The sequence below is a fragment of the Pseudomonas sp. TWI929 genome, from assembly GCF_039673335.1.
GTDB lineage: Bacteria > Pseudomonadota > Gammaproteobacteria > Pseudomonadales > Pseudomonadaceae > Aquipseudomonas.
In genome coordinates this window covers 1-57671 of the sequence record NZ_JBDJLK010000019.1, presented here as the reverse complement: position 1 = coordinate 57671, position 57671 = coordinate 1, and the positions used below count along the sequence as shown (strand labels likewise).

Genomic DNA, 57671 nt, shown 5'->3' with positions numbered 1-57671 from the left:
AGTCACCATGTAACGCTTGGTGTTGAGCCCGTCGTCTTGGGCTAACCCGTCCAGATGACTTTCACCTCCAACCGTATGATAGTAGGTCAGGCCAACCTGGTTTCGGTCATTCACTGCATAGCGCAGATGAAGGGTGGTTTCGAATACATTGTCTTGGCGAAGCGTTTTTCCAAGGAAGTCATCATTTTTGTCGTACATGTCGTACTCAAAAGTAACCTCCCCGTAAAGCTTTCTGGGAATAATGGCTTGGACATAGCCTGTTTGCAGTACGCCTTTCCATCGGTTACTACCGATATTGATTCCACCTTGATCAGCATCATATTTACCGACAGGCACACCGACAAAACCCCCAACGTTAAGCCATCGCTCATTGATAGGATCATTTATGGGCCAAATCATGCTACCCACCAGTGGGTCGCCTAGGCCGCTCGCCTGCTCATCCTGCGAGGCGCTTTGCTTGAGCCGCCCGAATGGCACAATGATTTGAGGCGTGATGGTGTAACCGCCAACCTCCATCCATTCTACGTAACGCGCTACCATGATGTCGCTGTTCAATCCAAACTTCGTAGGGACTGAGTGGCCGTCCACATTGACCTTGTCCCTTTCCGCATGTTGATAGTAGAAGACTCCTAGTTCAGTTCCTGCAGGTAAAGCGACCATATCACCAGGGTCAGTCGATAATTCCGCAGCGGAAGCTTGGAAAGTAGCCGCAGCGATAGCAGTCGCGAGTACAGTACGCTTCGTGGCATAAAGGTGAATTTTATTGTGGATCTGAACAGCTTTCATTCGAAGCTCCGAATTATTATTAGCAGGAGTAACGAAAAGTCATGACTTCCTACGGGCTGGCCGTAGCCGAGGCGTATAAGCTTGTTTTCTTGTGCTCGGTAGTCTGATTATAAAGCTGCTAATGGCAGGGGCTTATCTGGCTTTATCGACGTTTTTGTTTGAGATTACTGAGTATTTGGCGGGCGGAAAGAGCATAGCGGCTTAGGGGGATAAGCCGGCAGAACAGCAATTTTCTCAGGGCGCACGACCTAGGGTTTTGCGGTAACCGAGTTCATTTGGTCGGTTTGAGCGGAACGTTATTTTTTCGGTGGGCGGTTGGCGTTATGCCATAGCGTTCCTTGAATGCCCTGCTAAAGTGTGCGCTGCTGTTGAAACCCCACCTGAAGGCAATTTCTGTTATAGAAAGGTCAAGGTAACACTTGTTTGTCAAGTCTTCGAGGCAGCGTTCTAGTCTGCTGTGCCATATATATTGGATTAACGGTATTGGTTCATGTGAAAAAATTCTGTAGATACTGCTGATCGATAGACCAAGCTGTAGAGACAGGAGCTCTGCGCCAAGTTTCGGATTCGCAAGCTCCGTAGCGATTGTTCGCTTGAGTTCGTATAGGTGGGTTTTCTTTATGCTTGAGTCATTGGCAGACTTGCTTTCCGGTAGCTCCTGTAGCATGCCTCCCATCATCTCAATAAGCGCATTGGAAAATGCGCTCGTGCAGTTTTGTGGCAGCGTTTTGTACTCGGATACCAGGCTTCCAATATACGTAAATAGTAAGTTGGCGCCTGGTGCACTGCTATTTATGTTTACGGCGCAGAGCCGGTCAGGTCTTGAAAATAGCGTCTTCAATGTTTCTGAAGGTATTCGTATTACGATTTTTTCAAAGTCTTCGTCAAACTGAAAGGAGTAGGGCCGTGAAGTGTCAAATAGAACGGCTTCACCGGGTCGCACAATAGCTTGTCTTCCGTCCTGCTCCACTTTTCCTATTCCCTTAAGCTGGAGGCTGAGCAGGGTATAGTCTTGCCTGTGTGCGTCAGTGATAATCTTACGGTGGTCACGTTGCACCGATTGCCTGCATGCATCAAGTTGAATCAAATCTAACTTTCCGAATTCACTGTGCACCAGCGTGGAGCGTAATCCTTTTGACAGCTCTTCATCATGTATTCCAATTTCTAGAGATGCGAAGTGCTTGCAGACACTCTCATGCCAGAACTCCAAACGCTGCTTAACTGGAAGCATCGCTGTGGATATGAGGGTTTGCTGGGCCATTTTCAACTCCGGATCGTAAATATCGATTTTATCAAGCAGTAATTGTGCCAATGCGTGTTCTGGCAGCTGCTGGGAATGGAGGTCAAAAGAACCGAGAAAATCAATCAAGTCAGCCGTGTAAAGTGGCTACAAAACTCTCGTTGTTACCGGCCTGCCCTGACGCGCACCTCGACCTGTTACACCTGGTAATGCCGTAGATCCAGGGCAACCAAGCGGTAGGGCTGGTCAATTCACACGATAATACTGGTAAAGGTTGGCTTGTTTTTGACTGATAAGATCCGGTCTGCCAACAAGAGCGTGCGGTATATTACAATTACTTCTGAGGGTGGCTACATGAACGCTTCCAAAACACATTATAAAGTTGCAGCTGTGCAAGCTGCCCCGGAATTCCTGGATTTGGACAAAGGGGTTGATAAGGCTATTCGCCTCATTAAAGAAGCTGCTGACAACGGAGCATCTCTGGTTGCCTTTCCGGAAGTTTATCTTCCAGGATATCCGTGGTGGATCTGGCTTGGCTCTCCCGCGTGGGGAATGCAGTTTGTTCAGCGCTACGTAGAAAACTCGCTTGACTTGAAAAGCGAGCAGTTTGAGCGACTGTGCAAAGCGGCCGCTACTTACCGTATTCACGTTGTAATGGGTTACAGCGAGCGCTCGTTTGGCACCCTCTACCTCGGTCAAGCAATTATCGATGACAACGGTAAAGTGATTGGTACGCGCCGTAAACTCAAGCCCACCCATGCTGAGCGTACTGTTTACGGTGAAGGTAACGGCAGTGACCTTAAGGTCTTCAATTCGCAACTGGGAAGGGTAGGTGCACTCTGCTGTGCAGAGCACGTACAGCCACTCTCCAAGTTTGCGATGTACAGCCAGCATGAGCAGTTGCACATTGCCTCGTGGCCGAGCTTCTCGGTATATCGCGGTGGCGCATATCAGCTGAGCGCTGAGGCTAACTGCGCGGCCACCCAAGTTTATGCTCTTGAGGGTCAATGTTTCGTAATTTCAGCGTGCGCAATCGTATCTAAAGACATGCTAAACCTTCTCATCGACACCCCTGATAAGGGCAACCTGTTGCAGGATGGAGGTGGTTTCGCGATGATCTATGGCCCCGATGGCGCACCGCTGTGTGAGCCCTTGGGCGAATATGAAGAAGGCATCCTTTATGCCGACGTCGATGTGGGCGCCATTTCTGTAGCTAAAGCGGCACTCGACCCGGTTGGGCATTACTCGCGGCCAGATGTTTTGCGTCTGCTTTTTAACGATCAACCGACACCTTGCGTGGAGGCATTCAATCCGGCTCCTGTCGGCACTGATGCTCTAGGTACTGACCTTCAGGGTGACGAGCCCGATGCGCGACTGATATCTGAGTAAGGCATAAGTCGATAAGGACGATGGTTGGGCTACCTGCCCAGACATCGTCCGTGCTTGGCGTTTATAAGCAGGAAATCGTTTCCTTCAGGAACTCACAGAACCATAGCTGGGCAGTGTTATCACCGCTGTGCTCATGCCAGTGCAAGCTGACTTCGAACTTTGGCACGGTGAATGGTAGCTCCATTGTCTTGAGGCCATTGCGCTCTGCATAGACGTTGGCGACCCGCTCTGGCAGCGTCACCAGCAGGTCGCTGGATGAAATGATCTCGGGCAGAACGCTGAAGTGTGGAACGCGAAGGCTCACAGTTCGCTCAACGCCTGCCTCCCTCAGTCGATCCTCAACAAAGTGGTGGCCGGTGCCGGCTGATACGACAACGTGGCGTTCTTCAAGGTATTGCTGCATGGAGAGTTTATCTCCGATGCGCGGGTGATCCTTGCGAGCCATACAGACGTACCGCTCTTCAAACATCAGCTCACATTTTGCTTGAACAGGTAGGAAGCTTCGGTTGCATATTGCAGCATCGATTTTTCCTGTTTTCAGCCATTCGTCCATCCGGTCTATCTCGACCTGGATCACTTCCAATTCGACGAATGGCGCTGTGGTCTGCAGTCCGCGCAGTACATGCGGGAGGAAGTAAACCTCTCCCAAGTCCGACAGAGCAAGACGGAAACGGCGAGTCGAGAGGTGGGGCTCAAATTTTTTAGTGAGTGCCACCGCGCGCTCGATATCACTAAGCGACGAACGGAAGGATCCGTAGAGCTGTGAAGCTAGAACGGTAGGCTGCATCCCATCACGCGAGCGCTTGAAAAGCGGGTCACCCCATTGGTCGCGGAGCCTGGCCAAGGCATAGCTCACGGACGGCTGCGTGACGTGGAGACGCTCAGCTGCGCCGCTGACGCTGCCGGTTTCGAAGATGGTCACGAAGACACGGACAAGATTGAGATCGATCATTGTAAATAGATCTGGCTTATTTTAAAGGCAAAAATATATCTATTTGATCTATCAGGCAACACCCCATAACGTGAGGTCGAACGGATCGGGGGTATGCAGCTCTCGTTCGATCACCTCAAAAAAACAACAAGAGTACCTGCCATGCAACGCATCAGCGCAGTCGGTATCCTCGATACCGCAAAGCTCAGTCGCTTCCATTTTCTCCTGGTTTTTTGGTGCTCTTTCATCATGCTGTTCGATGGCTACGACCTGGTCATCTACGGCTCCGTGCTGCCGCACCTGATGACAGAATGGAATCTGACACCTTCTCAAGCTGGGATGCTTGGCTCTAGCTCCATGTTGGGCATGATGGTCGGAGCCGTGCTCCTTGGCACTACCGCCGATCGCTTCGGTCGCCGCCCGATTATCCTTTTCTGCGTCGCTCTCTTCAGTGTTGCAGCTTTCGCGAACGCCTTCGCTGTTGACTCTATTACGTTCGCGATTTGCCGCTTCCTCACCGGTGTGGGATTGGGTGGGGTGGTACCGAACCTAGTGACCATCCTGAAAGAAATGGCACCCACCCAGTACCGGAACCGTCTCATCAACCTGATGCTTAGCTTCTTCGCTGTAGGTGGCTTGCTCTCGGCGCTGGCGGGTATCTACCTCATTCCAATGCTGGGCTGGCATTCCCCATTCTATATCGCAGGGCTGTCACTGCTTTGCCTGCCACTGCTGTATAAAACGCTCCCTGAATCGGTGGCGTACCTGGTGCACAAAAAGCGCCACGATGATGTCGGTGCACTGCTGCAGCGTATCAATCCTAACCACCGCCACATCAGCGGCGCCAAGTACGAAGTCGACGTCGTAGCCAATACTGCGGGAACGTCCATGGCTTCTCTGTTCAGCGACGCGCGTGCATTCGCCACCCTGATGGTCTGGGTTGCCTTTGGTATGTGCATGCTCATGGTGTACGGCCTGAATACCTGGTTGCCGAAGCTCATGAATAGCGGTGGCTATCCACTGGGCTCGAGCATTACCTTCCTGCTGATCATGAACATCGGTGCTCTATTCGGCCAGTTGGCCAGTGGTTTCGTCGCAGACCGTTGGGGCTGCAAGGCAACGCTGCTGGTTTTCTTCGCGCTTTCCGCCATCTCGATTTCGCTGTTGGGCGTTCGTCCCGGCCCCGTGACCTTGTATGCGCTGCTGCTGGTCGCCGGCGGAGCAACAGTTGGATGTCTGTCTGTAGTGCATACGCTCGCAGCCGACATCTATCCCGCCAATGCACGGTCTACCGGTGTCAGCATGGCAGCCGCAGTCGGGCGCTGTGGAGCAGTAGCAGGCCCGCTCCTTGGTGGCTACCTCTACAGCCTGAGTCTGCCCTTTGAGCAGAACTTCCTCCTGTTCGGTCTGCCTGGCGTGGTAGCTGTAATTGCTGTGATGATGATTTCTCAGAGGCATGCTGGTCGGCTGTCAGTTGAAACCCCAGTGAAGCAGAGCGCTTAACCTTCTTGTAATACCCCGTCCAGGTAAATAGCTCGCCTGCAACGGGTTTCGGCGCGGCGCGTGCGTCGCGCCTTTTTTTATTAAGCACATCACCCTTGGCCATATTCGCGGCTCGGGTGAGTGCGCACTAGAAAAACTCGCGCACAATAATAATTCGGAGTGGGTTGGATGAAACAATTCGATCGTATGGGCTGGGCTGTCACCGGTTTGGCTATGATGTATGCGGCTACAGGTCACGCGGATGTGTTTGACGATAGTCATCTAACTTTAGGCCTTCGTAATTTCTATTACGACAGGGATTTCAAGCAGAACAATGCTCCGAAGTCGCGTGTGGGCAGCTGGAGCCAAGGGTTCGATCTGCAGTTTAAGTCGGGGTACACTGACGGGCCTGTAAAGTTTGGCTTGGATGCGTTCGGGCAGTACGCATATCGCCTCGACGGTGGTGGTGGTCGTGGGCCAGATACCGTTCTTCCCTATGATGATAGCAAAGGTAGGCCTGTCACTGACTACGGTCGTGCCAGTGTCGCGGCAAAGATCAAATTCTCTAACACGGAAGTCAAGATCGGCGAGCATCGGCCGATGCTCCCTGTCGCTTTTTACGATGACTCCAGGCAGCTCATCACTACCTATGAGGGGGCGACAATTGAGTCAAAAGAGTGGTCTAAGCTGACGTTGAATGCTGGTCGGTTCTGGAAAACGGCCACACGTGAATCTTCCAACAGGGAAGATATTTACTTGTTTGGTGATTCACCTGCGCAGAGCAGCGAGGGTTTGAACTTTGCCGGTGCGCGATACGACTTTACTCCTCAGCTCAATACGACGTATTACTTTGGACAGCTGGAAGATATCTATAAGCAGCATTACGCTGCGGCAGCGTATACCCTGGACTTGGGTAATGGCTATTCGTTGAAGTCAGACCTTCGCTATTACAATACTCAAGATGAAGGCGCAAAGCTTTCCGGTAGTCTTGATAACAGCTCGCTGGGTGTGATGACTGCACTTAGCAAAGGTGGACATACCTTCACCGCAGCCTATCAGCGTATGTATGGCGATGATGCCTTCCCGTTGCTAAATGGCTACGCGCCGCAGCCATTCCTGGTCAACTGGTCAACGATCGCTTTCTACAAGGCCCAGGAGCGCTCATGGCAAGCCCGTTACGACTATAACTTCGCAGCAATGGGTGTACCAGGGCTGAAGTTTATGACCCGTTATCTGCGTGGTACCAACATTGATCGCGGCCCTGGCCTTTCTGAAAACGTCGAAAGCGAAACGAACTTTATTCTCTCTTATGTTATTCAAAGTGGTCCGCTCAGTGGGTTGGCTTTTGAAGGTAGGAATATAAAAGTTAAGACAAAGTATGGTGCGGACTTTGATGAAAACCGTCTGATTACAAGTTATACCTGGAAAATTTGGTAACCAGTTGACCGGCGCGCCTTGTATTCCAGGGTGTGCTACCTCAGTGCTTTTCGCTAGAGGCCGTGATTATGAGTATCGAACTGTTAAGTGAGCGTAGCAAAGTCTACGATCTTGCAGATCCTCGCCTGGTTTCAGCCTATGTAAACCAGCATGTTGGAAATCACTCCATCGCTATCGCTGATGTGCGTCGCGAGGCGATGCTCATTCACAGGCAGGTAGCAGAACTTGATTTTTGTCGAATCAGATATGGCAGCGAAACACGCGTTACATCGGCATCTCTTCGAGACAAATTTCACATTCAAATTATGTTGAGCGGAAGCTGCCTGCAACGTCACCTAAATGGTCGGCGTGTCCTGCTTGCTGGTGATTTGATAGTGATTAATCCACAGGATAAAGTGGATTTCACCTACTCGGATGACTGCGAAAAATTCATTTTGAAAATTCCAGTGAATTTGATCGGTAAGGTGTGTGGGCTCCAGCGCTGGTGCCTGCCAGCCGAAGGCCTACGTTTTGACGATAAAGTATACAAGCTAGTCGACCTGGAAGGGATTGCGCAGCTGTTGAGTCTTGTCTGTAGCGAGATTGAAAGTGAAAACATGATTCGTGCGGTTCAAGAGTATTACGTTCAAATTATCATTATCAAAGCACTTACGTCTTTTTTGACTAATATGGATGTGAAGGGCGAGGGGGTGCAGAGTCAAGTTTTGCGCAAGGTGCTGCAATATATTGAGGACAACTTGAAGCACGATCTGACACCTGGAACGTTGGCTCGTTATGCCAACGTCAGTGTGCGCAGCCTCTACGTCCTCTTCGATCAGCACATGGGTGAGCCACCCCGTCGGTACTTTGTCAGCAGGAAACTAGATCGGATACGTGCGGCGTTGCTGAATGCTGACGGTCGAAAAAAGAGCGTAACTGAACTCGCGATGGATTATGGTTTTACGCATTTGGGCCGTTTCTCGGCTGAATATAAAGCCAGGTTTTCAGAGCTACCTTCCGAAACGCTAAGGCATGGAAAGTCTGTATAAGAAAAGGCCCGCATAAGCGGGCCTTTTCTTTTGCATTACACCAGATATTTCTCGATTTCTTTCTCGCGCCAGATGATCCCAACGCCAGGGAGATCCGGAATCACCGCATTCCCGCCCTCAAATGCAAGCGTAGGCTCGATGACGCTGCTGGCGAGATCCAAACGCTCCAGCCAATGCGCAGTTGGGGTGGCGGCCAGCAGGTGAGCGCTGATTTCTTGGAACAGGTGACTGGACATTGGAATGCCGAATTGTTGTGCAAGCGCACTAGCACGGACCCAGCCCGTCACGCCACCGATCTTCATTGCATCTGGCATAGCCAACCGGCATGCACCGACGCTCAATGCTTTAAACATCTCCTCAGGGCCGAGCCAGTTCTCACCCATCTGGACGGGCACATCGAGCTTGTTTTGAATGCGCTGATGGCCTTCGTAATCGTGTTGAAGCGTCGGCTCTTCAATCCAGGTGACGCCCTCTTGCTGCAGCGCTTGGCTGCGTTTGATTGCAGCGGGTACATCCAAGCTCTGGTTGTAGTCGACCATGATCCCGAAGTCGTCACCTACCGCTTGGCGGATGCTGCGCACGACGGCGAGATCTTGATCCAATGTCGGATAGCCGATCTTGGTCTTAACCGCCCGGAATCCGAGTTCTGCTGCTGTCACGGCGCGCTCGGTCGCGAGCTTGACTCCATCCAGACTGTGGCTGTCATAGGTCTGAATTGGTCGCGCGTTGGCGCCGAGGAGTTTCACCAGTGGCGTTTCGTGAACCTTACCCAGCGCATCCCAAGCTGCCATGTCGATGCCAGCAGCGGCCATTCGGATCAACCCCGTATAACCTGCCAGGCAGAAGCGTTTTGCGAGCATGGCTTCCAAGCTAACCGGCGCCAATGGTTCGTTGACGATCAGGCCTGCCATATCGTCCAGGAGCTGCTTCAGGGACTTCAAGGCTACGGGGGTGTATGCGAACAGGTAGGAATGGCCTACCACGCCGGCACTGGTGGCCAGATCGATCAGAACAAGAGGCGCTGCGCCAACGGTTCCAACGGCGGTGTGAACGGGGTAGGCCAACGGGACATTGACGGCTCGCGTCTTCAGGCCGGTAATCAGTACTTCACTCATGCGTGTGTTCCTTTACCAATGAGGTGATCGGCTGGAGCGGTGTTAGTCACTCCCTCGCTTTGGAGGTATTCAGTAGAAAGGGAGGTGATGTCAGGGCATCCAATCTGGGCCAGGGTGCGGTCGATATCCGCTTTGAGGAGGGTTAGAACCTCGTCAACACCCGTTTCACCTCGTGCTGCAAGGCCATACAAGGTTGCACGTCCTAGGAGTACAGCCTCAGCACCCAACGCAAGCGCTTTAACGATGTCTGAACCCCGTCGGAAGCCGCTATCGATAAGCACTGGTTTGCCCGTTTTCGCCACTGATTGTGCCAAGACTTCCATAGGCGATACCGCGCAATCGAGTTGGCGGCCACCATGGTTTGAAAGGATCACACCGTCAGCTCCTTCTGCGATGCAGCGATCGGCGTCCTCAGCACTGAGCAACCCTTTAACAAGCAGTTTGTGCGGCCAGAGGTCACGCAGCCATCTCAATGCCTCCCAGTTGAAACTGGCATCCATTTGGCGGCTCATCAATGCTGCCTGCATTTCTAAGCTGGACGTTTGACTGCTGACGAAATTGGCCAGTTGCGGCATGCCGTGTCGCAGCAAATCGAGCGACCAACGCGGATGCAGACATCCGTCCAGCACCACCTTCGCGGTGTAGCTCATAGGCATCTTGAATCGGTTATGCAGGTCGCGCTCGCGATAGCCGTTAACTGCCACATCTGTAGTAAGCACCAGTGTCGTGTAACCGGAGTGCAGGGCTTTGAGCACCATCCCTTGCACGATCTCTCGGTGGATTACATAGAGCTGGAACCACAGATCGCCATCACACTGACGTGCTAGGTCTTCAATGGACATGTTGGAGGCGGTCGACAGCACGAACGGGATTCCGGCCTTGGTTGCTGCTCGAGCTAGGGCGAGATCCCCCTTAGGCCACAGCGCACCGTTCAGCCCAGTAGGCCCAATCAAGAGAGGCATCGACTGCCTCTTTCCAAGCACTTCCGCTTGAAGGCTGCGGCGGCTGACATCTACCAACCGCTTCGGTTTGAATCGCCATTGCTGGAAGACGTCGCGGTTGTGTTTCACCCCGTATTCATCTTCAGCCCCACCGTCCAGATAGTCGTACACCATCTTCGGCAAGCGCTTTTGCGCGAGCTTGCGATAGTCCTCAACGTTAAAGAGATTCTGGCTCATGGCTTAGCTCACTTCACCGGGCTTACGGTGCTTACTTCGATAAGCACCGGGCCTTTGGCAGAAAGCGCTTCTTGTAGCGAACCCTTGAGCTGCTCAAGGTTGTCGGCTTTCAGCGCTTGTACACCATAGCCCTTGGCGAGTGCGCAGAAGTCGATGCCTGGTACATCCAGCCCGGGAACGTTTTCTGCTTCGAGAACGCCGGCAAACCATCGCAACGCACCGTAGGTGCCATTGTTCATGATCACGAAGATGGAGGGGATGTTGTACTGCGCTGCAGTCCACAACGCACTGATGCTGTAATTCGCCGATCCGTCGCCAATGACGGCGATGACTTGTCGTTCGGGTTCTGCGAGTTGAACCCCAATTGCTGCAGGCAGGGCGAAGCCCAGTCCACCAGCTGCACAGAAGTAGTAGCTACCAGGATTGCGCATGTTCAGGCGCTGCCACATTTGGGCGGTCGTTGAAGTCGACTCGTTCAGGTAAATCGCGTTCTCCGGGGCCATGTTGTTCAGCGTGTCGAACACTGTCTCCGGGTGGAGCCGGCCAGCGTCTTGGTCAACCTTCGCGGGTTCCGGTGCTGCAGTTGGGAGCGGGCGGCTGCTCTCTTCAACCGAGTTGGCAAGAGCGCTAGCCATCTCACCAATGTCTGCCACGATCGCATCGCCCATTGGCGCGCGTGCAGCTTCGAGAGGGTCGCAGGTCACCGAAATCAATCGCGTGCCAGGTTTGAGATATTGACCTGGGTCGTATTGGTGGTAACGGAACACTGGAGCGCCGATTACCAAAACCACATCGTGACCTTCCAGCAGCTGAGAAATCGCTGCGATACCAGCTGGCATCAATCCACGGAAGCAAGGATGACGGGTAGGGAATGGGCAGCGTGGAGCGGATGGCGCAACCCAGACTGGAGCTTTGAGGCGTTCGGCCAACATGACGCAGTCTGCGTTCGCATTTGCGGCGTCGACGTCCGGGCCCAGGACGATCGCCGGGTTGGACGCGCTGTTGAGAGCTTTGACCAGGATATCGAGATCCTGGTCGTTCAGGCGTACTGACGAACTGACATGGCGATCAAAAAGGTGGTGGGACTGAGGATCTGCATCCTTATCCCAATCGTCATATGGCACCGAAAGATAAACAGGGCCTTGTGGCGCCATGCTTGCCATATGGATAGCCCTGCTCATCGCATGAGGGACTTCGGCTGCGCTTGCGGGCTCGTAGCTCCATTTGACAAGTGGTCGTGGCAGGTTCGCGGCATCGACGTTGGTCAGCAGGGCTTCAACGCCAATCATCGCCCTGGTCTGCTGGCCGGCAGTGACGATCAGCGGGGAATGTGAGTTCCAGGCGTTGCTGAGTGCACCCATAGCATTGCCGGTACCAGCAGCAGAATGCAGGTTAATGAAAGCTGGCTTCCGGCTGGCTTGTGCGTAGCCGTCTGCAATGCCCACCACACACGCTTCCTGCAAAGCCAGGATGTATCGAAAGTCCTCTGGAAAGTCCTTCAAAAACGGGAGCTCGTTCGAGCCAGGATTGCCGAAGACCGTGTCGATGCCCTGACGTCGCAGGAGTTCGTATGTGGTGCCGTGTACCGAAGCCATGATTTTTATCTCTTACCAAATGGTGAATCCCACGATAAAATCGAGACCTAAATAGATCAAATAGATAGATTCTAAAATAATATATAGATCAGTTCTATTTTGATGCTTTTACCTTTCTGTGACGCTTTGACAGCATTTTCGGAGGTAGGCAATGGCAACCGTGCTACGTGGAACCGATATGGATCAGCTCGCTGAGCTGGTCTGGCTTCTTGCTCAGTCCCAGGGAAAACCAAACGCTCGGGCTGCGATTTTGCAAGCGGTAGCGGCCTTTCTTGACGCGGAGTTCGTTGCTTCATTCGTGTGGGATAAAAGTGAGGGGCGATCCATCGACCCGCTGGCTTTCAACATGGAGAGCCGGCTCATAGAGGCCTATCAGAAGCACTTTTACCAGGTCGATTTGGTAACCCCGATCATGCGAGAGGTGAGGGCGCCGGCGCGAGTCGACTGTCATGTGCCACCTTCAGCAATGCTCAAGAGCGAGTTCTACAACGACTTTCTTCAGCCGGCAGATATGGAGCACGGCCTCAACGTCTTTTTCTTCGACGGTGATCGGGACATCGGCGATCTCAGGGTATGGAGGAGCAAGGGGAGCAAACCCTTCAGCGAGCGAGAAGAGCGTCTGCTATCGACGCTCCAGCCATATGTTCAGAAAGCTTTTAGCCCGGCGCCGACGACTTCCCAGCGATTGTCGATGAGAGAAGCTGAGGTGGCCGAACTTGTGGCTCAGGGAGCCAGCGATAAAGAGGTAGCCCGCCGCTTGGATATAGCGTTCAGCACGGTACGCACCCATCTGAAGAACGCCATGGCGAAGCTTGAGTGTCAGAACCGCACTCAGTTAGCCCGCTGCTTATGAAATGTCTCTGGCAATCCTCAAATTTGAGGAGACCTTTTGCCGCAGGCCCACATTACCGTTGTGTGAACCACAGCATCGCCAGCGCGGCTAGGAGAGGTAAAAAATGCGCCACCCTGTAGATAAGCCTGAAAAGCTCGCTACCGACGCAATGCGTCTGTCGGCTCAACCCGAGCATCTTTGGGAGCTCACTCTCACCGAAGCGTCTGCCTTGGTTCGGCAACGACAGATCACGAGCCGCAAGCTTGTGGAAGCGTGGCTTTCTCGGATCGCGGACTTCTCTCAGCTGAACGCATTTATCAGCGTTGATGCAGCCGCAGCCCTGAAGCAAGCAGACTCGTATGATCACTACCTTGAGGCGGGTGGTGATCCGCTTCCATTGGGCGGAGTACCGATCGCGGTTAAGGACAACATCCAGGTGATCGGCTTCGCGAACACGGCCGGGACTCCAGCACTGTCCAAATTCTTTCCAACGCGTAACGCCCGAGTTATCGAGCCATTGCTCAAAGCCGGGGCAATCGTTGTTGGGAAGACCAACATGCATGAGCTGGCGTTTGGCACCTCGGGCTACAACACCGCGTTCCACAGCCCAGGCGTAATAGGTGTTCGTAACGCGTTTGACCACTCATGCATTGCGGGCGGATCGTCCTCTGGGAGTGGTAGCGCTGTCGGCGCACTTTTAATTCCTGCAGCTTTGGGTACCGATACAGGTGGATCTGTTCGACAGCCTGGTGCCGTGAATGGATGCGTTGGTTTTCGACCAACAGTTGGGCGTTATCCAGTCGACGGCATCACACCGATTTCCCCAACGCGCGATACGCCGGGCCCAATCGCTCGCTCGGTCGAAGACATAGTGCTGCTGGACTCGATCATCACCGGGGCCCTGCCTGCGGAAGCTCCTGCTGCCGAGTCGATTCGACTGGGGGTAGTTGACCAACTGTGGGCTGATCTCAGCGATCCGGTCAGAAGGCTGTCTGAAGATGCGCTGAGAAAGCTCGAGCAGCAAGGTGTGCAGATTGTGCGGGTTCCGGTGCCCGAAATCTTCGAGTTGAATCATGCAGTCAGTATGCCGTTGGCATTACACGAATGCAGGTCAGCCTTAACGGAATATCTGTCGGCAAATGAGGCCGGTGTTTCCTTCGACGAGCTGGTCGCTGGGATCAGCAGCCCAGATGTCCGAACCATCTTCGAAGATTACATCCTGCCTGGAAGGCTGGGGGAGCTAGAAGGTCAACCTGTGGATCTTGAGCAGGCCTACGTCACTGCTATGAAGGATGCTCGTCCGAAGCTCATCCAGAGCTTCGAGCTTCTATTCAAAGAGCATCAACTCGACGCGATTATCCATCCCACCACGCCTGACCTCGCGATCAAGAGCAATCCCGCTGCGACCAGTTTCGAGGCCTTCGCACGCATGATTCGAAATGCCGACCCGGCCAGTAATGCTGGCATGCCTGGTATCAGCCTGCCTGCCGGGTTGTCTCAACAAGAAAGTTTGCCGGTAGGTATTGAGATCGAGGGTATTCCGGGCAGTGATGTGCGATTGCTCAGTATCGCAAAACTCATCGAGAGCATTTTGGGGCGTGGCCCGACGCCGAAACGTTCGGGTAGTTGAAACCAAAATTTCCCTGTAGCACTGCCGATCCCAAGTCGGTTACTACCGATAGAACCTGTAATCCCGAATAAAGAGGAAATCCACTCATGAATTATCTGTCTCCGGCTAAGATTGACTCGCTGTTCTCCGCTCAGAAGGCGTATTTTGCTACCCGAGCTACGGCTGATGTGGGCTTCCGCAAGCAATCGCTAGAAAGACTGAAAGACGCGATTATCAATAACAAGGAAGCTCTTTATTCTGCGCTTGCAGAGGACTTGGGCAAGCCCAAGGATGTAGTCGACCTGGCAGAGATCGGTGCAGTATTGCACGAAATTGATTTCGCGCTTGCTCACCTTGATGAATGGGTCGCGCCAGTTTCGGTTCCGTCGCCAGACATTATTGCGCCTTCCGAATGTTATGTCGTCCAAGAGCCGTACGGGGTCACCTATATCATCGGCCCCTTCAACTACCCGGTTAACCTGACGCTCACCCCGCTGATTGGTGCGATCATAGGCGGTAACACTTGCATCATCAAACCGTCTGAAACCACACCGGAAACCTCGGCGGTAATCGAGGAGATCATTGCTGAGGCGTTTGCTCCTGAATATGTCACGGTTATCCAGGGTGGTCGAGACGAAAATAGTCATTTGCTCAGCCTACCTTTCGACTTCATTTTTTTCACCGGTAGCCCCAATGTCGGCAAGGTGGTTATGCAGGCGGCTGCTAAACACCTGACTCCTGTCGTTCTAGAGCTCGGTGGCAAGTGCCCACTGATTGTCCTGCCTGACGCGGATCTCGATCAGACGGTCAATCAATTGATGTTCGGTAAATTCATCAACAGTGGTCAAACCTGCATTGCACCGGATTACCTCTATGTGCACTGCAGCGTCAAAGATGCACTTTTGGAGCGCCTTGTTGAGCGCGTGAAGACCGAGCTGCCCGAGATCAACTCTACTGGCAAGCTCGTCACCGAGCGTCAGGTGCAGCGATTGGTCTCCCTGCTGGAAGCAACGCAAGGGCAGGTACTTGTAGGATCTCAGGCGGACGTAAGCAAGCGCGCCTTGAGTGCTACGGTAGTAGATGGTGTGGAGTGGAATGACCCTCTGATGTCCGAGGAGCTTTTCGGCCCGATTCTGCCTGTTCTTGAATTTGATAGCGTTCGGACTGCCATAGATCAAGTCAACAAGTACCATCCAAAGCCTTTGGCCGTTTATGTGTTCGGTAAGGATATGAATGTCGCCAAAGGTATCATCAACCAGATTCAGTCTGGTGATGCGCAGGTGAACGGCGTAATGCTCCATGCGTTCTCGCCATACCTCCCATTCGGGGGAGTCGGTGCTTCTGGTATGGGCGAATACCATGGGCATTTCAGCTTCCTGACCTTTACCCATAAAAAGTCCGTGCGGATTGTGCCGTAAATATTGATACAAGGCGCGCTCCGGCGCGCTTCTTGTACTGTCGGATGTCAGCTCAACAGCACTGTCTGGCCTAGTTTATTTTCATCAACGAACGTCAGGAGGGAGGATATGACCGTGGGCAAAGGCTTTATCCCAAGGCGATGCCAGGATGAATCTATCGCTTGTAGTCGGGATCAGAATAGGTTGAAAGGCGAGACATCTACTAATGGAATGCATCGGAACACATTAGGTGTCGAGTTCTCTCGAATAATTAAAGCGGTCCAAGAAGATACGGAAAGTCAGCGATTGACTCGGCATAGTCTTGGTGAGCTTTTCGATAAGCTGTCTTCTGATCTTTCAAAGGCTTCGGATTTACTAGGTCTTAGTGTGAGTGGTAGTGATGCGCCTGCTGTTTTCAAGCTTTTGTATGTGTACGCCGTCAATGTGGTAGGGTCGATGCTGAGCTCAATACTGAGTAAGGCTGTTGTGAGTAGTCCAAGTTTGCGAGCTAGCTTTAAAAGCAGGTTCTTGGAGGATGGGTTTTCTTCAGGCTTGCATGGAAGTGAGCGAGAAGCTTTATCGGGGGGGAGAGGGTTTTCAGGTGATATGGCGTCCGGCCTGAGCTTGAAGAGCTTTTGCAATGTTGAATATTTGTTAATTGAGATTTTTGGTGAGCGACTTGAAACGTTGAATTTCACTGTTATAGATCAAATTTTCGCGAAGCGTGACGACCTCCTTGTCCGTCATGGGAGAAATGTTGAAGGCCAAGCAGTACAGTTTACCGCTGAGGATGTGAAGCTCGTGATAGCCACCCTTCGCGACTTCGCAGTGAATCTTAATATCAAAATTTATCACTCATTGTTTGATCATAATTCATCGGCTGCTTGAGTTCCGCTATCTGAAATCCTCGCCCTGTATTCATCATTCCGCGTCAGGGCAGTTTGGATTCGCTCCACGAAACCGGATACATCCCTGCACAAAACGGATAGTGGGCTGAAACGCGATCGCGATAATCTTAGCTGACCGTGAGTCTATGTGCGTGCAAGGCGACGGTGCTACTCGTCCATTGGTGCTCGAGCGAAGGCATGGGCACCTAGATAATAATAATGAGTCGAGCTCGACAGGCCTTAAGGCGTGCGGGCTGGGGAGCAACTATGTCGAAAATAACGCAGCGTCTTTGGGCCGGTGCAATCGTACAGGTCGGTGCAGCGAGCGCGGGCGTTACAGCATTTCTTTACCCTGAGTCTTTGATCCTCTGCCTATCACTCAATGTATTCTCGCTGCTTTTAGCCGGTTGGCTGTACCATTTTGCAAGGATCGAGAGGGTAGAGGTACGTGTTGAAATACCCTACGAGGTGCGTGTGCCGTGCACACAAACGGAAGACAACACACGCAAGGCTGAGCCTCTCGCTCTTGACCCTCAAGTGAAGGTTGATCTAGAGCGACTGAGCGTTGCGATTGCAGATACCGAGCGAGATATGGACTTCGCTAATCAGCTGGCTCGCGAGGCAGGTGGAAAAGTCAGCTCCAGCTCAGACAGCATTCAAAGCTCGGCTGGCATTTTCAGAGAGCTTGACCAGTCAATGGTTCATTGTGCCCAGGCCTTTAATGCGTTGGGTGGTCAGTCCGTGGAAATTACAGGTCTGGTAGCTAGCATCCAGGACATCGCACGCCAAACAAACCTCTTGGCGCTGAATGCGGCTATTGAAGCAGCAAGGGCAGGGGATCATGGTCGTGGCTTTGCTGTGGTGGCTGATGAAGTGCGTAATCTCTCTAGGCGAGTAGCTGACTCCAGTGCGCAAATCCACCAGATAGCACAGAGTCTTGAACAGACCGCTGGTGATGCTCGTGAGGGAATAGATAGGCTCGGCGTCTCAGCGCGCAGAGGCTTGGCTCAGTCGGACGACGCGCTGCAGGCCATGCAAGGGCTGCGCGATGCGGCGGCAGCCCGTATGAAAATCGTCGAGCAGATCATGTCTCGCCTCGCTGGGCTCCGCGAGCTGGCTGAAAGGATAGAGAGGATGCTCCCTGAAGAGCTCGTTGCCATATCCTGCCGATGAGAGGCGTTTGCTGACAAAGGCGGCGCAGGAGGGTGTTGAGCGAGTGTACTGAGAGGGCTTCCGCTATAGCAAGGCGGAGGTGTGTCGCGAAAGGGGCTGCGCAGCAGCCCCAGGGCCTCAGCGCAGACGCATATTTGATATCACGAGATGGCGGGCGCTGCTCCAGATCATCACCGTGCAATTGCTGCAGTAATTCAATTAGCTGAAAGTAGTTGTATTGGTGGGCTTCCTTTAAAGCGATGTCCACCTTGCCAATCGCGTGCTGCTCGTCTGGGATTTCCATGGCTGAGCCTCTTGCTGGAACAACGAAGTATATGCTGATCCTAGACGACTGGTTTTAATTTTAGTCCTTGATTTCATGTCAAAAAATTAATGGGTATAATTTAAGGAGTGGTCTGTAGGAAGTTTCCTTTATTATTTATTCGCTATTATTCGTCTTGTGCTCTCCCAAGGGCAGGATCTGCGGATTGATAAGGCTTTTAACGATGGAACAGAACACCAGTCACCAAAGGCGACCACTCGTTCATTACGAAAATTAAACGAGTGTTCGGCTGTGCTGGCCCGAACCTGCTATTCCTAAAGGAACACCCAACCCACCAGGGCCCCTCGATGCTGGCCATCGAAAACCTCCACAAATCATTCCCCACTCCCCAAGGCCCACTCCCGGTGTTGCAAGGCGTCGACCTGTGCCTGTCACGCGGCAGCAGCCTGGCGCTGATGGGCGAGTCTGGTAGCGGCAAGAGCACCTTGCTGCACCTGATAGCTGGCCTGGACCGTGCCGACAGCGGCCACATCCTGATCGACGACATACCGCTCGACAGCCGCTCGGAAGCATCGCTGGCTCTGTGGCGGCGGCAGGGGATTGGCCTGGTGTTCCAGCAGTACAACCTGATCAGCAGCCTGGATGTGCGGACCAACCTTGCATTCCAGGCCAGATTGGCGGGTCGGCACGACCCGGACTGGGTCGCGTACCTGGCCCAACGCCTGGGCCTGGCGGAGTTGTTTTCGCGTTACCCGGAACAGTTGTCAGGCGGCCAGCAGCAACGTGTCGCCATCGGCCGCGCGCTGGCCGGGCGCCCGGCCTGGCTGCTGGCCGACGAGCCCACCGGCAGCCTCGATGAAGCCAGTAGCGATGAAGTGTTGAGCCTGCTGCTGCAACTGGTTGCCGAAGCCGGCAGCGGTGTGCTGATGGTGACCCACAGCCCACGGGTGGCAGCGCGCCTGCAACAGCGTTGCTACTTGCAGGCCGGCCGCGTGCAGGCCGAGCAGGGCTGATGCGGCTGTTGTCGCTGGCCCTGTTAGCGCTGCTCAGCCACTGGCGCCGCCATCGCGTGCAGTTCTTCAGCATCTTCACAGGCCTGTGGCTGGCCACGGCGTTATGGACTGGCGTGCAGGCACTGAATAGCCAGGCGCGTAGCGACTATGCCCGGGCCAGCGCGGTATTGGCCGGGCCGCTGCAGGCGCAACTGCTGCCGCGTAATGGCGAGCGCTTCGACCAGGCGCTTTACGTGCAACTGCGCAGGCAGGGCTGGGCGGTGTCGCCGGTGCTGGAGGGGCGCTTGCGTTTGCCGGGCGAGCCTGGGCGAAGCGTGCGGCTGATCGGCATAGAACCGTTAAGCCTGCCGCCGGCCAGCAGCATTGCCGGCGTGCAGCCGCAGGCCTTCGACCTGCAGGCGTTCATTGGTTCACCCGGGCAAGCCTGGGTTGGGCCAGACACCTTGCGGCAGTTGAAGGTGAACGCTGGGCAGGTGGCGCGCGACAGCGCAGGGCAGTCGCTGCCACCGTTGATGCTGCAGCCTGAAATGGCGCCAGGGGTGATCGTGGTCGATATCGGCCACGCGCAGGCGTTGCTGCAGGCTCCCGGGCAGTTGTCGCGATTGCTGCTGGCCGGTAGTACGGGGCCATTGCCGGTAGATGTTGCGCCTTACCTTGAACTGCAACCCCAGCAAGACGACGGCGGCCTGCAGCGCTTGACCGACAGCTTCCACCTCAACCTGACTGCGCTCGGCCTGCTGGCGTTCGTTGTCGGCCTGTTCATCGCCCATGCTGCAATCGGCCTGGCGCTGGAGCAGCGGCGGGGGCTGATTCGCAACCTGCGCGCCTGTGGCATCAGCCTGAACACACTGCTGTGTGCCCTGGTCCTGGAGCTGGGCCTGTTCGCGGTGCTGGGTGGGCTCGCCGGGGTGGCCAGTGGTTATGGGTTGGCGACGTGGTTGTTGCCCGACGTGGCCGCCAGCTTGCGCGGCCTGTACGGCGCCCAGGTCGCCGGGACGCTGAGCTTGCCCGCAGGGTGGTGGCTGGCGGGCGTGCTGGTGAGTGTACTGGGGGCATTGCTGGCAGGGCTGGGCAGCGTACTGCGGGCAGCACGGTTGCCGCTGCTGGCGCTGGCGCAACCCCAGGCCTGGCGATTGGCGCAGGGGCCTTGGTTGAAGCGTCAGGCCTCAGTGGCAGGCCTGTTACTGCTGCTGGCGTTGGGCTGTGGCGTGCTTGGGGATAGTCTGCCCAGCGCCTTCGGCGTGCTCGCAGCACTATTACTGGCCGCGGCGCTGTTGTTGCCGGCCTTGCTCGACCAACTGCTGGCCTGGCTGGCGCGCCGTTGCCACCGGCCATTGGCGCAATGGTTCGTCGCCGACAGCCGCCAGCAACTGCCAGCCCTGAGCCTGGCGCTGATGGCCTTGTTGCTGGCACTGGCCGCCAGTGTTGGCGTGGGCAGCATGACCGAGGGCTTTCGCAAGACCTTTGTCGGCTGGCTTGACCAGCGCCTGTCCGCCGACCTGTACGTCACTCCACGCGATACAGCCCAGGGTTTGCAGATAGCCGAATGGCTCGGGCAGCAACCTGCAGCCAGCGTGGTCCTGCCTGGCTGGCGTGTGGAAACACAGCTGCAGGGTTGGCCGGTGCAGGTTCAAGGCATCGTCGACCATGCTGTCTATCGCACGCGCTGGCCACTGTTGGCGCAGCAAAAGCAGGCCTGGGAGCAATTGGCCGGCGGCCAGGCGGTGATGCTTAGTGAGCAACTGGCCAGGCGGCTGAAGCTGCAACTGGGCGATCGCTTGAGGTTGCCCGCAAACGCGTCGTCAGCCATGACCGTTGTGGGGATCTACGCCGATTACGGCAACCCCAAGGGGCATGTGCTGGTCAACGCCGGCTGGCTGCGCGGCCACTGGCCACAGGCAACGCTGACCGGCTTGAGCGTCGACCTGCTTGCCGAACAAGGGCCGGCCATCAAAGCCGCGTTGCAACAGCGCTTTGCCCTGGACGACAGCCGCGTGGTGGAGCAGGCGCGCCTGAAACGCTGGTCGACCGACGTGTTCAACCGCACCTTCGCCGCCACGGCGGCACTCAACAGCCTTACGCTTGGCGTGGCCGGGGTGGCGTTGTTCATCAACCTGCTGACGCTGGGCCAGGCCCGGCTGGGTCAGTTGGCGCCGCTGTGGGCGTTGGGCGTGCGGCGCACGCATCTGGTCTGGCTGAGCCTTGGCCAGACACTCATGCTAAGCAGCCTCACCGTGCTGCTGGCGATTCCGCTGGGGCTGTTGCTGGCCTGGTGCCTGGTCGCGGTGGTGAACGTGCAGGCATTCGGCTGGCGTTTGCCGCTCCATGTGTTCCCCGTGCAATTGCTACAACTGGCCTTGCTGGGCATGCTTACCAGCCTGCTGGCAAGTGCCTGGCCACTGTGGCAACTGGCGCTCCGCCAGCCGCGTGAACTGTTGAGGCCATTTGCCGATGAAGCGTAATGCCTGGCTGTTGCTATGCGGGTTGTTGTGCGGTTGTGATCAGCCTGCACCGCAAAGCTATGCCGGGCTTGGGCAGCAGGCGGGCGAGTTCAACCAGGTGATCCGCGACCATCGCTTGGCATTCCCACGTGACCACGGCCCCCACGATGGCTTTCGTATCGAGTGGTGGTATGTCACCGCCAACCTCAAGGATGCCCAGGGGCGTGACTGGGGCGCGCAGTGGACGCTGTTCCGCTCGGCCCTGCGCCCTGGCCCGGAAACTGGCGACTGGAATAGCCCGAACCTGTGGATGGGGCACGCGGCGTTGACCGGCCCTGGGGGGCATCAGTCTGCTGAAACCCTGGCGCGCGGTGGTATCGGCCAGGCCGGGGTGCAGGCCCAGCCGTTTCGGGCGTGGATCAATGACTGGTCGTTGCAGGGCGGGGGAGGTATTGAAAGCCTGCAGATGGTCGCGGGTGGCGAAGGCTTTCGCTACGACTTGCACTTGCGCAGCGACCGGCCGCTGGTGCTGCATGGGGACAGGGGCTACAGCGAGAAATCCGGCAAGGGGCAGGCTTCCTACTATTACAGCCAGCCCTTCTACCTGGTGCAAGGGCAGGTGCAGCGTGGCGGCGAGTGTATCGCGGTCAGCGGTCAGGCCTGGCTGGACCGGGAGTGGAGCAGCCAGCCGCTGGCGGCCGGGCAGACGGGCTGGGATTGGTTTTCCCTGCACCTGGACGATGGCGCCAAGCTGATGCTGTTTCAGGTACGCGAGGCGCAGGGGGAGGCGTACCGCGCCGGGACCTGGGTTAGCCCGCAGGGAGAGGTTGTGGCGCTGCAGGGAGTGCAGATCCAGCTGCAGGCGCTGGCCTGGGCGCGGCAGAACAACGGCAAGCAGGTGCCGACGCGCTGGCGGGTGCAGGTGCCGGGGCAGGGGGTGGATGTACAGGTGGAGGCAGTGGAGCCGAAGGCGTGGATGCAGACGCGGTTCCCGTATTGGGAAGGGCCAGTGCGTTTGAGCGGGAGTGCGGGTGGGCGTGGGTATCTGGAAATGACCGGGTATTAGCGCCTTACATTTTGGCCATTACGCGGTCCCTTGTAGGAGCGGCCTTGTGTCGCGATAGGGCCGCAAAGCGGCCCCAGCAATGTTGCGGCAATGCGAAGATCATGGGGGCGCTTCGCACCCCTTTCGCGACACAAGGCCGCTCCCACAATGGGGGGCGCGTCAGCCCGGTCAATCCTTGATCAGTGAGCGCAACACTGCGCGCGCTTCTTCGGTACGCAAGCACTCGATGAACAACCGGCTTTCCCGCGCCACCGTGGCTTCCAGCTCCTCACGCTGGCTGTCCTTGAGCAAGCGCTTGCTGATCCGCAGCGCCGCCTGCGGATACCCTTGCAGCTGCCGCGCCAGCTTGCGAGCCGCAGCCAGGCACTGTTCGCCATCCTCGTGCAGCTCATTGGCCAGCCCCCAGGCCACCGCCTGCTCGCCATCAAGCAACGCGTTGCCCAGCAGCAAGCTGGCAGCACGGGCCTGGCCAAGCAAGCGCGGCAGCAACAGGCTGGAACCGAACTCCGGGCACACCCCCAATGGCGCAAAGGGCATGCGCAGCTTGGTCGAGCGGCTGACCAGCACCTGGTCACAATGCAACAGCAGGGTGGCGCCGATGCCGATTGCCGCGCCACTGACCGCAGCAATCAGCGGCTTGTCCAGGCCCATGACCACCCGCATCAGGCGGAACACCGGGCTATCGAGGCCGCTGGGTGGGTTGTCGAGGAAGTCGCGCAGGTCGTTGCCAGCACTGAAACACTGCGGGTTACCGGTGATGATGATGACCTCGACGGCGGGGTCTGCAGCCGCCGCCAGCAGCAGGTCACCCAGTTGCTGGTACATAGCGCTGTTCAGGGCATTGAGCTTGTCGGGGCGGTTGAAGGCCAGGGTCAGCAGGCCTTGGTCCAGGTCGCGTGTGATCAGGTCGTTCATGGCAGCCGCTTTTGTTGTTGTGGTCGGGCCCGGGCGGGCATTGGCGCTTAGGGTTTATCACGCGGTCCGGCTTGTTGTACAGTCGTTCAGTCCAGCCCATTGCCGCCAGCCCCTAACAAGAGACCCGCTGATGAATCAGGAAGCCCGCTACCACCGCATGCTGCCGGAATTGCGCAAAGCCAACCTGGTCGAGGCGACCCTGGTGTGCCTCAAACGCCATGGTTTCCAGGGCGCTTCGATCCGCAAGATCTCGGCCGAGGCCGGGGTTTCGGTCGGGCTGATCAGCCATCACTACGCGGGCAAGGACGAGCTGGTGGCCGAAGCCTACATGGCCGTCACCGGCCGGGTGATGGGCTTGCTGCGCGAGGCCATGGCCCAGGCCGCGCCCAATGCCCGCGAGCGGCTGTCGGCGTTCTTCCGCGCCTCGTTCTGCGCCGAGCTGCTTGAGCCGCAACTGCTCGATGCCTGGCTGGCGTTCTGGGGTGCGGTGAAAACCGCCGAGGCGATCAACCAGGTGCACGACCACTCGTACGGCGAGTACCGCAACGAACTCAGCCGGCTGCTGGCCAGCCTGGCCGAGGAGGAGGGCTGGCAGGGCTTCGATGCCGACCTGGCGGCTATCAGCCTGAGTGCCTTGCTCGATGGCCTGTGGCTGGAGTCGGGGCTCAACCCTGGCACCTTCACCCCCGAGCAGGGCGTGATTATTTGCGAGGCCTGGGTCGACGGCCTGCAGGCCGGTGGTCGGCGGCGCTTCAGCCTGCCGGAGGGCTGTTGATCGCCTGTTCAGTAACGAGTACGCTGCTGTCGCGATTGTGTAGAACAACACCAATAAAAAAAGAGACGACACGCAATGACGCCTCGGGTATTGATCGTTGATGACGATCCGCTTATTCGTGACTTGCTGCAGGCCTATCTGTCCCAGGAAGGCTACGACGTGCACTGCGCCGACACCGCGGAAAAGGCCGAAGCCCTGCTCGGCAGCCAGGATGTCGACCTGGTGCTGCTGGACATTCGCCTGCCCGGCAAGGATGGCCTTACCCTGACCCGCGAGCTGCGCGTGCGCTCGGAGGTCGGCATTATCCTCATCACCGGGCGCAACGACGACATCGACCGCATCGTCGGCCTGGAATGCGGCGCCGACGACTATGTGATCAAACCGCTTAACCCCCGTGAGCTGGTGTCCCGCGCCAAGAACCTGATCCGCCGCGTGCGCCATGCCCGCGAAGTGCAACCGGCACCGGCCTGCGCGCAATCGCTGAAGCAGTTTGCCGACTGGGCGCTGGACACCGACCGCCGGCGCCTGATCGACGCCCGTGGCGGGCAAACCCTGCTCACCCACGGCGAGTTCCAGTTGCTCAGCGTGTTCCTGCGTAACAGCGGCCACACCCTCAGTCGCGACCAGTTGATGGACCAGATCCGCAACCGCGAATGGGTGCCCAACGACCGCTCGATCGACGTGCTGGTCGGCCGCCTGCGGCGCAAGCTGCATGATGACCCGGCCGAGCCGCAGCTGATCATTACCATCCACGGCACCGGCTACCTGTTCACCGCCAGCGTGGCGGCATGACCCGTAGTGCCTGGGTGCTGGCCTTGGCATTGTTCGCCGTGCAAGCCAGCGCAAAGCAGCCGGTGCGCTACTGCGACTACCCGGTGTACCCGCCAATTTCCTGGAGCGACGGCCACCAGGTGCGTGGCGTGGCCCCGACCGTGGTGCGCGAGCTGTTCGCGCGCATGGGCTACCCGGTGCAAACCGTGGTGCTGGGAAACTGGAAGCGCTGCCTGATGGACGCCGCGGCTGGGCGGGTGGACGTGGTGCTGGCTTATAACAGCGACCAGCGTGACCAGCGCATGCGTTTTTCCACGGTGCCGGTGCTGCGCGAGGAAGTGGCGGTGTTCTACAACCGCCTGCGGCCGGTGCAGTTCCAGCAGCTGGAAGACCTTGCCGGCTACCGCGGCGGCTTGCTTTACGGCGAAAGTTACGGCGCCGAGTTCGATCGTTTTGTCGCCCGTCACCAGAACATCGAACGGGTGTCGTCCAGCCAGCAGAACTTTGGCAAGCTGATCCGCGGGCGCATCGATTATGTGATCCAGGAGCGGCGTACCGGCCAGCTGTTCATCGAGCACCTGCCCGGCGCGCAGGACATTCGCGCTTTGCCCACCGCGCTCAGCGTGGACTACCTGCGTGTGGCCGTGTCGCGGCAATCGCCCTTGAGCCAGCACATGGACGAAATCGACGCGCAGCTGCAGCGCATGAACCAGGCCGGCGAGATCGAGCGCTGGCTGGAACAGAGCGAAGTCACCTACCGTGACATGATCAACCTGCCGGCAGATGCCCGATGATCCGCCTGCGCACCGACGGCCTGCTGCGCCGCCTGCTGTTGTTCATCCTGCTGTTCAGCCTGTGCTTTACCGTGCTGGCCAGCTCGGTGCAGCTGTACTTCGAATACCGCCGCGAGATGCGCGATATCGAGGCGCGCATGGCGTTGATCCGTGCCGGCTACCTGGCCAGCCTGGAGCGCAGCCTGTGGGACCTCGACGAGGCACAGCTTGATGTACAACTGCGCGGCCTGGTGGACTTTTCCGACGTGGCACGGGTGCGGTTGGTCAGTGATGATTTCCAGCTGTTGCGCGGGGAGGCCGAGCCCAAGGGGCCGCTGCGCATCGAGCGCTTCCCGCTTGATTATCAGCCACCCTCGGGGCCAGCCAGGCACCTGGGCGAGCTGGAGGTCAGCATTGACCTCGGTGCGGTGCACCGCCGCTTGTATGCCACCGGCCTGGCCAGCCTGCTGTGGATGGGGGTGTTTCTGTGTGGCCTGGCGGTGGCGTTGTCGGGGCTGTTCTATCGCTTGGTTACCCGCCACCTGCAAGTAATGGCCGAGTTCGCCCACCGTATTGGCGCTGGCCAGTGGCAGGAGCCGTTGCGCCTCGGCCGCCGCCCTTCGGCACGCCCGGACGAAATCGATACGGTGGCCAACGCGCTGGATGATATGCGTCGCGCCATCCTCAGCGATATCGAACGCCGCGAACGCGACCGCCTGGAGCTGCAGGGCAAGCGCGACGAGTTGCAGGCCATGGTCGAGCGGCGCACCGCCAGCCTGGCCCGGGCCAAGGACGACGCCGAGGCCGCCAACCTGGCCAAGTCACGCTTCCTGGCGACCATGAGCCATGAGCTGCGCACCCCACTCAACGGCATCCTCGGCATGGCCGAACTGCTGCGTGGCGCTCGGCTGGAGGCGGCTGACCGCCAGCGCGTCGAGGCCTTGTACAAGGCTGGCGAAGGGCTGCTGGCGATTCTCAATGAAGTGCTGTACTTCGCCCGGCTTGAAGAGGGCGAGAGCCGCGCCGAGCTGGTCGGCTTTTCGCTGCGGCAGTTGTGCCAGGAAGTGCTGGCGCTGCTTGAACCCATGGCCATGGGCAACGGCGACACCTTGCAATTGGTGCTCGATGAGCAGTTGGCCGGCTACCAGCACGGTGCCGAGCAGTACCTGCGTCAGGTGCTGAGCAACCTGCTGGCCAATGCCATCAAGTTCACCGAGCACGGCCAGGTACAACTCAAGGTGCAGGTGCTGACCAGTAGCGAGAGCTCGCAGCGCCTGCGGCTTTCGGTCAGTGACAATGGCATTGGCATCGAGCCCGCCGTGCAGGCGAGGATCTTCGACCGTTTCGTCCAGGCCAGCGAGGCGGTGGCACGGCGCTATGGCGGCACTGGCCTGGGCCTGGCGATCTGCAAGCACCTGGTGGAAAAGCTGGGCGGCAGCATCGGCCTGGACAGTGTGCAAGGGCAGGGCAGTTGCTTCTGGTTCGAGCTCGATGTGGCTTGTGGGCAGCCCGTGCCAGTTAGTGCGCCGGCCCTGTCACCCCTGGCTGGCCTGGATATCCTGGTGGTCGAGGACGTGGCGCTGAACCGCGAGGTGGCGGCTGGTTTGCTGTTGCGCGAGGGCCACCAGGTGAGCTTTGCCGAGGACGCCGCGCAGGCCCTGCAAGCCTGCGCCCTGCGGCGTTTCGACCTGATCCTGCTCGACGTGCATCTGCCGGGCATGAGCGGGGTGGAGCTGTGTCGGCAGCTGCGAGCCACGCCCGGGCCGAACCGCCACAGCCGGGTGCTGGCACTGACAGCTGGCGTGCAACCTGGGCAAGTACCGGGTTATCTGGACGCTGGCATGCAAGGGGTGCTGGCCAAGCCCTTGCGCCTGGATAACCTGCGCCAGGCGTTGGCCGGGTCGGCCCCTTGCGAAGTGGCGGGGGCTGACGCAAACATGGATTGGTCACTGCTGGATACCCACCGCTCGCTGCTGGGCGAGCAGAAGCTGCAAGGCCTGCTGAAGGTGTTGCGCCAGTCGCTGGAGCAGCACGCCGCGGCGCTGGCCGAGGCGCTGCCGGCCCAGGACTTTACCGAAGTGCTGCACCTGGCCCATCGCCTGGCTGGCAGTTGTGATTCCCTGGGCTTCGCCGGGCTGGCTGCATTGTTACGTCGCCTGGAAGAAGCGGCCCGCCAGCATGACGCACAGGCATTGCAAGCCCTCGGCGAGCCGCTGGCCGCTCAGCTTGGCCAGGCCCGCACTACCTTGGAACAGTTGATCCAGAGCTGACGTACAAAAAACTTACGACTTTTTACATCTTCGATCCGTTCGTACAACGGCACCTTACATCCGTTTCCAATAATCCATGGCAACCGCGTTGCACGCGGTCCATGAGGCTTATTGGAGACAACAATAATGACATGCCGTAGCACTCAGCCCCTCCTGCATACGACCCCGCGCGGCACCGTCGCGTGGCCCAGCACCGGCCGCAAGGGCGAGGTGCGCCATGACTGACACCCACGAGAAAATCCAGCTCACCCGCGCCCTGAAAAGCCGGCACATCTTCATGCTCTCGTTGGGCGGGGTGATCGGTACCGGGCTGTTCATGGGCTCGGGCGTGACTATCAACCAAGGGGGGCCGGTGGGCGCGATCCTCGCCTACCTGGTGGCCGGTTTGCTGATGTACCTGGTGATGGTCTGCCTGGGCGAGCTGTCGGTGCAGATGCCGGTGTCCGGCTCGTTCCAGGCTCACGCCACCAAGTTCATCGGCCCGGCCACCGGCTTCATGATCGGCTGGGTGTACTGGATGAGCTGGGCCACCACCGTGGGCCTGGAGTTCACCGCCGCCGGCATGCTCATGACCCGCTGGTTCCCGGAGGTGCCGATCTGGTACTGGTCGGCGCTGTTCGTGGTGGTGCTGTTCGGCCTCAACGCCCTGGCCACCCGCGCCTTCGGTGAGGCCGAGTACTGGTTCTCGGGGATCAAGGTGGCGACCATCCTTGGTTTCATCGTCATCGGCCTGCTGGTGATCTTCGGCGCCATCCCGCTGAGCAGCGGGGCACCGGCACCGATGCTGAACAACCTGGTGGGCGAATCGCTGTTCCCCCACGGCCTGTCGGCGGTATTCGCGGTGATGATGACGGTGGTCTACGCCTTCCAGGGTTGCGAGATCATGGGTGTGGCCGCTGGCGAGACCGAGCACCCGGAAAAGAGCATTCCGCGGGCGGTGCGCAACGTGGTGTTCCGCGTGCTGATCTTCTACGTGCTGGCGATTGCCGTGCTGTCGGCCATCGTGCCGTACGAGCAGGCCGGGCTGATGGAAAGCCCGTTCGTGCAGGTGTTCGACATGGTCGGCATCCCTTACGCCGCCGACCTGATGAACTTTGTCATCCTCACCGCCATCCTCTCGGTGGGCAACTCCGGGCTGTATGCCTCTACGCGTATCCTCTGGGCGATGTCGAAGAGCGGCATGGCACCGAAAAGCCTGTCGCCGCTGAGCAAACGCGGCGTGCCGCTGCGCGCGCTGAGCATCACCCTGTGCTTTGCGTTGGTCTCGTTGATGACCAGCTTCGTGGCCGCCGACACCCTGTTCATGGTGTTGATGGCGGTGAGCGGCATGTCTGGCACCGTGACCTGGATCGTCATCGCCCTGGCGCAGTACCGCTTCCGCAAGGCCTACCTGCGTGATGGCGGGCAGCTGCAGGACCTGAAGTACCGGGCGCCGCTGTACCCGCTGGTGCCGCTGTTGTGCATCACCCTGTGCAGCTCGCTGTTCGTGTTCCTGGCGCTGGATGAGACGCAGCGGCCGTCGCTGTACTGGGGCTTTGGCTTTATTGCGCTGTGCTATGCGGCGTATTACCTCGTCAACCGCCGTCGGCAGGGGGCGTTTGCGCCGAGTGTGCCGGGGGTTTGATTGCTGTGTCTGGCTGAAGATTGCCGGGGCCGCTTTGCGGCCCATCGCGACACAAGGCCGCTCCTACAAGAGACCGCGTCAGGCAGGGCCTGTATGCGATCCCCTGTAGGAGCGGCCTTGTGTCGCGAAAGGGGCGCAAAGCGCCCCCGGCAATTTCACAGTTGTACAAAGTTGTAACAACCACCACGTGGCCAGCGCTTTCCGAGTCAAAAAAATCATTAAAAACCAATTAGTTAAATGAATTTAAAGCGCTGTTACAGGTCCATTTCCCAGCAATTGCCGCCTTGTTGAACACTCGTTTAGTATCTCCTTCATCAAGCCCTCCCCATAACCATCACAACAACCCCGAGGCCCCCCATGACCACCCCGTCGTCGTCACTGTTGAGCAAGGTCGAAGCCGGCGTTGCCTGGATCACACTCAATCGCCCCGAGCAGCGCAACGCGCTGGACATCCCCACCCTCAAGCAGTTGCACGCCTTGCTCGAAACCTGCAACACCAACCCGGCTGTGCGTGTGGTGGTGCTGACCGGCAGCGGCCGCAGTTTCTGCGCCGGTGCCGACCTGGCCGAATGGGCCGCGGCCGAAGCCCAGGGCACCCTGGAAAGCTACGGCTGGACCGAAACCGCCCATGCCCTGATGTTGCGCCTGCACAGCCTCGACAAACCCACCATCGCCGCCATCAACGGCACCGCCGTGGGCGGTGGCATGGACCTCAGCCTGTGCTGCGACCTGCGCATCGCTGCCGCGTCAGCACGCTTCAAGGCCGGCTACACCAGCATGGGCTACAGCCCCGATGCCGGTGCCAGCTGGCACCTGCCACGGCTGATCGGCAGCGAGCAGGCCAAGCGCCTGCTGTTCCTTGATGAGTTGTGGGGCGCCGAACGCGCCCTGGCAGCCGGGCTGGTCAGCGAAGTCTGCGCCGACGAGCAACTGCCTGCGGTGGCTGCCGAGCTGGCCGGGCGCCTGGCCAACGGCCCGACGTTCGCCTACGCGCAGACCAAGCGGCTGATCCGCGACGGCGCCCAGCGCAACTTGGCCGAACAGCTCGAAGCCGAGCGCCAGGCCGGCTTGCTGTGCGGCCGCAGCCAGGATGGCGCCGAGGCGCTGCAAGCCTCGGTGGAGCGCCGCGCACCGCGTTTCACCGGCCAGTAACCGATACCCGACCCTCACCAGGACCTTCGCAGATGAATTTCCAACTGACCCAAGAACAAGAAATGTTGGTGGAAGCGGTACGCAGCTTTGTTGCCAAGGAGCTGCTGCCCCATGAGGAAGCGGTGGACCGTGCCGACGCCGTGTCGCCGGAGCTCGCCGCGCACATTCGCGGCAAGGCCATCGCCGCCGGGTTCTACGCTTTCAACATGCCCGAGGAAGTCGGCGGTGGCGGCCTGGACTACCTGTCCCAGGCGCTGATCGAGCGCGAGCTGTCCAAGGTGTCCTGGGCCCTGCATGTGTTTGTTGCACGGCCGTCGAAAATCCTCATGGCCTGCAAGGATGAGCAGGTCAACGACTACCTGCTGCCGTGTGTACAAGGCGAGAAAATCGACTGCTTCGCCCTCACCGAACCCGGCGCCGGCTCGGATGCCAATGCCATCAAGACCCGCGCCGTGCGCCAGGGCGATGACTTCGTCATCAACGGCAGCAAGCACTTCATCAGCCACGCCGGCCACGCCGATTTCGCCATCGTCTTCGCTGTCACCGACACCTATGAGCACAACGGGCGCAAGCGCAATGCGGTCACGGCCTTCCTTGTGGACCGTGGCACGCCGGGCATGACCATCCGCCGTGGCCCCAAGTGCGTGAGCAACCGTGGCTACCACACCTATGAACTGTTCTTCGACGACTGCCGGGTGCCAGCCAGCAAGGTGCTGGGCGAAGTCGGCAAAGGCTGGGAAGTGGCCAACGCCTGGCTCACGGCCGGCCGGGTGATGGTTGCCGCCAACTGCGTGGGCCAGGCCCAGCGTGCACTCGACCTGTCGCTGCAGTGGGCCGCCGACCGCAAGCAGTTCGGCCAGGCCATCGGCAGCTACCAGGGGGTGTCGTTCAAGCTGGCTGACATGGCCACGCAGATCCGCGCCGCCGAAATGCTCACCCTGCACACCGCCTGGAAGATGGACCAGGGCAGCATGACCGATGGCGAGGCCGGCATGGCCAAGCTGTTTGCCAGTGAAGTGCTGGGCAAGGTCGCCGACGAGGCCGTGCAAATCTTCGGTGGCATGGGGCTGATGGACGAAGGGCCGGTCGAGCGCATCTGGCGCAACGCGCGCATCGAGCGCATCTGGGAGGGCACCTCGGAAATCCAGCGGCACATCATCGCCCGTGAACTGCTGCGCCCGCTGCTGCGCTGATTGCCAGGAGAACACCCATGTCGCATTCGATTCGTGACAACCTCAAGCGCCTGCTGGCGCCCCGGCACCTGGCCTTCGTTGGCGGGCGCAGCATGGCGCGGGCGCTCAAGCGCTGTGCCGAAGGTGGCTTTGGCGGCGAGCTGTGGCTGGTCAACCCGCAGCACCAAAGCCTTGAAGGCATCCCCTGCGTGGCACGGGTGGCCGACTTGCCTTACGCCCCGGACGCGGTGTTCATCGCCACCAACCGCGAGCTGACCTTGCAGTGCGTTGCCGAGCTGGCCGCGCGCGGCGCCGGTGGCGCCATTTGCTATGCCTCGGGCTTTGCCGAAAGCGGCGAGGAAGGCCGCCAGCTGCAGCAGCGCCTGCTTGCCGCCGCCGGCAACATGGCCTTGCTCGGCCCCAACTGCTACGGCCTGCTCGACTACCTGCACGGCGCTGCCCTGTGGCCGGTGGCCCATGGCGGCAAGCCGGTGGAGAAGGGGGTGGCGATCCTTACTCAGAGCGGCAACTTCGCCTACAACCTGTCCATGAGCGACCGCTCGCTGCCGGTGGCCTACATGGCCTCGGTCGGCAACCAGGCGCAATTGGGCGTGGCCGAGTTGATGGACGTGCTGCTCGACGACCCACGGGTGACCGCCATCGGCCTGCACCTGGAAGGCCTGAAGAATGTCCCGGGCTTTGCCCGCGCCGCCTACAAGGCACTGCAGCAGGGCACGCCGATCATTGCCCTCAAAACCGGTGTGTCGCAGATCGGTGCCGAACTGGCGCTTAGCCATACCAGCTCGTTGTCCGGCTCCGATGCCTTGTACGACAGCCTGTTCCAGCGCCTGGGCGTAATCCGCGTCAGCGGCCCGGTGAGCTTTGTCGAAACCCTTAAAGCCGCCGCTTGCGGGCGATTGCCGGCAGACGGCGAGCTGATCGCGTTGGCCTGCTCAGGCGGCGATGCCGGCCTGATCGCCGACTATGCCGAGCGTAACCAGCTGCACCTGCCGAAGCTTGCGCAAGGGCAGGTGGCGGCACTGGCCGAAGTGCTGCCGGCCTACGCCAACCTGGTCAACCCGCTGGATTTCACCACCGCTATCTGGGGTGATGAAGCCGCCCTGCAACGCATGCTCGACAGTACCCTGAACGGCGCCGCCGACGCGGCCATGCTGGTGCTGGACTACCCGGCGGCGTTCACCGGTGAACGCAAGGAATGCGACCTGCTGCTGGCGCTGTTCTGCGATGCACTGGAGCGCCACGGCAAGATCGGCTTTGTCACCTCGGCATTCCCGGAGCTGTTGCCCGCCTGCGCGCGCGAACGCCTGCATGCGCGTGGCATCGGTGCCCTGCAGGGCGTCGAGGATGGCCTGGCGGCCTGGGGCCGCATCGTTGCCTACCAGCGCAACCGCCAGCGGCTGCTGGAGCAGGGCGAGGCCGCACGGGTACCGCTGTGCCCACAGGCCCTCACGGGCGAAGGCCGGCTGCTGGACGAATGGCAGTCCAAGCAAGCCTTGCGCGCCTTTGGCCTGCCGGTTCCGGCCGGGCTACTGAGCACACCCGAGCGCGCCGTGGCAGACGCCGCACGCGTCGGCTACCCGCTGGTACTCAAGGCGGTCAGCGCGCAGCTGCCGCACAAGAGCGAGGCCGGTGCCGTGGCGTTGAACCTGCGTGACGCCGCTGCCCTTGAGGCTGCACTGCTGCAGATGCGTCAACGCATCGCCGCCTACGCCCCGCAGGTAGCGTTCGACCAGGTGCTGCTTGAACCGATGGCCGAGCCGCCGCTGGCTGAACTTATCGTCGGCATCAAGCGCGAGCACGATTTCGCCCTGGCCCTGGTGATCGGTACCGGTGGTGTGCTGGTCGAGCTGCTCAAGGACAGCGTCAGCCTGTTGCTACCCACCACAGAGAGTGCCATTCGTGCCGCGCTGCTCAGCCTGCGCAGTGCCAGCCTGCTGCAGGGCTTCCGTGGCCGCCCGGTCGCCGACCTTGACGCGTTGGTTGCGGCCATCCGCTCGGTAGCCGACTACGCCTGCGAAAACGCGGGGCAATTGCTGGAGCTGGATGTGAACCCATTGATGGTGGGTGCCCACGGCACCACTGCGGTCGACGCGCTGATCCGCCTCGGCCAGGCGCAAGGAGAACGACATGAATGACCTTACCCTGACCGCCGGCCAGGCGCTGGTGCGCCTGCTGGCCAACTACGGCGTGGAAACGGTGTTCGGCATCCCAGGGGTACACACCCTGGAACTGTACCGTGGCCTGCCGGGCAGCGGCATCCGCCACGTCCTGACCCGCCACGAGCAAGGTGCCGGCTTCATGGCCGACGGCTACGCCCGGGTCAGTGGCAAGCCTGGTGTGTGCTTCGTCATTACCGGCCCGGGCGTGACCAACGCTGCCACCGCCATCGGCCAGGCTTATGCCGACTCTATCCCGATGCTGGTGATTTCCAGCGTCAACCACACCGCCAGCTTGGGCAAGGGTTGGGGCTGCCTGCACGAAACCCAGGACCAGCGCGCCATGACTGCGCCGATCACGGCGTTCTCCGCCGTGGCCCTGCGCGGCGAAGACCTGCCCGAGCTGATCGCCCGGGCCTGGGCAGTGTTCGATAGCGAACGGCCACGGCCGGTGCATATTTCGGTGCCGCTGGACGTGTTGGCTGCGCCGGTAAGCCGGGACTGGAGCGATGAGGTGGTACGCCGCCCCGGCCGTGGCCAGCCGTGCCGCGAAACCCTCGACCAGGCAGCCCTGAAGCTGGCCACCGCCAAGCGGCCGATGATCATTGCCGGTGGTGGTGCGCTGCATGCGGCCGAGCAGTTGCAGCAGCTGAGCACCCGGCTGGCGGCGCCGCTGTTCACCAGCGTGGCCGGCAAGGGCTTGCTGCCAGCGGATGCGCCACTCAATGCCGGTTCCAGTTTGTGCGTTGAGCCGGGCTGGCAACTGATCAGCCAAGCCGACGTAGTGCTGGCGATAGGCACCGAAATGGCCGACACCGACTACTGGCGCGAGCGCCTGCCGCTCAATGGCGAGCTGCTGCGCGTGGACATCGACCCGCGCAAGTTCAACGACTTCTACCCCTGTGCCATTGCCCTGCACGGCGATGCCCGGCAAACCCTGGCCGGCTTGCTCGAACACCTGCCAGAGCTCAACCGTGACCCGGCCCAGGCCAGCGAAGCGGTGGCCAACCTGCGCCAGGCCATCCGCAATGGCCATGCACCGTTGCAGGCCACCCACCAGGCAATTCTGGACCGCATTGCTGGCGTGCTGCCCGACGACGCCTTCATCAGCAGCGACATGACCCAACTGGCCTACACCGGCAATTACGCATTTGCCAGCCGGGCGCCGCGCAGCTGGCTGCACCCCACTGGCTATGGCACCCTCGGCTACGGCCTGCCGGCCGGCATCGGCGGCATGCTCGCCACCCACCATCGCCCAGGCCTGGTGCTGGTCGGCGATGGCGGCTTCCTCTACACCGCCCAGGAACTGGCCACGGCAGTCGAGGAACTGGACCGGCCGCTGGTGGTGCTGTTGTGGAACAACGATGCCCTGGGCCAGATCCGCGACGACATGCTTGGCCTGAACATCGAGCCGGTCGGCGTGCTGCCACGCAACCCAGACTTCATCGGCCTGGCCCGCGCTTTCGGTTGCGCGGTGCGCCAGCCGCGTGACCTGGACGCGTTGCAGGCCGACCTGGCCAGCGGTTTCGCCACACCCGGCGTGACCTTTATCGAACTCAAACACACCTGCGTCTGCTAAGCCGCGCACAACGACAATAACAAGAGAAACCAACATGCCATTTCGCCGTACCCTTCTGGCCGCATCGCTGGCCTTGCTGATCACTGGCCAGGCCCCGCTGTACGCTGCACCACCGCTGTCGATGGACAACGGCACCAACGCCCTGACCGTGCAGAACAGCAACGCCTGGGTCGAAGTCAGCGCCAGCGCCCTGCAACACAACATCCGCACCCTGCAGGCAGAGCTGGGTGGCAAGTCCAAACTGTGCGCCGTACTCAAGGCCGACGCCTACGGCCATGGCATTGGCCTGGTGATGCCATCGATCATTGCCCAGGGCGTGCCCTGCGTGGCGGTGGCCAGCAACGAAGAGGCCCGCGTGGTTCGCGCCAGCGGCTTTACCGGGCAACTGGTGCGGGTACGCCTGGCCAGCCTCAGCGAACTGGAAGATGCCCTGCAATACGACATGGAAGAACTGGTCGGCAGCGCCGAGTTCGCCCGCCAGGTCGACGCCATCGCCGCGCGCCACGGCAAGACCCTGCGCATCCACATGGCGCTCAACTCCAGCGGCATGAGCCGCAACGGTGTGGAGATGAGCACTTGGTCCGGCCGTGGCGAAGCGCTGCAGATCACCGACCAGAAGCACCTCAAGCTGGTCGCGCTGATGACCCACTTCGCCGTGGAAGACAAGGATGATGTGCGCAAGGGCCTGGCGGCGTTCAATGAGCAGGCCGACTGGCTGATCAAGCACGCCAAGCTTGACCGCAGCAAGCTCACCCTGCACGCAGCCAACTCGTTCGCTACGCTGGAGGTGCCGGAAGCGCGCCTGGACATGGTGCGTACCGGTGGCGCGCTGTTCGGTGACACCGTGCCGGCGCGCACCGAATACAAACGTGCCATGCAGTTCAAGTCGCACGTGGCGGCGGTGCACAGCTACCCGGCCGGCAACACCGTCGGCTACGACCGCACCTTCACCCTGGCCCGTGATTCGCGCCTGGCCAACATCACCGTCGGCTACTCCGACGGCTACCGCCGGGTCTTCACCAACAAGGGCCATGTGCTGATCAACGGCCATCGCGTGCCGGTGGTGGGCAAGGTTTCGATGAACACGCTGATGGTCGATGTCACCGACTTCCCGGACGTGAAGGGTGGCAACGAAGTGGTGCTGTTCGGCAAGCAGGCCGGGGCTGAAATCACCCAGGCCGAGATGGAAGAAATCAACGACGCGCTGCTCGCCGATTTGTACACCGTGTGGGGCAGTGCCAACCCGAAGATTCTCGTCGACTGAAAACGCCATTGAAGGGAGATTGCCATGCGCTACGCCAAGCTCACCCAACGCATCGCCGGCGACGGGGCTGCCGCCTGGGACATCCACTACCGCGCCTTGGCAATGCAGGCCGAGGGCAAGGACATCCTGCTGCTGTCGGTGGGTGACCCGGATTTCGACACCCCCGCGCCGATCGTGGAGGCGGCCATCGACAGCCTGCAGGCCGGCCACACCCATTATGCCGATGTGCGCGGCAAGCAGGCACTGCGCCAAGCCATCGCCAACCGGCACCGGCTTCGCAGCGGGCAGGCGGTGAGTGCCGACCAGGTGACGGTGCTGGCAGGGGCGCAGTGTGCGCTGTTCTGCGTGGCCCAGTGCGTGCTCGACCCAGGCGACGAGGTGATCGTTGCCGAACCGATGTATGTGACCTACGAAGCGGTGTTCGGCGCCTGTGGTGCCAAGGTGGTGCCGGTGCCGGTCAAGCCGGAGAACGGTTTTCGGGTATGCCCGCGCGACGTTGCCGAACGCATAACCCCACGCACCCGCGCGCTGGCCCTTAACAGCCCACACAACCCCTCGGGGGCGAGCTTGCCGCGCACTACCTGGGAAGCGTTGGCCGAGCTGTGCATTGCCCATGACCTGTGGCTGATTTCTGACGAGGTGTACAGCGAGCTGTTGTATGAAGGCGAACATGTCAGCCCCGCCAGCCTGCCGGGCATGGCCGAGCGCACCGCCACACTGAACAGCCTGTCCAAGTCGCATGCCATGACCGGTTGGCGAGTGGGCTGGGTGGTCGGCTCGGCTGAACTGGCGGCGCACCTGGAGAACCTTGCCCTGTGCATGCTGTATGGCTTGCCGGACTTTATCCAGGATGCCGCTGTGGTGGCGCTGGAGCAGCAACTGCCTGAGCTGGAAGCGATGCGTGATGCCTATCGTCAGCGCCGCGACCGGGTTTGTGAGCAATTGGCTGGCTGCCCTGGGCTCAAGGCGCTGACGCCCGATGGTGGGATGTTCGTGATGGTCGATATCCGTGAGACTGGCGTTGATGCCCATACCTTCGCCAACTACCTGTTGGACAGCCAGGGCGTGTCGGTGCTCGCCGGCGAGGCGTTCGGCCCCAGCGCTGCCGGGCATATCCGCCTGGGCCTGGTCCTGGGTAATGAGGCGCTGGTCGATGCCTGCCAGCGCATCGCCCGCTGTGCCGACGAACTGAAGCGGGAGTACGGCCATGCGTGAGTATGCGCGGCTGTATATCGACGGTGCCTGGCAGGTACCGAGCGGGCAGGGCATGGCCGAGGTGATCGACCCGGCCAGCGAACAGGCCACCGGCCGCGTGCCGCTGGGTGACGAGGCCGATGTCGAGCGGGCGGTGCTGGCTGCACGACGGGCCTTCGACGGCTGGTCGCGCATGTCGTCCAGTGTGCGTGCCGGGTACATAACGGCGCTGGCAGCACAGCTGAAAAGCCGTGCAGCGGAAATGGCGTCGGTGATCACCGACGAGCTGGGCATGCCGGTGCAGTGGTGCCAGGCGGTGCAGGTCGAGGGCCCGATTGCCGGGCTGGAGCAATACGCCGAACTGGCCGGGCTGATGGACGAGGTACGTGAAGTCGGCAACTCGCTGGTGTACCGCGAGGCCGTTGGCGTGTGCGCGTTCATCAACCCTTGGAACTACCCGCTGCACCAGATGATTGGCAAGCTGGCGCCGGCCTTGGCCGCCGGTTGCACAGTGGTGGTCAAGCCCAGCCAGGAAACACCGCTGCATGCGTTCTTGCTGGCCGAGATGATCGACGCTATCGGCCTGCCTGCCGGGGTGTTCAACCTGGTCAGCGGCCCGGGGGCCAAGGTCGGCGAGGCGCTGGCCCGGCACCCGCAGGTGGACATGGTGTCGTTCACCGGCTCCACCGGCGCCGGGGTACGGGTGGCGCAGGCGGCTGCGCCGACGGTGAAGCGCGTGTGCCTGGAGTTGGGCGGCAAATCACCGTTGCTGATCACCGCCGATGCCGACCTGCATGCGGCCGTGCGCCATGGTGTGCAGGACGTGATGATCAACTCGGGGCAGACCTGCACGGCGCTGACCCGCATGCTGCTGCCGGCCAGCCGCTACGCCGAGGCTCTGGAAATTGCCGAGGCCGAAACCCGCGCGCTGGTCATGGGCGACCCGCGCGACCCGGCCAGTTTCCTCGGGCCGATGTGCTCGGCAGGTCAGCGGCGCACGGTGCTCGACTATGTTCGCCTGGGCCAGGAGGAGGGCGCGCGGTTGTTGTGCGGTGGTGATAATGGCGGCTTCGAGCGCGGGTTCTACGTGGCACCGACGTTGTTCGCCGACGTCGACAACCGCATGCGCATCGCCCAGGAGGAAGTCTTCGGCCCGGTACTCTGCCTGATTCCTTATGCTGACGAAGCCCAGGCGCTGGCCCTGGCCAACGACTCGCCATTCGGCTTGTCCAGTGCGGTGTGGGCCGGCAGCCGTGAGCAGGGCCTGGCCCTGGCGCGGCAGATCCGCGCCGGGCAGTGCTTCATCAACGGTGGCGGGTTCAACTACCAGGCGCCGTTTGGAGGCTACAAGCAGTCGGGCAATGGCCGCGAGTGGGGCGAAGAGGGCCTGGCGGAGTTTGTCGAAGTCAAAGCGGTGCAGTGCTGAGCCACAGCGGCAAGACAACCAGTTTTGTGTGAGGAGAAACTTTGTGAATGTACTGATCGTCCATGCTCACCCCGAGCCGCAATCGTTCACCGCTGCCCTGCGTGACCAGGCTGTGGAAACCTTCCACGCCCAGGGCCACCAGGTGCAGGTCAGCGACCTGTACGCCATGGGCTGGAACCCCGTGGCCAGTGCTGATGACTTTACCCAGCGCGAGAACCCCGAGTACCTGGTGTATGCGCTGGAGCAGCGCCAAGGGGTCAAGCGCGGCGCCATTGCCGCGGATATCCAGCAGGAGCTGGACAAGCTGCTGTGGGCCGACCTGCTGGTGCTGAACTTCCCGATCTTCTGGTTCTCGGCACCGGCGATGCTCAAGGGCTGGATCGACCGGGTGCTGGTATCGGGGGTGTGCTACGGCGGCAAGCGCTTCTACGACCAGGGCGGCTTGGCCGGCAAGAAAGCGCTGGTGACCGTGACCCTGGGCGGGCGCGAGCACATGTTTGGCGACGGCGCCATACACGGGCCGCTGGAGGACATGTTGCGGCCGATCTTGCGTGGCACGCTGGCCTATGTCGGCTTTGACGTGCTGCCGCCGTTCGTGGCCTGGCATGTGCCGTATATCAGCGATGAGGCGCGGCAGGGCTTCCTGAATCAGTACCGGCAGCGCCTGGAGCAGCTCTCGGACGACCAGCCATTGGTGTTCCCGCGCCTGGCGCAGTTCGATGAGGCGCTGTATCCACTTCCTCCAGTTCCTGCTTGAACCACTGGGGCCGCGTTGCGGCCCTATCGCGACACAAGGCCGCTCCTACAGGATCTCGCGCACCCTGTAGGAGCGGCCTTGCGTCGCGATGGGCTGCAAAGCAGCCCCAAGGATTCGGCAGGCTATCGAGGTCTACCTGCCAGAAAACGACCACCCACACATTCGGGGTATGTCCGCCCTCGGCAAATCCCTCGATAGTGACCCCATCGGCTCGATCCGGAGCATTCACACGATGGAGTTGCCATGCGCAAGGTACTGAAGGTGATCGGTGGTCTGCTGCTGGTGTCAGGCGTCAGCCTGGCCCAGGCGGCAGAGGTGGACAGCAGTAACACGTTGCGGTTGTACAACTGGACCGACTACATCGGTGAAACCACCCTGGCCGACTTCGAAAAGGCCACCGGCATCAAGGTTATCTACGACACCTTCGACGGCTACGAAACGGTGCAGACCAAGCTGCTCACCGGCCGCTCCGGCTACGACCTGGTCATGCTCAACGCATCGCTGGTGCCACCGCTGATCAGCGCCGGGGTCTTCCAGCCGCTGGACAAGCAGCAACTGCCCAGCTGGCATAACCTCGACCAGCAGGTGGTGAACAACCTGCAAGGCTACGACCCCGGCCTGAAATACTCGGCGCCCTACACCTGGGGCAGCTCGGGGGTGACCTACAACGTCGACAAGATCACCGCACGCATGCCCGATGCGCCGATCGGTTCGCTGGCCATGCTGTTCGACCCCAAGATCGTTTCGCGCTTCGCCGACTGCGGCGTCACCTTGATGGACGCGCCCACCGAAGTCATCCCGCTGGCGCTGCAGTACCTGGGCAAGGACCCGCGCAGTGCCTCGCCGGCCGACCTCAAGGCAGCCGAGCAACTGCTGCTGGGCATTCGCCCGTACATTCGCAAGTTCGACTCGGTCAACTACCTCACCAGCCTGCCCAATGGCGATGTCTGCCTGGCACTGACCTGGTCTGGTGACTACGCCACCGCCCAGGCCCGCGCGATAGAGGCGAAGAAAGACATCAAGCTGTCGTTCTTCATCCCCCAGGAAGGTTCGCTGATCTGGTTCGACAACCTGTACATCCCCAAGGATGCGCCGCACGCGGCCAACGCCCACCGCTTCATCGAGTTCCTGCTGCAGCCGCAGACCATGGCCAAGGTCACCGACTACATCCACTACGCCAACAGCAATGCCGCCGCCACCGCGCTGGTGCGCGACGAGATCCGCCAGGACCCGGCCATCTACCCCGATGCGCCAACCCGTGAGCGCCTGTTCGCGCAAAAAACCCAAAGCCCGAAGGACATGCGCGCCATTACCCGCGTCTGGAGCACGGTCAAGACCGGTTTCTGAACACTGCCCAACGATTCCCGCCAAGGAGCTGCCCATGGCTACCCCAAGCAAAGCATTCGCCATTGCCCACGACCCGCTGGTGGAAGCCGACAAGGCCCACTACATGCACGGCTACCATGTGTTCGACGAGCACCGCGAGCAAGGTGCGCTGAACATCGTCGCTGGCGAGGGCGCCTACATCCGCGACACCCACGGCAACCGCTTCCTCGATGCCGTCGGCGGCATGTGGTGCACCAACATCGGCCTGGGCCGCGAGGAAATGGCCCTGGCCATCGCCGACCAGGTGCGCCAGCTGGCCTATTCCAACCCGTTCTCCGACATGGCCAACGGCGTGGCCATCGAGCTGTGCCAGAAGCTTGCGCAGCTGGCGCCGGGCGACCTTGACCATGTGTTCCTCACCACCGGTGGTTCGACTGCGGTCGATACCGCCTACCGGCTGATCCAGTACTACCAGAACTGCCGTGGCAAGCCGCACAAGAAGCACATCATCGCCCGCTACAACGCCTATCACGGCTCCACCACCCTGACCATGTCGATTGGCAACAAGGCCGCCGACCGGGTGCCAGAGTTCGATTACCACCACGACCTGATCCACCACGTCTCCAACCCCAACCCGTACCGCGCCCCGGACGACATGGATGAGGCCGAGTTCCTCGACTACCTGGTGGCCGAGTTCGAGGACAAGATCCTCTCGCTGGGTGCCGACAACGTGGCGGCGTTCTTCGCCGAGCCGATCATGGGTTCGGGCGGGGTGATCATTCCGCCCAAGGGCTACTTCCTGCGCATGTGGCAACTGTGCCAGACCTACGACATCCTGTTCGTCGCCGACGAAGTGGTGACCTCGTTCGGGCGCCTGGGCACCTTCTTCGCCAGTGAGGAACTGTTTGGCGTCACACCCGACATCATCACCACCGCCAAGGGCCTGACTTCGGCCTACCTGCCGCTGGGCGCGTGCATCTTCTCCGAACGTATCTGGCAGGTAATCGCCGAGCCGGGCAAAGGCCGCTGCTTCACCCACGGCTTCACCTACAGTGGCCACCCGGTGTGCTGCACGGCGGCCCTGAAGAACATCGAGATCATCGAGCGTGAGCACTTGCTCGATCACGTCAAGGACGTTGGCGGTTACCTGGAACAACGCCTGCAAAGCCTGCGCGAGCTACCGCTGGTGGGCGATGTGCGCTGCATGAAGCTGATGGCCTGCGTCGAGTTCGTCGCTGACAAGGCCAGCAAGGCGTTGTTTGCCGATGAGGTGAACATTGGTGAGCGCATCCATAGCAAGGCCCAGGCCAAGGGGCTGCTGGTACGCCCGATCATGCACCTGAACGTGATGTCGCCGCCATTGATCGTCACCCATGCGCAGGTGGACGAGATCGTCGAGACCTTGCGTCAGTGCATCATCGAAACTGCGCGCGAGCTTACCGCGCTAGGCCTGTATCAGGGCCGATGAACCTGGCGCAAAGGGCTGTGCGCGGGCGTGCCTGGCAGGCTAGACTGCCGGGCATGACCCAGGCCTCTCCCGACACCCCACTTACCCTCACCATGGGCGCACTGCAGCAATGGCACGCGGCGCTGCAGCGCGCGCTGGCGCACAGTGAAACGCCCGAGGCGCTGGAGCATGTGGCCGCTGCCATCGGCCAGCTGGTGCAGGTGGAGTCGATGATGATCAGCCTGGAGTGCCAGGGGCGGGCGCCGCAGCTGTTGTACCAGCAAGGCATCCCCGAGCTGCACCGCGCTGCCGTGCTAGAGCGCTACTTCAGCGCAGGTTACTTGCTCGACCCATTTTGCCTGGCGGTGCAAAGTGGCCTGGCCGAGGGCTTCTACCACTTGCAGGAAATCGCCCCCGACAACTTCTTCGACAGCGACTATTACAAGGCCTATTACCTGGGCACCGGTTGCAGTGAGGACAGTTACTACATCGTTGACCTCAGTGCCGGGCGCAAGCTGTCGCTGAGCCTGTTCCAGGGCTGTAGCGGCACGCCCCTGAGCGTTGGGCAAGTGGACCTGTTGCGTGCGTTGGAGCCGATGGTGCGCGAACTGCTCGGGCGCTATGCCCGGCATAACCTGGAGCCGGGCACTGTTTCAGCCGAGCGGGGCAGCCTGCAGGCGGCGTTCGACAGCTTCGGCTGCCAGGTGCTGACCGACCGTGAGCGGGAGGTGGCGCACATGATTCTGCGTGGGCACTCGGTGAAGTCCACTGCGCTGGAGCTGGGTATCTCGCCGGAGACGGTGCGCATGCACAGGAAGAATTTGTACCTGAAGCTGGAGATCAACTCGCAGTCGGAGTTGTTTGCGCGGTTTATCGACTGGCTGCGTGGTGGTGAACACTGTTAAGCAATTGGGGCCGGTAGCCATGTCATGAAGCGGCCAGGCGGGCCTCGAGGGCGGCAATGTGCGCCTGTAGCCGCTCATGCTCCTGGCGCTCGGCGCTGATGTCTTCGAACACGCTGATCAGGTGCTCCGGCTCACCATTGTCGTGGCGTTGCAGCGAGGTGCGCGCGCGCACCCAGATGTACTCGCCATTCTTGTGGCGCACACGCTTTTCCACCTCGTAACGCTCGGTTTCACCGGCCAGCATGCGTTGCAGCAGCTGGAGGTTCAGCGGCAGGTCGTCGGGGTGGGTGATGTGCTGGAAGGTCATGGCGTAGAGCTCTTCAGCACGGTAGCCAAGCATTTCGCACAGGCTGCTGTTGACCCGTTGCCAGGTGCCGTTCGGGTCGATGTAGGCGAGGGCGCCCCAGGCCAGCTCGAAAATCGCTCGAAAGCGCTCTTCGCTTTGCCTCAGCGCCTGCTGCGCCACCTGCCGTTCGGTGTTGTCCATGCTGATGCCGACCATCTTCACCGAGCGCCCGGCACTGTCGCGTACCACTGTGGCGCGGGAGGAAATCCAGCACAGCGTGCCGTCAGGGCGGGTGAGGCGGAAGTCACACTCGCAACTGGTGCCGCTTTTCACCGTCTCGGCATACATCGCCTGCATCCGCGCGACATCTTCTGCCGGCAGATGCTTCCAGAAATCTTCGTTGCGGTGCACCGGCCAGCCATACACCTGCTCGACGTTGGGCGAGTAGGTGACTTCGTCGCTGATCAGGTTCCACTCCCAGGTAACGATACGCGCACCTTCCTGGGCCAGTTTCATGCGCGTTTCGCTTTCCATGATCTCGGCGGTCAGGCGCCGACGCAGGTCGGTCATCGGCAATTCGACCACCTGCGGTTGCTGGATGTTCTGCAGGGCCTCGTCGCCGTAGCGCAGCCAGATCCAGTTGACCTTGAGAAAGTCGGCCAGCTTGCGCAGGTTGTCGTAGTCGATCTCGCCGCCGCGGGTCCATTTGTGCACCGCAGTGCGCGAAATACCCAAGGCCGTGCCCACGGCTTGCAGGGTCAGCTTGTGATGCTCGAGCAGTTCCTTGAGACGGAAGGCGAAGCTGTTTTCCAACATCGGCAGGTGTCCTGATCTGGGCCAAGAGCCTGCCAGTATACCCAAGCTGTCAACTTTTGGTTGACGGCTGTTAACTAACTTCCAGATATTCACGGTCGCCCTTGTGGGAGCGGCCGTGGCAACCTGGAGGATCGGTTAAAGGTCCAGCACCAGTCGGGCAGTACGGGCACGCGAGACGCACAGCATGATGCTCTGCTGCGCCGCCTTTTCTTCATCACTCAGGTACTGGTCATAATGCTCGGCTTCACCTTCGAGGATGGCCGTTTCGCAGGTACCGCACACGCCTTCGCGGCACAGGCACTCGACCTTGGCAGCCTTGGATTTCTCGATGGCCTGCAGAATGGTCATGCCTTCTTCCACCTGTAGTTCAACGCCCGACTGCGCCAATACCACGGTAAAGGCACTGCCGGTGACCGGGGTGGCAGCAAACTGTTCCCAGTGCACGCGGTGCTCGGCAATGCCGGCCTGGGCGGCGCAGGCGATCACTGCGTCGATCAGCGGCTTGGGGCCGCACACGTACAGGTGGGCTTGCTCATCCAGCCCCGCGCACAGCGCGGCGAGGTCGAGCTTGCGGTCGAGGCTGTCGATGTAGAAACGGGTATTTGCAGCGTGCGGGCCGCTGGCCAGCTGGTCCTGGAACGCCCCGTGCTCCGGCGCACGGAAGGCATAGTGCAGTTCGTAGTCGGCGTTGCCACTTTCCAGCTCATGCAGTTGCGCCAGGAACGGGGTAATGCCGATACCGCCGGCAATCAGCACATGGCGGCCGGCCGAAGGGTCCAGGGCAAACAGGTTGTTGGGCGAGGAAATGGTCAGGCGTGTGCCAACTTCCACCTGCTGGTGCATGAATGCCGAGCCGCCCTTGGACTGTTCTTCCAGGCGCACGCCAATCTGGTAGCTGCGGGTGTCGCGCGGGTCGCTCATCAACGAGTAGGCGTTGCTGAACTGGCTGCCGTCGGCGCCTTGCATCTGCACGATGACGTGGCTGCCACCGGTGAAGGCGGGCATCGCCGCGCCGTCTTCGCGGGCCAGGGTAAAGCGCTTGATCAGCGGCGTGGCTTGTTCCACGTCGGTTACGTGTACGCTGAACATTTCATAAGTGTTGGCCATGGGTCACCTCGACTGCCTGGGTGCACGGCAGGCCCTGCCGCGCACCTTTACGTGCAAATAAACGTGGAGCGGTTGCCATCAATCGTCGAGGTGGGCCACGGCGATCAGGTTGTGGAAGTGGGCAATGCCGTGCTCGCTCATGCCGCTGCGCTCACGGTCGGCCATGATCCGGCCCTGGCCACGGTAGCCACGCGACTTCAGGCCCTTCTGCACGCTTTCGACCAGGCGCAGGTCTTCTGGGCGGAACACTTCGCGGTACCAGTCGATCAGCTTCTGCTGTTCCTCGGTGATGTCCTTGTTGAGGAAGTAGATGTCGTAGTGCTGCAGGGTGGTTTCGGCATCGACCGGGAACTCGTAGATCACGGTCATGAAGTTGGCCCCTGGCGGCACGTTGAACATGGTGCACGGCCAGGCCCAGAAGCCGGCGAACGACGGGTCTTTCACGCTTTCATCGAACTTGAACGACTGCTCCGAAGGCTTGGCCAGGCCGTATTGCAGGGTCCAGTTGCCGTGCATGCTGTGGCTGTACTGGCCAACGTCCACCGAGTCGGAGAAGCCTGGGTGGGCAGGGGCGCAGTGGTAGCACTCCAGGTAGTTGTCGACGATCGACTTCCAGTTGGCCGGGGTGTCGCTGACGAAGCGCGCCGCCAGGTGCAGGTCGTCGATTACCGCGCAGGCTTCACGCATGCGTGCTTGCAGGCCTGGCAGCTGGTCTTCGACGGAGCCGGCGTCCATGTCCATGTTGATGAAGATGAAACCGGCGTATTCCTCTACGCGCAGCTGCACCAGGGTGGAGTTTTCCTTGTCGAAGTTGACCACGTTGTCGCAGTTGCGGGCGTGGGCCAGTTCGCCGTCGAGCTTGAAGGTCCAGGCGTGGTATGGGCAGGTGATGACGTTCTTGGCCTTGCCGCTGCCGCTGAGCAGCTGGTGGCCACGGTGCGGGCAGACGTTGTAGAAGGCGCGCAGCACGCTGTCACGGCCGCGCACGACAATGATGCTTTCGCCAATCACTTCGCGGGTGATGTAGGCGTTGTTGTCTGCCACTTCGCTGCGGTGGCCCACGCAGATCCAGCTGCGGGCGAAGATGGCTTCTTTCTCATGTTCGAACACCGAGGCCTGGGTGTAGAAGTTGGCGGGGATGGTGAAGGCCTCGTCGGCATTCGCGCAGAAATCGGCGGGCAGGCGTTTGAAGTCGTTCATGACGGGTTTCTCACAAGCTCGGTTTATAGTTGTTGGTTAACGCGTATCTGTCAGTTAACAGATCAGGCAAAAAAATTTGTCGCCATCAAAGGGGCTGCTTTGCAGCCCCATCGCGGGCAAGCCCGCTCCTACAGATTGCTCAATGCAACGCAGCGGCGCTGCGCGGGGCGTGCTCGACGGGCTCTTCGCCAGCCATGCGCGCTGCTTCTTCATCGATGAGGTGGGCCGATACCTGGCCGTAGTCAGCGATCATCCACTTGAAGAAGCCGTAGATCTTCACCAGCAGAATCACCATGAACGGGATCGCGGTCAGCACCACGGCAGTCTTCATGGTCGACAGCGAGGCCTTGGCAAACAGCATGGCCAGCGGCACCAGGGTCAGCACCACGCACCAGAACAGGCGGTGGGTTGGCGTCGGGTCGTCGCCTTCACGCAGGTTGCGAGTGCTGGTGGCTGCCACCGCGTAGGCCGCGGCATCCATGTGCGAGGCACAGAAGATGGCCATGATGAACAGGTACACGCCGAGGAACAGCTGGCCCCATGGCAACGCCAGCAGCAGGTGGGTAACGGCCGATTCACCGCCTTGTTCGGCGAGCATCTTCGGTACGTCCACGGCGCCGGTGATGAACTGGTGCATGCTGTAGCTTTCCAGCGCGCCAAAGAAGAACCAGCAACCGAAACTGCCACCCAGCAGCAGGGCCAGCACCACTTCCTTGATCTGCCGACCGCGCGAAACGCGGGTTACGAACATGGCCACGCCTGGTGCGTAAGATACCCACCACAGCCAGTAGAACACCGTCCAGTTGCGGGTGAAGGCACCGTCGCCGGCCGGGTCGGTGAACAGGCTCATGTGCACGTAGTTCTGGATCATCAGGCCAATCGAGTTGGCCGTGTTGTTGATGGTGAACTGGGTCGGGCCTACCAGCAGGACGACTGCGGCAAATACCAGGGCGCCGATGCACACCATCTTGCTCAGGCGCTGCAGGCCGCCATCGATGCCGATGTACGAGCTGAGCGAGAACATTACGGCCACGCCGCCGATCACCATCAGTTGCACGGTGAACGTGTCCGGGGTGCCGGTCAGGTCATGCAGGCCACGGGTCAGGGTGGAAGCGGTCAGGGCCAGCGACACGGTCAGCGCGCCCATCATGGTCAGCAGGAAGATCAGGTCGACACTACGGCCTACCGGGCCGGTGGCCTTGAAGCCGGTCACCGCTTCGACGATCGAGGCCAGGTTAAGGCCGCTCTTCTTGCGCACATGGAAGTGGTAGGCCATGGCCAGCGAGGCCAGGGCGTAGATCGACCAGGCGCTGATACCCCAGTGGAAGAACGAGTAGCCAACGCTGTATTCCAGCGCCTTGGGGGTGGCGGCGGCGATGTTCAGGCCTGGGGTCTGGTAGTAGTAGGCCCATTCCATCACGCCCCAGTACAGGGTCGACGAACCCATGCCGGCGCAGATGAACATGAACACCCAGGTGGCGGTGGCGTATTCCGGCTTGCCACTGCCCAGGCGGATATTGCCGTATTTGCTGAAGGCCAGGTACAGCACGGCCAGGGTACTGGCGAACACCAGCACCTGCACGCTGGTACCGAAGGTGCGGGTGGACAGTTCGAACAGCTGGTTGGCGGCGCTTTCAGCCTGGGTGGGGAAGGCTGCAAGGCCGATCACGGTGAGCAGTACGGCAATCAGGCTCACGGTAATCAGGAACACATCAATCTTTTTATTCTTGTGCGACATCATCGTCTCCTGGGACGTTGGCGTACTTGTTATACCCGGCAGGCATCCGGGGTGTTGCAGTACCACTCCTTCCTTGGGTTGTTAACTGTTGATTAACAAATATCTAACGGTTAACAGATTTTGCATACAATCCACGAGGCTCGCAAGAGGCAAGGGGCCGATTGTCAGACAGTTCTGACAATCGGCCCCTGTGCATCAGGCTTCGACCAGCGCGGTGATGGCCTGGCCCACTTGTTGGGTGGACTTCTGCCCACCCATGTCGCGGGTCACGTCACCGGCGGCGATGACCTGCTCGATGGCCTTGAGGATGTCGTCGTGGGCGGCGCGGTAGCGTGGGTCGGCGCCGTCGTTGCCGAGGAAGTCGAGCATCAGTGCACCCGACCAGATCATCGCGATCGGGTTGGCGATGTTCTTGCCGTAGATGTCCGGCGCCGAGCCGTGCACCGGTTCGAACAGCGATGGGAACTTGCGCTCGGGGTTGAGGTTGGCCGACGGCGCGATGCCGATGGTGCCGGCGCAGGCCGGGCCGAGGTCGGAGAGGATGTCGCCGAACAGGTTCGAGGCCACCACCACGTCGAAGCGGTCCGGCTGCAGCACGAAGCGCGCGCAGAGGATATCGATGTGCTGCTTGTCCCAGCTGATTTCTGGATAATTGGCAGCCATTGCCGCGGTACGCTCGTCCCAGTACGGCATGCTCACGGCCATGCCGTTGGACTTGGTGGCCGAGGTGACGTGCTTGCGTTCGCGGGTCTGGGCCACGTCGAAGGCGTACTTGAGGATGCGGTCGACGCCACGGCGGGTGAATACCGACTCCTGCAGCACGAACTCGTTTTCGGTGCCTTCGAACATGCGCCCACCCAGCGACGAGTATTCGCCCTCGGTGTTCTCGCGGATGACCACGAAGTCGATGTCGCCTGGCTCACGGCCAGCCAGCGGGCAAGGCACGCCAGGGAACAGGCGCACTGGGCGGATGTTCACGTACTGGTCGAAGTCACGGCGGAACTTGAGCAGCGAACCCCACAGGGAGATGTGGTCCGGCACTTTGTCTGGCCAGCCTACGGCACCGAAGTACAGGGCGTCGAAGCCCTTGAGCTGCTCGAACCAGTCGTCCGGCATCATCTTGCCGTGGGCCAGGTAGTAATCGCAGCTGGCCCACTCGAAGAACTCGAAGCTGATGTCCAGGCCGTGCTTGCGCGCCGCGGCTTCGACCACGCGAATGCCTTCTGGCAGTACTTCGTTGCCGATGCCATCGCCGGGGATTGCCGCGATTCTGAAAGTCTTGCTCATGGGGGGGCACTCGTTGTCTAGGGAACAGGTGCTGGCCATGCTATAAGGGCTTTGTCCGGAGATAATCTGGCCATTCATGGATTCTTGGAACACGCTACGTGAATAATCTGCCCAGCCTCGACGACCTCAACATCTTCCTGCAGGTGGCCAAGCGCGCCAGCTTCGCGGCCGTGGCCGACGAGCTGGGCATGTCGGCGGCGTACATCAGCAAGCGCATTCGCATGCTTGAGCAAACCCTGGAGGTGCGCCTGCTGCACCGCACCACCCGGCGGGTGACGGTGAGCGAGGAGGGCGAGCGGGTATACCAGTGGGCGTTGCAGATTTTCGATGCGGTGCAGCGCATGGGCGATGACATCAGCGCCCAGCACCGCGAGCCGGCCGGGCAGCTGCGTATCGCCAGCAGCCTGGGCCTGGGCCGGCGCTTTGTGGCACCGGCCCTGTCGGAACTGGCCGAGCGTTACCCACGGCTGGACATTCGCCTGGACGTGCACGACCGCTTGGTAGACCTGATTGCCGAGGGTGTCGACCTGGACATCCGCGTGGGCAACGCCATTGCCCCCAACCTGATCGCCAAGCCACTGGCGCGCAACCGCCGGGTGCTATGCGCTGCGCCGGCCTACCTGGCCCGGCGCGGCACGCCCAAGGTGCTGGGCGACCTGGCCAGCCATGATTGCCTGGTGATCAAGGAGCGTGACCACCCGTTTGGTGTGTGGCAGCTGATGGGCCCGGAGGGTGAAGAAAGCGTGCGGGTGACCGGTGGCTTGTCGACCAACCATGGTGAAGTGGCGCACCAGTGGTGCCTGGACGGGCGCGGGATCTTGCTGCGTTCGTGGTGGGACGTGCACGACAGCCTGCAGGACGGGCGGCTGGTGCAGGTGCTGGAGGACTATCACCAGCCGGCGGATATCTGGGCGGTGTACACCTCGCCGTTGGCCAGCTCGGCCAAGGTGCGGGTGACGGTGGATTTTTTCCGGCAGTACTTTGCCGAGCGCTATAGCTTGCCGGGGTAGGCTGGCCTCAAACTATGCACGGTCTGCTTTTGCTTTTTTGTGGGAGCGGCCTTGTGTCGCGAAAGGGCCGCAGAGCGGCCCCAGCAATCTTAGCGACAACGCTGAAATCCTGGGGCTGCTTTGCAGCCCTTTCGCGACACAAGGCCGCTCCCACAAAAAAGCAAAAGCAGATTGTGTAAGGTTTTCAAGTTACCGGTACCCGCGAAACCGCCTTCACCTCGCGCAACGCCAGGCTCGACTGGATCGAGGCAATCCCCGGCTGCCGGCGCAACACCTCTTCCACAAACCGCCCATAACTCTCCAGGTCCGTCGCCAGCACCGTCAGCACATAGTCGGCCTCCCCGGTCACCTTGTGGCACGACAGCACCTGCGGCAGCTTGAGGATCACCTGCTCGAACTCATCCGGCGCCTCGGCCGAGTGGTTGCCGAAGCGCACCTGGGCAAACGCCATCACGTCGTAGCCCAGCTTGCGGCGGTCGAGGTTGGCCTGGTAGTCCTTGATGATGCCCAGCTCTTCCAGCCGTTTGCGCCGCCGCCAGCAGGGCGTCACGGTCATCGACAGGCGTTCGCCCAGCGCCGCGCTCGACAGGGTGCCGTCGTCCTGCAGCAGGCGCAGCAGCTCACGGTCGGTGTCGTCCAGCTCTTCGATAGCAAAAGCTTTGCTCATAGGTGGCCATGCCTGTGAATGTTTTGCTCAAGCATCCGGTTTGCCTGAGCATAAAGCAAAGCATTTTCACCGCTCTCTCGCGAAAATTGGTTATCCAGTAACCCCTTGAAAAAGGACATTCGCGTGCTGACAGTCTTTAGCAACAACCACCGCTTGCACCATGGCTCGGAACTCAAGGACGGCGCGATTACGCCCTCGTTCGAAAACCCCCGGCGCGCCGATACCGTGCTGGCCCGGGTACAGAGTACCGGCCTGGGTGATGTGATTTCAGAGCAGGCCTTCGACCGTGCCTGCTACGTGGCGGCGCACAGCGAGCGCTATGTGAGCTTCCTGGAAAACGCCTGGTCGGAGTGGGCAGCTACCGGCAAGACCCACGACGCGCTGCCACTGGTGTGGCCGGTACGTGACCTGGCCATCGACCGTGAGCCCGGCTTCATCGATGGCAAGCTGGGCTTCTATGCCATGGACGCCGGTGCACCGATCACCGCTGGTACCTGGGAGGCTGTGCGCAGCAGTGCCAACGTCGCCCTGACCGGTATGCAGCGCATCATCGATGGCGCCGACAGTGCCTTCGCCCTGTGCCGCCCGCCGGGGCACCATGCCGCCCGCGAATACATGGGCGGCTATTGCTACCTGAACAACGCCGCCATTGCCGCCGAACGCTGCCTGAGCCAGGGCGCCAAACGCGTGGCCGTGCTGGACGTGGACTTCCACCACGGCAACGGTACGCAGAACATCTTCTACGATCGGCCCGATGTGTTCTTCGCCTCGCTGCATGGCGACCCGCACGTGTCCTACCCGTATTTTTCCGGCTACGCCCATGAGCAGGGCGCGGGGGCGGGCGAGGGCTTCACCGCCAACTACCCGCTGGGCAAGGGCACGCGGTGGGCGCAGTACCAGCTGGCCCTGCAGGACGCGCTCAAACGCATTGTCGCGCAGCGGCCCGAGTTCCTTGTGGTGTCGCTCGGCGTCGACACCTTCGAGGACGACCCGATCAGCCACTTCAAGCTCACCAGTGAAGACTTCCTGCGCATGGGCAGCGAGATCGCCAGCGCCGGTATCCCGACCCTGTTCGTGATGGAAGGCGGCTACATGGTCGACGAAATCGGCATCAACGCGGTGAACACCCTGCAAGGTTTCGAAAACGCGCGCTGACTGGCGCGCCAGGCCGTGGCCGGCTGGCCACGGCGCAGTACGACTAGCAGACCAACAATAACAAGAGGTCGCCCATGCAAGACATGCCCGCAAGCCTTGAGCAAAGCAAACCCGCAGAGCCCGCCCGTGACGGGCACCTGCAACGTACGCTGGAAAACCGCCATATCCAGCTGATATCCATTGGTGGCGCCATCGGCACCGGCCTGTTCATGGGCTCGGGCAAGGTGATCGCGCTGTCCGGCACCTCGATCCTGCTGGTTTACGCCATCCTTGGCTTCTTCGTGTTTTTCGTCATGCGCGCCATGGGCGAGCTGCTGTTGTCCGACCTGCGTTTCAAGTCGTTCGCCGACATCGTCGCCCATTACCTGGGCCCGCGAGCCGGCTTCGTGCTGAGCTGGTCGTACTGGCTGAGCTGGAGCGTGGCGGTGGTCGGTGATGTGGTCGTGGTGGCCGGGTTCTTTCAGTACTGGTACGCCGATGTACCGGCCTGGATGCCGGCGTTCTTCACCTTGTTCGTACTGCTGGGGCTGAACATGCTGGCGGTGCGGATTTTTGGTGAGGTGGAGTTCTGGTTCGGCATCATCAAGATCGTGGCCATCGTCCTGCTGATCATCACCGCTGCCGTGATGATTGCCACGTCCTATACCTCGCCCAATGGTGTAGTCGCCTCGCTGTCAAACGTGGTCGCACCCGGGGCGGTATTGCCGCATGGCATCAGCGGCTTCTTTGCCGGGTTCCAGATTGCCGTGTTCTCGTTTGCCGGTACCGAACTGATCGGCACCACGGCGGCCGAGGCGAAGAACCCGCACCGTTCGCTGCCCAAGGCGATCAACACCATCCCGCTGCGCATCCTGTTGTTCTACATCCTGGCGCTGGTGTGCATCATCAGCGTGGTGTCTTGGGCCGAGGTACCGGCCAACCGCAGCCCCTTTGTCGAGCTGTTCCTGCTGGCCGGCTTCCCGGCGGCGGCGGGCATGATCAACTTCGTGGTGCTGACTTCGGCGGCGTCGTCGGCCAACAGTGGGGTGTATTCCGGCTGCCGGATGTTGTTCGGCCTGGCCGAACGGCGCAACGCTCCGGGCATTTTTGCCAGGCTGTCGAGCCTGAGCGTGCCGCTGTACAGCCTGCTGTTCTCCGGGGTGTGCATGCTGATCGGCTTGAGCCTGTTGTTCATCATTCCCGAGGTGATGACGGTGTTCACGTTGATCTCGACGGTTTCGGCGATTCTGGTGATCTTCACCTGGTCGATGATCCTGGCCGCGTACCTTGCCTACCGCAAGCGCAACCCGGCCGCGCACCAGGCCTCGCAGTTCAAGCTGCCGGGCGGGGTGGTGACGGCGGTAACCACCCTGGGCTTTCTTGGTTTCGTGCTGGTGCTGCTGGCGCTGCAACCAGATACCCGGCTGGCGCTGTGCGTGATGCCGTTGTGGTTTGTGTTCCTGTTGCTGGCCTATCGCCGGCGCACTCAACCCCTTTCCTGAGCACAACACAGACCCTGTGGGAGCGGGCGTGTCGAGGCGTCGAACCGCCGCGAACACCGGCGCAGCCGGTGCCATGTGCCGCGTCGCCTTCTTCGCGGGCATGCCCGCTCCCACAGGATCTGAGTCAGGCTAACAACCACATATACCTCCCGGTATATGGACAGCCCCGCACCCGCCGCATAGCTTAACCCCTCGACGGGGCACGCCATGCTCAAGCCATAACAACAACGATGCCCCGTGACCTTTCAGTCCTGCCAACCCAACAACTCTAAAAATGAGGCGGCAAATGGAAAGCATCGGTACCTATGTCATCTACGTCATCATGGTGTGCGCGGTACTGGGTGCCGTGGCATCCATCTACAACCCCGAGGGCGAGCTGGGCCAGGAATTCATCGCCGGCCTGCATAGCATCGGCCCCATCTTCATCCCGGTAGCCGGCATCATGGCGGCGATCCCGTACATTTCCGCCGGCATCAGCCAGGTCATCGCGCCGCTGTTCCAGGCCATCGGCGCCGACCCAGGCATCGCCGGCCCGATCTTCATTGCCTCGGACATGGGCGGCTACCAGCTGGCCAAGGCCCTGGCGCAAAGCCCCGAGGGCTGGATCCTTGGCCTGATCACCGGTTTCCAGTGCGGCGCCACGATCATCTTCGTCATCCCGGTCGGGCTGGCCATGCTGCGCAAGGTCGACCACAAGTACATGGCCCTGGGCATCATGGCCGGGCTGCTGACCATTCCACTGAGCATCATGATCATTGCCATGACCATGCAGGGGTTGGGCCTGGATGTGCGCCCCGAAATCGCCACCACCGGCGCTGCCACCCAGGCACTGCACTTCACCTGGGCGATGCTGCTGCGCAACCTGATGCCGTTGATCCTGTTCTGCATCGCCCTGGCAGCGGCATTGCGCTACTTCCCGACGCTGATGGTGTACCTGTTCCTCAAGCTCGGCCAGTTCATGTACATCGCCGTGGTACTGGTGTTGGTGGCGTCGATCGTGCAGTACTTCACTGGCCTGTTCAGCCACCTGTTCGGCGGCTGGGGCTTCGCGCCGATCATCGCCGATGCCGATGACCAGTTCCGCGCCCTGGAAATTGCCGGCTACATCGGCCTGATGCTGTGCGGTGCGTTCCCCATGGTGCACCTGCTCAAGCGCTTCCTGGCGCGGCCGATCGAGCGGGTGGCCTCGCGCTTCGGTATGTCTGGTGTGGGTGCGGCCGGGGTGCTGGCAGCCTCGGCCAACATCCTCGCCATGTTCCGCCTGGTCAGCGAAATGCCGCCCAAGGACAAGGTGCTGGTGATCGCCTTCTCGGTGTGCGCGGCCTTCACCTTTGGCGACCACATGGCCTTCTCGGCCAACTTCCAGCCCTCGCTGATCCTGCCGTTGATGATCGGCAAGCTCAGCGGTGGGCTGATCGCCATGTTGCTGGCCAGTTGGCTGGCGGTGCCCAAGGCGCAGGAAATGGGGCGCCAGGACGACGCTGCCGGTGCCTTCAAGGTGGCCGCCGAGCCGTCCTGAGCAAAAAGCGTCATGCACATGATCCGGAGCGCCCAGGGCGCCCCGGATCTTGTGCTTTTTGCCGGCCAAGGCGGTAAGGTCGTGCAGGCCTTCGGTGCATGAGAGCGTGATGAACAATGACAAGAGATGAGGCGAACAGGCTGGCGGCGCTGATCGAGGCGGTCGGCAGCGAACAGCTGGGGCCGGCGCTGGATGCGTTGCTGCGCAGCAAGCTGGCGTTCGACATGAGTTGTGCGTACCTGTTCCAGTTCAACCAGCCGGCACTGCTGGTGCATAACGGCTACAACCACACGGTCAGCGAGCGCACCTTGAATGCCTATGTGCGCGGTGGTTACCTGCTCGACCCGTTTTACGTGGCCTGCGTCAACGAGCACCCGGCCGGCGTGTGGCGCATGAGCGAACTGGCGCCTGACTGCTTCTTCGCTTCAGGGTTTGCCATTTCCAAGGACATCCACCCTTGTGTGTCGTCCGATTACGGCACGGCAGTGGAGGAGGTGGGCTTCATCATCCCCTTGCGACCCCAGCTGGCGATGGTCTACTCGCTGATGCGCAACCACAGCAGTGGTGATTTCAGTGCGGCGGAAATGGACCTGTTGGCGGGCATGGCGCCGTTGCTGGCCGCGGTATTCGGCCAGCATTGCCGCTTGCGCTATTCCGATTGCCTGCGCGCTGCGCCAGAGGGGGTGGTGCTGGAGGATGCCTTTGTCGAGATCCTGCAAGGGCAACTGACCGAGACCCAGCGCTACATTGCCAAGCTGCTGTTGCAGGGGCACAGCAATGCGTCGATTGCGCGGCAGCTGAGTATCTCGGATGGGACGGTGAAGGTGCACAAGCACAACATCTACCAGCGGCTGGAAATTTCCACCAACGCTGAGCTGTTTCGCCTGTTTATCGATTACCTGGCCAAGGTATAGCGTGAAGGTAATGCTAAACCCCTGTGGGAGCGGGGGGGGGGGGGGGGGGGTGGGGGGGGGGGGGGGGGGCGGAAGGGGGGAGAGAGGGAGAGAAGAAGGGGGG

General features: G+C 60.5%; 46 protein-coding genes and 1 pseudogene (1 of these 47 running past the window's edge). 34 read left to right on the top strand and 13 right to left on the bottom strand.

What is annotated here, in order from left to right; translation table 11 throughout:
- Both ABE456_RS10960 and ABE456_RS10955 read right to left on the bottom strand, forming a co-directional pair.
- Nucleotides 1–786, bottom strand: partial view of a transporter gene (locus ABE456_RS10960; protein WP_346643923.1) — the 5' portion only. Its footprint begins 120 nt before the window's first position; the window shows 786 of its 906 coding nt (coding positions 1–786); its start codon is at nt 784–786; its stop codon lies off the left edge, out of view.
- Nucleotides 787–1057: 271 nt separating this feature from the next.
- The gene (locus ABE456_RS10955; RefSeq protein WP_346643922.1) at nt 1058–2155 is read right to left on the bottom strand and encodes a helix-turn-helix domain-containing protein; all 1098 of its coding nucleotides are present in this window, start codon (nt 2153–2155) and stop codon (nt 1058–1060) included.
- Nucleotides 2156–2380: 225 nt separating this feature from the next.
- Here ABE456_RS10955 and ABE456_RS10950 point away from each other — a divergent pair, with 225 nt between their 5' ends.
- Nucleotides 2381–3415: a carbon-nitrogen hydrolase family protein gene (locus tag ABE456_RS10950; protein WP_346643921.1), complete on the top strand. Its 1035-nt coding sequence runs from the start codon at nt 2381–2383 to the stop codon at nt 3413–3415.
- A 61-nt stretch (nt 3416–3476) separates the two neighbouring features.
- Here ABE456_RS10950 and ABE456_RS10945 read toward each other — a convergent pair whose 3' ends face one another.
- Nucleotides 3477–4367 (bottom strand): LysR family transcriptional regulator, encoded by an 891-nt coding sequence (locus ABE456_RS10945; RefSeq protein WP_346643920.1) that lies wholly within the window; start codon nt 4365–4367, stop codon nt 3477–3479.
- 93 nt (nt 4368–4460) lie between these two features.
- Here ABE456_RS10945 and ABE456_RS10940 point away from each other — a divergent pair, with 93 nt between their 5' ends.
- From ABE456_RS10940 to ABE456_RS10930, 3 genes are all read left to right on the top strand, one after another.
- Nucleotides 4461–5849, top strand: a complete 1389-nt coding sequence (locus ABE456_RS10940) for an aromatic acid/H+ symport family MFS transporter (RefSeq protein ID WP_346643919.1) — start codon at nt 4461–4463, stop codon at nt 5847–5849.
- Between the two features lie 168 nt (nt 5850–6017).
- Complete coding sequence (locus tag ABE456_RS10935; protein WP_346643918.1) at nt 6018–7265, top strand: OprD family porin; 1248 nt, start codon at nt 6018–6020, stop codon at nt 7263–7265.
- A gap of 68 nt (nt 7266–7333) precedes the next feature.
- The gene (locus tag ABE456_RS10930) at nt 7334–8293 is read left to right on the top strand and encodes an AraC family transcriptional regulator (protein WP_346643917.1); all 960 of its coding nucleotides are present in this window, start codon (nt 7334–7336) and stop codon (nt 8291–8293) included.
- 35 nt (nt 8294–8328) lie between these two features.
- On the opposite strand, the gene ABE456_RS10925 is transcribed toward ABE456_RS10930, so the two are convergent.
- Genes ABE456_RS10925 through mdlC form a run of 3 tightly spaced genes read right to left on the bottom strand, consistent with a single transcriptional unit; the run spans nt 8329 to nt 12181 of the window.
- Nucleotides 8329–9408: an enolase C-terminal domain-like protein gene (locus tag ABE456_RS10925; RefSeq protein ID WP_346643916.1), complete on the bottom strand. Its 1080-nt coding sequence runs from the start codon at nt 9406–9408 to the stop codon at nt 8329–8331.
- Nucleotides 9405–10586 (bottom strand): alpha-hydroxy-acid oxidizing protein, encoded by a 1182-nt coding sequence (locus ABE456_RS10920; protein WP_346643915.1) that lies wholly within the window; start codon nt 10584–10586, stop codon nt 9405–9407. The genes ABE456_RS10925 and ABE456_RS10920 overlap by 4 nt, the downstream gene beginning before the upstream one ends.
- Nucleotides 10587–10594: 8 nt before the next feature.
- Nucleotides 10595–12181, bottom strand: a complete 1587-nt coding sequence (gene mdlC / locus ABE456_RS10915; protein WP_346643914.1) for a benzoylformate decarboxylase — start codon at nt 12179–12181, stop codon at nt 10595–10597.
- Between the two features lie 151 nt (nt 12182–12332).
- On the opposite strand from mdlC, the gene ABE456_RS10910 reads away from it, so the two are divergent.
- The 9 genes and pseudogenes from ABE456_RS10910 to ABE456_RS10870 all read left to right on the top strand — a co-directional run bounded on the left by ABE456_RS10910 (nt 12333) and on the right by ABE456_RS10870 (nt 22861).
- The gene (locus ABE456_RS10910) at nt 12333–13034 is read left to right on the top strand and encodes a LuxR C-terminal-related transcriptional regulator (protein WP_346643913.1); all 702 of its coding nucleotides are present in this window, start codon (nt 12333–12335) and stop codon (nt 13032–13034) included.
- A 103-nt stretch (nt 13035–13137) separates the two neighbouring features.
- Nucleotides 13138–14643 carry an indoleacetamide hydrolase gene (gene iaaH / locus ABE456_RS10905; RefSeq protein WP_346643912.1) on the top strand — a complete coding sequence of 502 codons (1506 nt, stop codon included), beginning with the start codon at nt 13138–13140 and terminating at the stop codon, nt 14641–14643.
- 86 nt (nt 14644–14729) lie between these two features.
- A complete protein-coding gene (mdlD, locus tag ABE456_RS10900; RefSeq protein ID WP_346643911.1) occupies nt 14730–16040 on the top strand; it encodes an NAD(P)-dependent benzaldehyde dehydrogenase MdlD in 1311 nt (436 codons plus the stop codon).
- A 108-nt stretch (nt 16041–16148) separates the two neighbouring features.
- Nucleotides 16149–16907, top strand: coding sequence for a hypothetical protein (locus ABE456_RS10895; RefSeq protein WP_346643910.1), 759 nt, complete (start codon nt 16149–16151; stop codon nt 16905–16907).
- 266 nt (nt 16908–17173) lie between these two features.
- A complete protein-coding gene (locus ABE456_RS10890; RefSeq protein WP_346643909.1) occupies nt 17174–18079 on the top strand; it encodes a methyl-accepting chemotaxis protein in 906 nt (301 codons plus the stop codon).
- Nucleotides 18060–18128, top strand: a pseudogene (locus tag ABE456_RS10885) (DNA-directed DNA polymerase); the annotation flags it as partial. The gene ABE456_RS10890 and the pseudogene ABE456_RS10885, both read left to right, overlap by 20 nt.
- A 560-nt stretch (nt 18129–18688) precedes the next feature.
- The gene (locus ABE456_RS10880; protein ID WP_346643908.1) at nt 18689–19354 is read left to right on the top strand and encodes an ABC transporter ATP-binding protein; all 666 of its coding nucleotides are present in this window, start codon (nt 18689–18691) and stop codon (nt 19352–19354) included.
- The gene (locus ABE456_RS10875; protein WP_346643907.1) at nt 19354–21816 is read left to right on the top strand and encodes an FtsX-like permease family protein; all 2463 of its coding nucleotides are present in this window, start codon (nt 19354–19356) and stop codon (nt 21814–21816) included. The genes ABE456_RS10880 and ABE456_RS10875 overlap by 1 nt, the downstream gene beginning before the upstream one ends.
- Nucleotides 21806–22861, top strand: coding sequence for a lipocalin-like domain-containing protein (locus tag ABE456_RS10870; RefSeq protein ID WP_346643906.1), 1056 nt, complete (start codon nt 21806–21808; stop codon nt 22859–22861). The genes ABE456_RS10875 and ABE456_RS10870 overlap by 11 nt, the downstream gene beginning before the upstream one ends.
- A 168-nt stretch (nt 22862–23029) precedes the next feature.
- Here ABE456_RS10870 and ABE456_RS10865 read toward each other — a convergent pair whose 3' ends face one another.
- Complete coding sequence (locus ABE456_RS10865) at nt 23030–23776, bottom strand: enoyl-CoA hydratase-related protein (protein WP_346643905.1); 747 nt, start codon at nt 23774–23776, stop codon at nt 23030–23032.
- Between the two features lie 130 nt (nt 23777–23906).
- Between ABE456_RS10865 and ABE456_RS10860 the strand changes: the two genes are divergently transcribed.
- The 16 genes from ABE456_RS10860 (at nt 23907) to ABE456_RS10785 (ending at nt 44388) form a co-directional block, all read left to right on the top strand.
- Nucleotides 23907–24551, top strand: coding sequence for a TetR family transcriptional regulator C-terminal domain-containing protein (locus ABE456_RS10860; RefSeq protein WP_346643904.1), 645 nt, complete (start codon nt 23907–23909; stop codon nt 24549–24551).
- Nucleotides 24552–24626: 75 nt separating this feature from the next.
- Nucleotides 24627–25343, top strand: coding sequence for a response regulator (locus tag ABE456_RS10855; RefSeq protein ID WP_051100260.1), 717 nt, complete (start codon nt 24627–24629; stop codon nt 25341–25343).
- Nucleotides 25340–26116 carry a transporter substrate-binding domain-containing protein gene (locus tag ABE456_RS10850; RefSeq protein WP_346643903.1) on the top strand — a complete coding sequence of 259 codons (777 nt, stop codon included), beginning with the start codon at nt 25340–25342 and terminating at the stop codon, nt 26114–26116. Before ABE456_RS10855 ends, ABE456_RS10850 begins: the two co-directional genes overlap by 4 nt.
- Complete coding sequence (locus ABE456_RS10845; protein ID WP_346643902.1) at nt 26113–28365, top strand: ATP-binding protein; 2253 nt, start codon at nt 26113–26115, stop codon at nt 28363–28365. The genes ABE456_RS10850 and ABE456_RS10845 overlap by 4 nt, the downstream gene beginning before the upstream one ends.
- Before the next feature lie 217 nt (nt 28366–28582).
- Entirely contained in the window at nt 28583–29989 is a 1407-nt protein-coding gene (locus ABE456_RS10840; RefSeq protein ID WP_346643901.1) for an amino acid permease, read from the top strand.
- Nucleotides 29990–30346: 357 nt separating this feature from the next.
- The gene (locus ABE456_RS10835; RefSeq protein WP_346643900.1) at nt 30347–31141 is read left to right on the top strand and encodes an enoyl-CoA hydratase-related protein; all 795 of its coding nucleotides are present in this window, start codon (nt 30347–30349) and stop codon (nt 31139–31141) included.
- A gap of 32 nt (nt 31142–31173) precedes the next feature.
- Nucleotides 31174–32334 carry an acyl-CoA dehydrogenase family protein gene (locus ABE456_RS10830; protein WP_346643899.1) on the top strand — a complete coding sequence of 387 codons (1161 nt, stop codon included), beginning with the start codon at nt 31174–31176 and terminating at the stop codon, nt 32332–32334.
- Nucleotides 32335–32351: 17 nt separating this feature from the next.
- Complete coding sequence (locus ABE456_RS10825; RefSeq protein WP_346643898.1) at nt 32352–34469, top strand: acetate--CoA ligase family protein; 2118 nt, start codon at nt 32352–32354, stop codon at nt 34467–34469.
- Entirely contained in the window at nt 34462–36069 is a 1608-nt protein-coding gene (locus tag ABE456_RS10820; RefSeq protein WP_346643897.1) for a 5-guanidino-2-oxopentanoate decarboxylase, read from the top strand. The genes ABE456_RS10825 and ABE456_RS10820 overlap by 8 nt, the downstream gene beginning before the upstream one ends.
- 34 nt (nt 36070–36103) lie before the next feature.
- On the top strand, nt 36104–37333 hold the full coding sequence (gene alr, locus ABE456_RS10815; RefSeq protein ID WP_346643896.1) for an alanine racemase: 1230 nt from the start codon (nt 36104–36106) through the stop codon (nt 37331–37333).
- A 24-nt stretch (nt 37334–37357) separates the two neighbouring features.
- The gene (locus ABE456_RS10810; protein ID WP_346643895.1) at nt 37358–38548 is read left to right on the top strand and encodes an aminotransferase class I/II-fold pyridoxal phosphate-dependent enzyme; all 1191 of its coding nucleotides are present in this window, start codon (nt 37358–37360) and stop codon (nt 38546–38548) included.
- Nucleotides 38541–39953: an aldehyde dehydrogenase family protein gene (locus tag ABE456_RS10805; RefSeq protein ID WP_346643894.1), complete on the top strand. Its 1413-nt coding sequence runs from the start codon at nt 38541–38543 to the stop codon at nt 39951–39953. The genes ABE456_RS10810 and ABE456_RS10805 overlap by 8 nt, the downstream gene beginning before the upstream one ends.
- A 43-nt stretch (nt 39954–39996) precedes the next feature.
- Entirely contained in the window at nt 39997–40710 is a 714-nt protein-coding gene (locus ABE456_RS10800) for an NAD(P)H-dependent oxidoreductase (RefSeq protein WP_346643893.1), read from the top strand.
- A 243-nt stretch (nt 40711–40953) separates the two neighbouring features.
- On the top strand, nt 40954–42057 hold the full coding sequence (locus tag ABE456_RS10795) for a polyamine ABC transporter substrate-binding protein (protein WP_346643892.1): 1104 nt from the start codon (nt 40954–40956) through the stop codon (nt 42055–42057).
- A 34-nt stretch (nt 42058–42091) separates the two neighbouring features.
- On the top strand, nt 42092–43504 hold the full coding sequence (locus tag ABE456_RS10790) for an aminotransferase (RefSeq protein ID WP_346643891.1): 1413 nt from the start codon (nt 42092–42094) through the stop codon (nt 43502–43504).
- Nucleotides 43505–43557: 53 nt separating this feature from the next.
- Nucleotides 43558–44388 carry a helix-turn-helix transcriptional regulator gene (locus ABE456_RS10785; RefSeq protein ID WP_346643890.1) on the top strand — a complete coding sequence of 277 codons (831 nt, stop codon included), beginning with the start codon at nt 43558–43560 and terminating at the stop codon, nt 44386–44388.
- A 22-nt stretch (nt 44389–44410) separates the two neighbouring features.
- On the opposite strand, the gene ABE456_RS10780 is transcribed toward ABE456_RS10785, so the two are convergent.
- The 5 genes from ABE456_RS10780 to ABE456_RS10760 form a co-directional block, all read right to left on the bottom strand.
- Nucleotides 44411–45490 carry a PAS domain-containing protein gene (locus ABE456_RS10780; protein ID WP_346643889.1) on the bottom strand — a complete coding sequence of 360 codons (1080 nt, stop codon included), beginning with the start codon at nt 45488–45490 and terminating at the stop codon, nt 44411–44413.
- Between the two features lie 135 nt (nt 45491–45625).
- Complete coding sequence (locus tag ABE456_RS10775; protein ID WP_346643888.1) at nt 45626–46597, bottom strand: PDR/VanB family oxidoreductase; 972 nt, start codon at nt 46595–46597, stop codon at nt 45626–45628.
- Nucleotides 46598–46675: 78 nt separating this feature from the next.
- Nucleotides 46676–47797: a ring-hydroxylating oxygenase subunit alpha gene (locus tag ABE456_RS10770; protein ID WP_346643887.1), complete on the bottom strand. Its 1122-nt coding sequence runs from the start codon at nt 47795–47797 to the stop codon at nt 46676–46678.
- 139 nt (nt 47798–47936) lie between these two features.
- A complete protein-coding gene (locus tag ABE456_RS10765; RefSeq protein ID WP_346643886.1) occupies nt 47937–49535 on the bottom strand; it encodes a BCCT family transporter in 1599 nt (532 codons plus the stop codon).
- A gap of 195 nt (nt 49536–49730) precedes the next feature.
- Nucleotides 49731–50822: a tartrate dehydrogenase gene (locus ABE456_RS10760; protein ID WP_346643885.1), complete on the bottom strand. Its 1092-nt coding sequence runs from the start codon at nt 50820–50822 to the stop codon at nt 49731–49733.
- Between the two features lie 98 nt (nt 50823–50920).
- Between ABE456_RS10760 and ABE456_RS10755 the strand changes: the two genes are divergently transcribed.
- On the top strand, nt 50921–51832 hold the full coding sequence (locus ABE456_RS10755) for a LysR substrate-binding domain-containing protein (protein ID WP_346643884.1): 912 nt from the start codon (nt 50921–50923) through the stop codon (nt 51830–51832).
- A gap of 184 nt (nt 51833–52016) precedes the next feature.
- Here the strand turns inward: ABE456_RS10755 and ABE456_RS10750 are convergent, their stop codons facing one another.
- Complete coding sequence (locus ABE456_RS10750; protein ID WP_346643883.1) at nt 52017–52499, bottom strand: Lrp/AsnC family transcriptional regulator; 483 nt, start codon at nt 52497–52499, stop codon at nt 52017–52019.
- A 123-nt stretch (nt 52500–52622) separates the two neighbouring features.
- Here ABE456_RS10750 and ABE456_RS10745 point away from each other — a divergent pair, with 123 nt between their 5' ends.
- The 4 genes from ABE456_RS10745 (at nt 52623) to ABE456_RS10730 (ending at nt 57568) form a co-directional block, all read left to right on the top strand.
- A complete protein-coding gene (locus ABE456_RS10745) occupies nt 52623–53654 on the top strand; it encodes a histone deacetylase family protein (RefSeq protein ID WP_346643882.1) in 1032 nt (343 codons plus the stop codon).
- Between the two features lie 74 nt (nt 53655–53728).
- Entirely contained in the window at nt 53729–55135 is a 1407-nt protein-coding gene (locus tag ABE456_RS10740; RefSeq protein WP_346643881.1) for an amino acid permease, read from the top strand.
- Nucleotides 55136–55421: 286 nt separating this feature from the next.
- Nucleotides 55422–56654, top strand: a complete 1233-nt coding sequence (eutH, locus tag ABE456_RS10735; RefSeq protein WP_346643880.1) for an ethanolamine utilization protein EutH — start codon at nt 55422–55424, stop codon at nt 56652–56654.
- Between the two features lie 116 nt (nt 56655–56770).
- Nucleotides 56771–57568: a helix-turn-helix transcriptional regulator gene (locus ABE456_RS10730; protein ID WP_346643879.1), complete on the top strand. Its 798-nt coding sequence runs from the start codon at nt 56771–56773 to the stop codon at nt 57566–57568.
- Nucleotides 57569–57671 lie beyond the last annotated feature (103 nt).

Excerpts from the sequence above, each read along its gene's own strand:
- ABE456_RS10950 (WP_346643921.1), top strand. The coding sequence starts at position 2,381 with ATGAACGCTTCCAAAACACATTATAAAGTTGCAGCTGTGCAAGCTGCC.
- ABE456_RS10945 (WP_346643920.1), bottom strand. The coding sequence starts at position 4,367 with ATGATCGATCTCAATCTTGTCCGTGTCTTCGTGACCATCTTCGAAACC.
- ABE456_RS10940 (WP_346643919.1), top strand. The coding sequence starts at position 4,461 with ATGCAGCTCTCGTTCGATCACCTCAAAAAAACAACAAGAGTACCTGCC.
- ABE456_RS10935 (WP_346643918.1), top strand. The coding sequence starts at position 6,018 with ATGAAACAATTCGATCGTATGGGCTGGGCTGTCACCGGTTTGGCTATG.
- ABE456_RS10930 (WP_346643917.1), top strand. The coding sequence starts at position 7,334 with ATGAGTATCGAACTGTTAAGTGAGCGTAGCAAAGTCTACGATCTTGCA.
- ABE456_RS10925 (WP_346643916.1), bottom strand. The coding sequence starts at position 9,408 with ATGAGTGAAGTACTGATTACCGGCCTGAAGACGCGAGCCGTCAATGTC.
- ABE456_RS10920 (WP_346643915.1), bottom strand. The coding sequence starts at position 10,586 with ATGAGCCAGAATCTCTTTAACGTTGAGGACTATCGCAAGCTCGCGCAA.
- mdlC (WP_346643914.1), bottom strand. The coding sequence starts at position 12,181 with ATGGCTTCGGTACACGGCACCACATACGAACTCCTGCGACGTCAGGGC.
- ABE456_RS10910 (WP_346643913.1), top strand. The coding sequence starts at position 12,333 with ATGGCAACCGTGCTACGTGGAACCGATATGGATCAGCTCGCTGAGCTG.
- iaaH (WP_346643912.1), top strand. The coding sequence starts at position 13,138 with ATGCGCCACCCTGTAGATAAGCCTGAAAAGCTCGCTACCGACGCAATG.
- mdlD (WP_346643911.1), top strand. The coding sequence starts at position 14,730 with ATGAATTATCTGTCTCCGGCTAAGATTGACTCGCTGTTCTCCGCTCAG.
- ABE456_RS10895 (WP_346643910.1), top strand. The coding sequence starts at position 16,149 with ATGACCGTGGGCAAAGGCTTTATCCCAAGGCGATGCCAGGATGAATCT.
- ABE456_RS10890 (WP_346643909.1), top strand. The coding sequence starts at position 17,174 with ATGTCGAAAATAACGCAGCGTCTTTGGGCCGGTGCAATCGTACAGGTC.
- ABE456_RS10880 (WP_346643908.1), top strand. The coding sequence starts at position 18,689 with ATGCTGGCCATCGAAAACCTCCACAAATCATTCCCCACTCCCCAAGGC.
- ABE456_RS10875 (WP_346643907.1), top strand. The coding sequence starts at position 19,354 with ATGCGGCTGTTGTCGCTGGCCCTGTTAGCGCTGCTCAGCCACTGGCGC.
- ABE456_RS10870 (WP_346643906.1), top strand. The coding sequence starts at position 21,806 with ATGAAGCGTAATGCCTGGCTGTTGCTATGCGGGTTGTTGTGCGGTTGT.
- ABE456_RS10865 (WP_346643905.1), bottom strand. The coding sequence starts at position 23,776 with ATGAACGACCTGATCACACGCGACCTGGACCAAGGCCTGCTGACCCTG.
- ABE456_RS10860 (WP_346643904.1), top strand. The coding sequence starts at position 23,907 with ATGAATCAGGAAGCCCGCTACCACCGCATGCTGCCGGAATTGCGCAAA.
- ABE456_RS10855 (WP_051100260.1), top strand. The coding sequence starts at position 24,627 with ATGACGCCTCGGGTATTGATCGTTGATGACGATCCGCTTATTCGTGAC.
- ABE456_RS10850 (WP_346643903.1), top strand. The coding sequence starts at position 25,340 with ATGACCCGTAGTGCCTGGGTGCTGGCCTTGGCATTGTTCGCCGTGCAA.
- ABE456_RS10845 (WP_346643902.1), top strand. The coding sequence starts at position 26,113 with ATGATCCGCCTGCGCACCGACGGCCTGCTGCGCCGCCTGCTGTTGTTC.
- ABE456_RS10840 (WP_346643901.1), top strand. The coding sequence starts at position 28,583 with ATGACTGACACCCACGAGAAAATCCAGCTCACCCGCGCCCTGAAAAGC.
- ABE456_RS10835 (WP_346643900.1), top strand. The coding sequence starts at position 30,347 with ATGACCACCCCGTCGTCGTCACTGTTGAGCAAGGTCGAAGCCGGCGTT.
- ABE456_RS10830 (WP_346643899.1), top strand. The coding sequence starts at position 31,174 with ATGAATTTCCAACTGACCCAAGAACAAGAAATGTTGGTGGAAGCGGTA.
- ABE456_RS10825 (WP_346643898.1), top strand. The coding sequence starts at position 32,352 with ATGTCGCATTCGATTCGTGACAACCTCAAGCGCCTGCTGGCGCCCCGG.
- ABE456_RS10820 (WP_346643897.1), top strand. The coding sequence starts at position 34,462 with ATGAATGACCTTACCCTGACCGCCGGCCAGGCGCTGGTGCGCCTGCTG.
- alr (WP_346643896.1), top strand. The coding sequence starts at position 36,104 with ATGCCATTTCGCCGTACCCTTCTGGCCGCATCGCTGGCCTTGCTGATC.
- ABE456_RS10810 (WP_346643895.1), top strand. The coding sequence starts at position 37,358 with ATGCGCTACGCCAAGCTCACCCAACGCATCGCCGGCGACGGGGCTGCC.
- ABE456_RS10805 (WP_346643894.1), top strand. The coding sequence starts at position 38,541 with ATGCGTGAGTATGCGCGGCTGTATATCGACGGTGCCTGGCAGGTACCG.
- ABE456_RS10795 (WP_346643892.1), top strand. The coding sequence starts at position 40,954 with ATGCGCAAGGTACTGAAGGTGATCGGTGGTCTGCTGCTGGTGTCAGGC.
- ABE456_RS10790 (WP_346643891.1), top strand. The coding sequence starts at position 42,092 with ATGGCTACCCCAAGCAAAGCATTCGCCATTGCCCACGACCCGCTGGTG.
- ABE456_RS10785 (WP_346643890.1), top strand. The coding sequence starts at position 43,558 with ATGACCCAGGCCTCTCCCGACACCCCACTTACCCTCACCATGGGCGCA.
- ABE456_RS10780 (WP_346643889.1), bottom strand. The coding sequence starts at position 45,490 with ATGTTGGAAAACAGCTTCGCCTTCCGTCTCAAGGAACTGCTCGAGCAT.
- ABE456_RS10775 (WP_346643888.1), bottom strand. The coding sequence starts at position 46,597 with ATGGCCAACACTTATGAAATGTTCAGCGTACACGTAACCGACGTGGAA.
- ABE456_RS10770 (WP_346643887.1), bottom strand. The coding sequence starts at position 47,797 with ATGAACGACTTCAAACGCCTGCCCGCCGATTTCTGCGCGAATGCCGAC.
- ABE456_RS10765 (WP_346643886.1), bottom strand. The coding sequence starts at position 49,535 with ATGTCGCACAAGAATAAAAAGATTGATGTGTTCCTGATTACCGTGAGC.
- ABE456_RS10760 (WP_346643885.1), bottom strand. The coding sequence starts at position 50,822 with ATGAGCAAGACTTTCAGAATCGCGGCAATCCCCGGCGATGGCATCGGC.
- ABE456_RS10750 (WP_346643883.1), bottom strand. The coding sequence starts at position 52,499 with ATGAGCAAAGCTTTTGCTATCGAAGAGCTGGACGACACCGACCGTGAG.
- ABE456_RS10740 (WP_346643881.1), top strand. The coding sequence starts at position 53,729 with ATGCAAGACATGCCCGCAAGCCTTGAGCAAAGCAAACCCGCAGAGCCC.
- eutH (WP_346643880.1), top strand. The coding sequence starts at position 55,422 with ATGGAAAGCATCGGTACCTATGTCATCTACGTCATCATGGTGTGCGCG.
- ABE456_RS10730 (WP_346643879.1), top strand. The coding sequence starts at position 56,771 with ATGACAAGAGATGAGGCGAACAGGCTGGCGGCGCTGATCGAGGCGGTC.